A 54873-nucleotide genomic window follows, 5' to 3' on the forward strand; every position below is an offset into this window, starting at 1 on the left:
ACAAGGATGCCGCCCTGGCGACGATCGATCAGGCGATTGCGGCCAGCCCGGGCAATGCCAATCTGCTCAACGGCCGCTGCTGGATCAAGGGAACGCTCAACATCGCGCTCGATACCGCGCTGAAGGACTGCACCCGGTCGATCGAGCTCAGCGAATCCACCACGGCGGCGCTCGACAGCCGGGCGATGGTCTATTTTCGGATGAACCGGATGGACGATGCGCTCGCTGATCTCGCCGCGGTGCTCGATGTCGCGCCTGAGCAGGCGGCCAGCCTATTCATGCGTGGGGTCATCCTTGGCAAGCAGGGCAAGGCCGAGGCCAAATCCGATCTGATCGCGGCGCGCACCATCGAGCCGACCGTTGACGAAACCTACAAGCGCTTCGGGATCATGCCCTGATCGACGCCGGGAATTGCTGCGTAACCCGGCTTTGCCATTTGTTCACGGGCAGGCGATAGGCAGGCATCATGCCGACGCCCGTGTTCCTGACGATCGACACCGAGTTCACCTGGCGGCACCATGCCGCCGGGCTGGACCTGGAGACGATCTACCAGCGGTCGCTGGAGCCCGCCGGGGTGGGGCTCAGCTACCAGCTCGCGCTGCTCGAACGCCACGGGCTGAAGGCCTGCTTCTTCGTCGATCCGATGCCGGCGCTGGTGTTCGGTCTCGATCCGGTGCGGCGAATGGTGGAAACCGTGCTCGCCGCCGGGCAGGAGGTGCAGCTTCACCTCCATCCTAACTGGGCAGGCGCGCGGGAAGGGGATCGCGGCGCGAGCTATGCCCGCTTCCAGATGCACGAATATGATCTGGACGAGCAGCGCGCGCTGATCGCGGGCGCGCGCGATCTGCTGGTTGCGGCCGGCGCGCCATCGCCAATCGCGTTTCGTGCGGGCAGTTATGCCGCCAATGACGATACGCTGCGCGCGCTGGCGTCGCTCGGCTTCGTCTACGACAGCAGCCACAATGGCGGCGATCCCGTCGACAGTCAGATCGGGCTCGCCCAGCGCCAGATCGCGCCGCTCAAGGCGCGGGTGATCGAGGTGCCGGTGACGGTGGTGGAAGACAGTCCCGGCTGCTGGCGGCCGTTCCAGCTGTGCGCGCTATCGAGCGCCGAGGCCGCCGCCGCGCTCGACCACGCCGCGGCGCACGACCATGCCGCGCTGACGATCGTCAGCCACGGCTTCGAGCTCGCCAACCGGCTCGGCACCGGCGCCAATGTCGTCCATGTCCGCCGCTTCGAGAAACTGTGCCAGCTGCTCGACGAGCGGCGCGAGTCGCTGCCGACCATGCATTACGCCGACCGGCCCGACCTGCCGCTCGGCCGCGATGACGTGCCGCTGCGCGCCAATGCGCTGCGCCGTCGCTGGCGCCAGGCCGAGCAATTGTGGTCCAATCTGGTGGCCGAGCGCGCGGCGTGAGCGCGGTGGCCTTGCCGTTCCAGCTCGGCGCGCGAACGCTGGCGACCGTTACCCGCGATCTGGTTCTGCTGCGCTTGTCGCTTGACGAGGTGCTGGCCGGCACGCCGCCGCGGCTCCCCGACCTCGACGGCGACGGCTATCTGATCACCTCGCTGCCCGCGGCGGCGCTGCCCGCGCTGCAGACAGGGGGGCTCACGGCCAAGGTTCGCCAGCGCTACGTGCGCCATTACACCGATCTCGGCATCGGCCACGAATCGTGGCTGGCAAGCCTCTCCGCCAGCGCCCGGTCGACGCTGAGGCGCAAGACCAAGAAGGCCGCGGCGCACGGCATGGCGGTGCGCGCCTATCGCACCCCGGCCGAGTTCGCGACCTTCTACCCGCTCGCCCGCGCCATTTCGGCGCGGACCTATCAGGAGCGACTGCTCGACGCCGGTCTGCCGGTCGACGCGCCGTCGGTGGCGTATCTCCAGGCCGCCGCCGCGGCAGACAAGCTGCGCGCGTGGCTGCTGCTGATCGGTGGCGAGCCGGTCGCCTATCTGTGCGGCACCGCGCAGGGCAGCGCGCTGCGCTATGATCACGTCGGCCACGATCCGGCGCTCGCGCATCTGTCGCCGGGAACGCTGCTCCAGGCCGCGGCGATCGAGGCCTTGTTCGCCGACCGGTTCGCGTTGTTCGATTTCCTCGAGGGCGACGGCCAGCACAAGCGGCTGTTCGCTTCCGCCGGGGTCGCCTGCGTCGATCTGCTGCTGCTGCGCCCGACGCTCGCCAACCGCGCCGCCGCGGGCGCGCTGACCGCATTCGACGGCGCCGCGGCGCTCGCCAAGCGCGCCGGCGGCCATCCGGCGCTGGCGGGGCTGGCGGCCAGGGTTCGCCGCTAGCAAACCAGTCCTGCCCAATCGCCGCGCATCGGGCTATAGCGCCGCCATGCACCTGCGCGCGCCCGCCATCGTCATCGCCGTTCGCGGCCACGGCGAGCATGGCGCGATCGTCCGCGCGCTGACCCGCGATCACGGTGTCCAGCCCGGCTATGTCCGCGGCGGCCGCTCGCGCCAGATGCGCCCGATCCTGCAGCCCGCCAACACGATCCTCGGCGAATGGCGCGCGCGCACCGGCGAGCAGCTCGCCGCGCTTACCGCCGAGCTGGTGCACAGCCGGGCCGCGCTCCACGGCGAGCCGCTCCCCGCCGCCGCGCTCGAATGGACCACCGCGCTCACCGCCACCGTTCTCCCCGAGGCGCAGCCCTATCCGCGGCTCTTTGACGGGCTCGGCGGCGTGCTCGACGCGATCGAGGCGGCGCCGGCGGCGCGCGGCTGGGCGGCGGCGCTGGTCCGCTACGAGCTGCTGGTGCTCGCCGAATTGGGCTTCGGCCTCGATCTCGCGCGCTGCACCGCGACCGGCGCCACCGACGACCTCGGCTATGTCAGCCCGCGCAGCGGCGGCGCGGTGAGCCACGACGCGGCGCGCGGTTACGAAGCCAAGCTGTTCGCGCTGCCGCCGTTCCTGCGCGACGGCGGCGCCGCCGACTGGCCCGACATCCTCGCCGGCGCCCGCGTCACCGGCCACTTCCTCGCCCGTGACCTGCTCACCGATCGCCGTGCTGAGCCGCTGGTCGCGCGCGAGCGGCTGGTCGAGCGGCTCAAAAGGGCGGTTGCGTGAGCGCGGCGGGCGCGGCAAGGGCGGCGGCATGGCAGCCCTGATCGCACTCCTCGCCGGCGACGGCATCGGCCCCGAAGTCACCGCCGAGGCGCGCCGCGTGCTCGACACGCTCGGCCTCGACCTCACCTATGAGGAGGCGCCGGTCGGCGGCGCCGCCTATCACGCCCATGGCCACCCGCTGCCCCCGGAAACGCTCGCGCTCGCCCGCCGCGCCGCGGCGGTGCTGTTCGGCGCGGTCGGCGACCCGCGCTGCGACACGCTCGAGCGCGCGCTCCGCCCCGAACAGGCGATCCTCGGCCTGCGTAAGGAGCTCGGCCTGTTCGCCAATCTCCGCCCCGCCACGCTGTTCAAGGGCCTCGAGGACGCCTCGGCGCTCCGCCCCGAGGTCGCCGGCGCGATCGACCTCGTCATCGTCCGCGAGACCAACGGCGACGTCTATTTCGGCGACAAGGGCATGCGCACCACCGCCGCCGGCCGCCGCGAGGGCTATGACCTGATGTCCTATGACGAGGACGAGGTCGCCCGCATCGCCCGCGTCGGCTTCGAGACCGCGCGTGGCCGCCGCGGCAAGCTCTGCTCGATCGACAAGGCCAATGTCCTCGAAACCTCGCAGCTCTGGCGCGACGTGGTGATCGAGACCGCGGTCGACTATCCCGATGTCGAGCTCAGCCACATGTATGTCGACAATGCCGCGATGCAGCTGGTGCGCAACCCCGGCCAGTTCGACGTCATCGTCACCGGCAATCTGTTCGGCGACATCCTCTCCGATCAGGCGAGCATGTGCGCGGGCTCGATCGGCATGCTGCCTTCGGCGACGCTCAACACTACCGGCCAGGGCCTGTATGAGCCGATCCACGGCTCGGCGCCCGACATCGCCGGCCAGGGCAAGGCCAACCCGTGCGCCGCGATCCTCTCGGCGGCGATGATGCTGCGCCACTCGCTGGCTATGCCCGAGGCCGCCGACCGGATCGACGCCGCGGTCGCCGCCGCGATCCTCGGCGGCGCGCGCACCCCCGATCTCGGCGGCAGCCTCTCGACCGGCGCGATGGGCGATGCGGTGATCGCGCACCTGTGAGCGACCTGCTCGAGATCGCCGTCGTCATCCCGACCTTCAACGAGCGCGCCAATGTGCCGACGTTGATCGCCCGGCTCGACGCGGCGCTCGCCGGGCGCCGCTGGGAAGCGATCGTCGTCGACGACGACAGCCCGGACGGCACCGCCGACGCCGCGCGCGAGCTCGGCCGCGCCGACCCTCGGGTGCGGGTGATCCAGCGCTTCGGCCGGCGCGGCCTGTCGTCGGCGTGTATCGAGGGGATGTGCGCGACCGCGGCGCCGGTGGTCGCGGTGATCGACGGCGACCTCCAGCATGACGAGACGCTGCTGCCGGCGATGCTCGACCTGCTCCAGCGCGACGAAGCGCTCGACCTCGTCGTCGGCTCGCGCTTTGTCGACGGCGGCGGCACCGGCGAGTGGGACCGCGACCGCGTCGCCAAGTCCGCGCTCGCCACCCGCCTGTCGCGCCGCGTGCTCAAGGGCGACCTGTCCGATCCGATGAGCGGCTTCTTTGCGATCCGCACCATCCATGCCCGCCGCCTCGCGCCCGAGCTGTCGGCGATCGGCTTCAAGATCCTGCTCGATCTGATGACCACCAGCGCCGAGCCGCTGCGCTTCGCCGAGCTGCCCTACACCTTCCGGGTGCGCACCGAGGGCGAGTCCAAGCTCGATCACGTGGTGGCGATGGAATATCTGATCGCGCTCTACGACCGGATGTTCGGCCATCTCGTCCCCGTGCGCTTCGCGATGTTTTCCGGCATCGGCGTGATGGGGGTGGGGGTGCACATGAGCGTGCTCGGCCTCGCCATGCTCGCCGGCGCCGATTTCATCGCCGCGCAATTGCTCGGCGCGCTCGCGGCGATGACCTTCAACTTCGTCCTCAACAACACGCTCACCTACCGCGACCGCCGCCTCAAGGGCTGGCGCCAGCTGCTCGACGGCTGGGTATCGTTCTGCGCGGTCTGCTCGGTGGGGCTGGTCGCCAACGTCGGCATCGCCGCCTTCGTCCACGACGCCCGCAGCGGCGGCATCGCCGCCTCGGCGCTGATCGGCGTGCTGGTCGGCGCGGTGTGGAATTACGCGCTATCGTCGCGGTTTGTGTGGGGAAGGTACTGAGCGGAAGGCAGATTGTGGTGGTTTGCCGAAGGGCAGCTATTCGACGCCCGATCTCGCCAAAGAAGCGCTAGCCTACGCGTTTCATTTCGCCGTATCGTGTATATTCCAGGCTTGCTCGGCTTCTAAAATATGAACCGCGGCGATCTTGTGATCGCCTGCCAGATCGTAACGAACAGCAACCGCCCAACCGCAGCCATGATAAACCGTATTCGGGTCAGGATGTTCAGGGATACAGCCGCGTACCGATTGCATCGTTAAGATCTGCGATCCTTGCGCCCATGACAAGGTGGAGACGTACAGGTTACGCTTAAATTCCGCTTTGATCCGCTCGAGATACAAAGGTCGCCCACTTGCGACAAGTAATCCATCAACAAAGACTCTCACGTCTTCCCGGAACAAATTACCATAGGCGATAATGTCCTGCTTGTTATATGCGTCATCAAGTAAGTGAACGTAGTCCGGAAAACCGGGAGGCGGGGGAGGAGGAAGTTGCGCTGATACATTGTGAGTGAAAAGGAATATGGCCGACACGGTTGAGGCGGATGCTAGTATTGCCTTGCGCATTATGGCTTCCTAAAAGGCCAGCCTACCGCCTGATCGGGAGCGGTCAATGTTTGTTACCGGCGGTCCGACCTGTCACGGGCAATGTCCGCATATGGGCGACTGCGGAACGGCAGCTTTCCCGTTAGGGTTGCTGTTTCGGGAATGGCCGGATTTGATGGATTGCGGAAGGACCATCCGGATCGATCGCTTGGCCAAGCCGTTCTGGATAGACAATCTTGCAGAGTCACCTATTCTGTTGCTTGCCTTACCAGGAGCTTTGAGATGCGAACCGCTGGTGCAACATTAAGCTTGGCCCTTGCAACCTTGGTCAGCCCGATAGTCGTTCAAGCGCAACAGTTTGAGTCCGACTACAGATACGGCCTGTGTTCGGCTTCTGCGCAATGTATCTATGGGATCAATGCGGGTCACAAACGTACGCTGCTATCGATCAGAAAAGCTGCGCTGGAGCAACAGCGCGAGGATGGCGGAACGTTGACGTCAGTTCACCTTGCCAACTTTCAAAATCAGCTTGATGCAGCAAATCGAATCTACCTGCATAAGCTAGAGGTTGAGGGCGGTGTTGACCTTCGATCGCTCGAACAGACGCCGATCGGGCGGAATTAACGAGAGGCTGCGATATCCGTGCTCCACAGGATGTTGGTATCACATAGCTGAGTGTCCGCAATTCGGCGTTACCGGACCCCAGCCCGCGCAAGCTCCCGCCCCATCCGCCCGCTCACCCAACAGCCATACATCACGAAATCAGCCGCCAGGCTCCACAACGGGTATTGAAACGTCGCCGGCCGGTTCCGCTCGATCGCGAAATGCGCGATCCAGGCGAACAGATAGCCGCACACCGGCATCAGCACGAACAATCGCCAATGCCCGGTGACGATCCCGGCGACCAGGCAGGCGAGCACCAGCGTCGTGCCGGCATAATGCAGCGCGCGGGTGGCGGGCTTGCTGTGCTCGCGCAGGTAATAAGGCCAGAAGTCGGCGAAGCTGGCGATGCGGCTCATCTCTCGTCCGTTCGGCTGGGGTTGCGGCAGGGGGATCATGCCGCGCGGCCGCTGCGCCCGCAATCGGGAACCGCACCGCCGTCCGCCGTCGTCGGCGCGGCAACGCCGCCGACAATCCGCTGTCCTACACGCCCCGGTCTTGATACCTTGCCCGCAACCTATTCCCGCTCTTTCTCATGGTCGCATGAACGGAAACGATCGCGCCGGATCATCCCCGCGCATGATCTCAACTTCCTCAACTTCGCCCGCGGGATCGCGCTCTCGCGCAGGTGTGACTTTCGTGAGACCTTCGGCGGATTTCCGCCGTTTTCTGCGTCTCGTCAGACCCAGCTCTTGAGCCACATCCAGCGGTGGAACGACCCCGGCGCGGCGAGCGGCGTGGCGGCGATGATCGGGTAGAAGTGGACGAACAGCACCGCCGCGGCGAGCAGCACCGCCTCGTCCCAGTCGCCGAGGCGCGCGCGCCAGTGATCGAGCGCCACCGCGATGACGATGCCGAGCCAGATGCTCGACAGATAGTAATAATAGAAGAAGCCGAGCGACTTGGGGATGATCGCCCACATCGCCAGGCTGGCGATCCACAGCGCCGCCGCCGCGCCGCTCGCGGTCGCCGTCGTTGGCGTCCGCCGGGCGCGCACCCAGTTTGTCAGGCACAGCAGCACCGCGACCAGCCCGCCCCAGATCACCACCGGGTTGCCGAGCATCAGGATGCCGCGCTGCGCGCCGTCGGCGGGCTCGTAGAGATACCAGATCGGCCTGAGGTCGAGCGGCCAGCTCCACCAGCTCGACTGATAGGTGTGCGGCGGCAGCACCTGGGTCTGCTGAGCGTACATGACCGCCTGGAACGGCAGCAGGGTCGCGAGCGTCAGCGGCTCGGTGCGGTAGAGAAAGGCCGGCCAGAAGGTCAGGAAATAGGTGAGGATGCTGACGAGGCCGAGCGCCGCCAGCGCGGGCAGCGGCGCCAGCCCCGGCCAGCGATCGGGCCGGCTGCGGCGCAGCAGCAGGAAGGCGAGCGCGGCAAAGGCCACATAGGGCGCGGCGGTCCATTTGACGCCGACAGCGAGGCCGAGCAGCACGGCGGCGAGCAGCCAGCGCCGCCAGACCTGGCTGCTGCTGCCGCCGCGCATCGACCACAGCATCGCCGCGAGCGCGAGCACGACAAAGGCCGCCATGAAGCCGTCGAGCATCGCGATCCGCGCCTGGATGAACACGGTGAAGTTGAGAATTGTCAGGGTGGCGCCGATCACCGCCGGGCGCAGGCGCTGTAGGCCGAGCCACAGGATCGCGAACACGCCGACCACCACCGCGGTGCCGGCGAGCGTCGACAGCGCCCGCCAGCCGAGCGGATTGTCGCCGAACAGCGTGATGCCGAGCGCGATCAGCGTCTTGCCCAACAAGGGGTGCTCGATGTTGACCGGTCCGGCGAGGCTGCGCAGCGTCTGCGCGGCGGGGACGTAATGGACCTCGTCGAACACCAGCTTGTGCGGCACGGTCAGCCGCCACGCGAACAGCAGCTCGGCGATCAGGCCGAGCCCGAGCGCGGCGGGGAGGGGGCGGCGGAGCGGGGCGAGCACGCGCCCTTGTTCCCGTTGGCGGGCGTGCTGGCAAGTCGCGTACTTGCGGCTTTGGCCGGTTAGCGGCAAAGCGGCGGCCATGAAGCGCAAGGCAGGCCAGGACCGATCGATCACCGCCAACTGGCGCCCCGCGACGCTCGCGATCCGCGGCGGCACCGCGCGCAGCGAATGGGGCGAGACGTCGGAGGCGTTGTTCCTCACCTCGGGCTACAGCTACGACAAGGCGGGCGACGCCGCGGCGCGCTTTGCCGGCGAGCAGGAGGGGATGACCTATTCCCGGCTGCAGAACCCGACGGTGGAGATGCTCGAGAAGCGCATCGCGCTGTTGGAGGGCGCAGAGGCGTGCCGCTCGATGGCGACCGGCATGGCGGCGATGACCGCGGTGCTGCTCTGCCAGCTGCAGGCGGGCGATCATCTGGTCGGCGGCCGCGCCGCGTTCGGCTCGTGCCGCTGGCTGACCGATACCCTGCTTCCCAAGTTCGGGATCGAGACCACGGTCGTCGATGCCCGCGATCCGCAGCAATTTGAGGATGCGATCCGGCCCAATACCAAGGTGTTCTTCTTCGAGACCCCGGCCAACCCGACGATGGATGTCGTCGACCTGCGCGCGGTCTGCGCCATCGCCCGCCGCCACGGCATCACCTCGGTGGTCGATAATGCCTTCGCCACCCCGGCCTTGCAGCGGCCGATGGAGTTCGGCGCCGACGTTACCGCTTATTCGGCGACCAAGATGATGGACGGGCAGGGCCGGGTGCTCGCCGGCGCGGTGTGCGGCACCGAGGATTTCATCACCAACACGCTGCTGCCCTTCACCCGCAACACCGGCCCCAATCTGTCGCCGTTCAACGCCTGGGTGGTGCTGAAGGGGCTGGAGACGCTGGACCTGCGCATCCGCCGCCAGTCCGAGAATGCGGTGCGGGTCGGCCGGTTCGTCGAGAGCCGGGTGCCGCGCATCCTCCACCCCGGGCTGCCGAGCCACCCGCAGCATGCGCTGGCGATGAGCCAGATGGACGCGACCGGCCCGATCTTCGCCTTCGAGGTCGCGGACCGCACCCAGGCCCACGCCCTGCTCGACGCGCTCACCCTGATCGATATCTCGAACAACATCGGCGACTCGCGCTCGCTGATGACCCACCCCGCCTCCACCACCCACGCCAGCGTCGCCGAGGACAAAAGGCTTGAGATGGGCGTGACCGAGGGCATGCTCCGCCTCAACGTCGGGCTCGAGGATCCGCAGGATCTGATCGACGACCTCGACCAGGCGCTCCGCCAGGCCGGGCTGTGAAGCAGTTCTTCCCCCACGCCCAGACCACCCATGGCGTCACCGTCCGGGTGTCGGTGAGCTATCTGCCCGAACAGTCCGAGCCGGCGCGCGGCCGCTGGTTCTGGGCCTATCACATCCGCCTCGAAAATGAGGGCGATGCCACCGTCCAGTTGCTCGCCCGGCAATGGGTGATCACCGACGGCCGCGGCGCCCGCCATTCGGTGGAGGGTGAGGGTGTGGTCGGCGAGCAGCCGCTGATCGAGCCGGGCGCGAGCTACGATTACGTCTCCGGCTGCCCGTTGGCGACGCCGACCGGGGCGATGGAGGGCAGCTACCGGATGATCTCGGAAGACGGCGCGCACTTCGACGTCGCGATCCCCCGGTTCAGCCTGCTGGCGCCGGCGGTGTCGTCGTGAAGCGCACCCATCTTCCCCTCAATGGCCTGCGCGTCCTCGACGCTGCGGCGCGTCACCTGTCGTTCACTCGCGCCGCCGACGAACTCGCGGTGACGCCGGCCGCGGTCGGCCAGCAGATCCGGGCGCTTGAGGACACGCTCGGCGTGGTGCTGTTCCGCCGCACCACCCGCGGGCTCGAGCTCACCGCCGAGGCCGAGGCGGGCCTTGGTGCCTTGCGCGGTGGTTTCCTCCAGTTCGAGGAGGCGGTGCGGGCGATGCAGGCGGGGCAGTCCTCCAAGTCGCTGACCATCGCCGCCCCGCGCGACCTGACGGTGAAATGGCTGATGCCGCGGCTCGCCGAGGTCGCCGCCGGCGACGGCGATCTCCGCTTCGTGCTGATCGCAGCCGACGACGCGGTGGACTTCACCGAGGCCAATCTCGATCTCGCGATCCGCTGGGGCGAGGGGCCCGGCGAGCATGAGGGAGAGGCGCTCGAATCGGAAGGCATGGTAACGATCGTCGCGCCCGGCGGCGGCGACGCCACGATCGGCTGGCACGGCGCGCCGAGCAGCGGCGGCACCGCGTTGGTCCAGGTCGCCGATGCCGGGCTCGCGATCGACGCGGTGTCCGCCGGGCTCGGCCGGGCGACGGTACCCGAAATGCTGGCGTCGGCAGACATTGCCGCTGGGCGCGTCACGGTAATCGGCGATCCGCAGCCGTCGCGGTTCGGCTACTGGCTAGTCGCGCCGCTGCCGCAATGGCGCCAGGCCAAGGTCAAGGCGCTGGTTGCGGCGTTGACCGCCTGAGCCGATCGGTCAGCGCGCAGCGACCAGCGCCAGCACCCGCGACATCAGCCCGAGGAACTTCACCTCGTCGATCTGTCCGTCGGTGCGGTGCCAATTGCCGGCAATTGCATACCAGCGGCCGTCTTTCGCCTGGGCAAGGAAGTTCAGCGTGAGCACGCCGGGTTCCGAGCCGCCCTTGAACCCGAGATAGCCAAGCCGCGCGGCGGTGCCGGGGTCGGCGCCGTGGTTGACCGCGAGGATCGCCCGCACCGTGTCGCTGCCGTGGCGCAGCTGGTCGAACAGCCCGGCGATGGCGCGTGGGCTCGCGAACCATTCGACGCTGTCGATGGCGAGTGGATCGCCGGCGAAGATGGTTGGATCGAGCGGCGCGGCGCCGATCGCTGACTTCTGGCGGTCGAGCAACGCCCGCCGCCCGGCGGCATCAGCCGCCTGCCACTGCCCGCGCAGCGCGGCATCGGTCTTGAGCACGAAGGCTTCGCGGGTGGTCAGCACCGGTGTGCTGCCGCCATTCGCCGCGGCCAACGCATCGATCCGGTCGCGGCCGAGCAGCGTCACCAGCGTGTCGGTCGCGGTGTTGTCGCTGATCGAGATCATCAGCGTCGCCAGCGCCTGCAACGTCATCGGCGTCGCCGGCGGCCACAATTGCAGGATACCCGACGGCAGCGACGGCGCGCCGAGTGGCACCACGTCGCCCCAATGCCGTTCGCCGGACGCTACCTGACGCGCGGCCTCGGCGAGAACCCAGAGCTTGAACGCGGAGCCGAGCGGCGCCGCCGCCTGCGCGTTGATCGCGAGCACCGGCGTCGGCGATCCGTCAGTCAGTGCGTAAAGGCCGAGCCCAGCGCTGCCGGGAAGCGCCTTGATCTCGGCTTCGATCCGGCCGAGGCTGTCATCCTGCGCCGCGGTGCCGGTGATCAGCAATCCGCTCACCGCATGTGGCGCCGCCGGCTCGACGGCCAGCCGCATGGTCGCGGTGCCACGGGTATAGCGCACCACCAGCATCGCACTCCACCGACCCTCGGGGGTGAGCGTCTCGATCTCTTTCGGCTCGCCGAGCGTGGCGCGCAGCTGCGCGAGCAGCGGGTCGAGCCGGCTGCGCGGCACCGCATCGCGGAAGCTCGTCGCGAAGTAACGGTCATAGCCGCCGTGGCCGGCGAGCACGGCAATCAGTGCCTCGGCCTGTATGCGTACGGCGGCATCCGCCGGCTGGGCAGTCGGCGCCGCTGTCGTGGCTTGACCGGCGGGAGCGGCCACGAGCATCAGCGCAGCGATCGCCGCGGCAGCCATCAGTTCTTGAGCTTCCAGCCGCGCTTCAGCAGCGTGAAGCACAGGGCCGCGAGTGCGATGTCGATGCCCAAGATGATGATGCTGCCGAGCATCACCGGCGAATCGGCGGTACCGAGGAAGCCGTAGCGAAAGCCGGAGATGATGTAGAAGAACGGATTGGCGTGGCTGAACGCGCGGAACGCGGGGGCGAGCTTGTCGACCGAGTAGAAGGTGCCCGAGAGCAGCGACAGCGGTGCGATCACGAAATTGGTCACCGCTGCGGCATGGTCGAACTTCTCCGCCCAGATCGAGGTGAGCACGCCGAGGAACGACAGGAACGCCGCGCCGAGGAAGCCGAACCACAGTACCGCGAGCGGATGCGACGGGGTGACATGCACGTCGGGCCACAGGGCCATCGCGCACCAGCAGATGAAGCCGACGATGAACGCCCGGGTCATCGCCCCGCCCACCAATGCGCTGAGCAGCTCAAGCGTCGACAACGGCGGCTGCAGATAATCGACGATCGTGCCCTGGATCTTGCCGACCAGCAGCGAGAAGCTCGCATTGGCGAACGCCGGGCCCATCATCCCCTGGCTGATGATCAGCCCGGGCGCGATGAAATCGGCAAAGGGGATGGTGACGCCGCCCACCAGCACCGGCCGTTTTGCGCCGGTGGCGATGGTGAATACCACCAGAAACAGCAGCGTTGTGATCGCCGGCGCCCACACCGTCTGGAGGTGGACCTTGAAGAACCGGCGGACCTCCTTGATATAGAGGGTCTTCAGGCCGCCCCAATTGACGTTCCGGATGACCGGTACGCCTGGTTCGGCCCGGATCGCCGAACGAATTTCGCCGATGGGGGGATGGCTGCTCATGGCTTGTGCGGGTAACCGCAGCCGCAGTCGCCCGCAACCCGGCGCCGAACGAGGAAGCAAGAATGTCGTGGACTGACGAGCGGATCGAAACGCTCAGGACGATGTGGGAGGGCGGCCAGACCGCCAGCCAGATCGCCGAAGCGCTGGGCGGCGTCAGCCGCAACGCGGTGATCGGCAAGGCTCATCGCCTGGGGCTGCAATCACGTCCGTCGCCGGTGAAGGCGAACGAGACGGACGGCAAGCCCGCCGCGGAGCCCGATGTCGTCGCCGCTGCGGCGCCTGCACCCGCGCCGGTCGAGCCGGTGCCGCAGCCGGCCACGCCGGTGCCGCCGCCCTTCGACCTCAACGACGATGAGGAAGAGGATGATGCCGAGGCGGAGCGCGAAGCGGCTCCCGCGCCGGCACCCGTCAAGCGCGACGAGCCGGTGATGCGCTCGGTCGGCCCAGGTGGCTTTGTCCGCCAGTCGCCCGGCGAGCAGCAGCCGCCGGCAACCCCGGCGCCGCCGCGTCGCCTGGTTCCCGCCAAGCCATCGGCGGATATGGCCGGCAAGACCAGCCTGCTCGATCTCAACGATCGCATCTGCAAATGGCCGCTCGGCCATCCGGGCGAGCCGGACTTCCACTTCTGCGGCGACAAGGTGAACCCGGGGTTCCCCTATTGCGTCGCGCATTGCGGCCACGCTTACCAGGCGCAGCTGCCGCGCCGCGATCGTCGTCCGCCGCCGCCGCTGCCGTTCGGTGGTCCGCGGGTCCGCTGATTGGCCGGCCGACAGCGTTAGGCCGCCGGCACGTCGATCGTAGCGGGCGCCTGCCCGGCACGTCCGAACAACAGAAGGCCCGGCCGTCGTTGCGACGGCCGGGCCTCTTGCTGCATGATCAGAAGCGGAACGCGGCCGTGGCGCGTAGCGAGTGCCATCGGAACGTGTCGTCCGAGCGCTTGAAATCGGTGCCTGCCGTATTGGGAGCGAGGATGAACGGATTGGTCGCCGGTGCGGTGCCCGCGGTCGCGCGAACGCGATAATCGTCGTCCTGATATTGATGGAACATATATTCCATCCCGATCGAGAAATGCTCGCCGAGCTTCTGCTCGATCCCGCCACCACCCGTGATGCCGAACTGGTTGCGCCGGCCGCTCTGGCTGAAGGCGTTGGCGGTGTTGGTGGTGGTGAAGCTGCGGTCGATCCTGGCATAGCCGGGACCAAAGGTGCCGTAGAACAGGGTGGTATTGGCGGCATAGCCGATGCGACCACGCGCCGATGCCTCCCAGCCGACGCTGCGCGTCATGACGTAATTGGCCGGCGTGGTGGAAAAGCCGGTCACGCTGTCGCTGATCTCGCTCTTGCCGAACTCGCCGACCAGGCCGACCACGATGTTGCCGCGCTGCGCGTCCGCGCCGACCCGGCCGTAATAAGCCCAGCCATCCTTGTCGTTGCGGCAGCCGCCGAGCGCCGGCTGCGCGCCACGGCCGGCGCCGTTGCAGAAGCCGGGCGAAAAGGCGTTGGCGCCAGCGGCGGTGGTCACCGTATCGCCGAATGCGCCATCGAGGTTGCGGTCGAACAGGATCGAGGAGCCGACATCGTTGGGCTGTACGTCATAGCCTCCCGCCGCACCGACGTAGAGGCCGCTGAACGGCGCATCGTCGGAAACTTGCTGGGCAGCAGCTGGCATGGCCACGGCGGTGGCGGCGAGCAGGATCGGCAGGCCGGCGGTGAAGGTACGCATCGAATTCTCCCTGGCATTGATGCGACAGGAACGAGCCCGGGTGGCGCGGGTATGCAGCGGTCGGCGCCGCGCAATCATTCCTTACAGCCAGGCATCATCGCCGCCACGCAAGGGGCGATCGGCGGTTGCAATGCCCGAGGCGCTTGGCACGAACCGCGAACACTGCCTATATCATTGGCTGATGCCTGAAGATCTGTTCGCTTCGTCCGCCAAGGCGGCTCCCGTTTATGATGCTTCTTCAATCGAGGTGCTGGAAGGGCTCGAACCCGTCCGCCGCCGCCCGGGCATGTATGTCGGCGGCACCGATGAGCGCGCGCTGCATCATCTCGCCGCCGAGGTGCTCGACAATGCGATGGACGAAGCGGTGGCGGGCCACGCCACGCGCATCGACATCACGCTAGAGCCGGGCAATCGGCTGACCATCGTCGACAACGGTCGCGGCATGCCGGTAGACCCGCACCCAAAGTTTCCCGACAAGTCGGCGCTGGAGGTGATCCTCACCACGCTCCACTCGGGCGGCAAGTTTTCGGGCAAGGCCTATGCGACCAGCGGCGGTCTCCACGGCGTCGGCGCCTCGGTGGTCAACGCCTTGTCGTCGGATACGGTGGTGGAGGTCGCGCGCGATCGGCAGCTCTATCGCCAGCGGTTCGCCAAGGGCCTGGCACTCGCGCCGCTCGAGCATGTCGGCGCCGCGCCCAACCGCCGCGGCACCTCCGTGGCCTTCACACCCGATACCGAGATCTTCGGACCGGAGCTCAGCTTCAAGCCCAAGCGGCTGTACACGTTGGCCCGCTCCAAGGCCTATCTGTTCGCCGGTGTCGAAATCCGCTGGAAGTGCGCGCCCGAGCTGGTCGGCGACGACGTGCCGGCCGAGGCGGTGTTCCAGTTTCCCGGCGGCCTGGCCGATCATCTCAAGGAGCAGGTTGCCGGGCGCGAATGCGCCACCGCCGACTTCTTTGCGGGCCAGCAGGCCTTTCCGGGCGAGGACCAGGGCCGGGTCGAGTGGGCGGTCGCCTGGCCGCTTTGGAGCGACGGCAGCTACAGCTGGTATTGCAACACCGTTCCGACGCCCGATGGCGGCACCCATGAGCAGGGCCTGCGCCAGGCGCTGGTCCGCGGGCTCCGCGCATTCGGTGAACTGGTCAACCAGAAGAAGGCCAAGGAGATCACCGCCGACGACGTGATGGTCGGCAGCGAGCTGATGCTGTCGGTGTTCATCCGCGATCCGCAATTTCAGAGCCAGACCAAGGACCGGCTGACCTCGCCCGAGGCGGCGGGGCTGGTCGAGAAGGCGGTGCGCGATCATTTCGATCATTGGCTCGGCCACAATATGGAGCGCGGCAAGGCGCTGCTCGGCTATGTGCTCGAGCGGCTTGATGATCGTCTGCGTCGCAAGCAGGAGCGCGAGGTCAAGCGCAAGACCGCGACCAGCGCGCGCAAGCTGCGCCTGCCGGGCAAGCTCACCGATTGCTCGGCGGACAACCCTGCCGGCACCGAGCTGTTCATCGTCGAGGGCGACAGCGCCGGCGGCTCGGCCAAGCAAGCACGCGATCGCAAGACCCAGGCGATCCTGCCGATCCGCGGCAAGATCCTCAACGTCGCCAGCGCGACCAGCGCCAAGATACTCGCTAATCAGGAGATCGCGGATCTGATCCAGGCGCTGGGCTGCGGTACCCGCAAGGAGTGCGACGCCAGTCAGCTGCGCTACGAGCGCATTGTGATCATGACCGACGCCGACGTCGACGGCGCCCATATCGCGACGCTGCTGATGACCTTCTTCTTCCAGGAAATGCCAGATCTGGTCCGCCGCGGTCATCTCCACCTTGCCCAGCCGCCCCTGTACCGGATCACCGCCGGCGCCAAATCCATGTACGCCCGCGACGACGCCCATCGCGCCGCGATCGAGGCGGGGCCGTTCAAGGGCAAGAAGGTGGAAGTCTCGCGCTTCAAGGGCCTCGGCGAGATGAACCCCGGGCAGCTGCGCGAGACCACGATGGATCCCGCCACCCGCGGCATGATCCGCATCACCCTGCCGCAGGAATATGAGGAGCGGGCAGGGGTGAAAGACCTGGTCGACCGTCTGATGGGCAACAATCCCGCCCATCGCTTTGCGTTCATCCAGGAGAATGCCGGGCGGCTCGACGAGGAAGCTATCGACGCCTGATCATCCGTTCAGCTAGATGCGAATGCCCGCGTGTCACACCGCGCCACACCGACGCATACCTGATTTAAAATGAAATCCAGCCTACCGCCAGCCGTACCGAGTTCCTGAACACTTGCGGTGGGACCGTGGCGTGCAGCGGCTGCGTACGCGCTGCGGCTGAGCCCGACACACCTTCGATCAGGCTCGCTGCCGATGCGGCGGTAATGACGCGGCGATCATGGCGTGTACGCCTCATACGTGATCCTTCGTTGGTCTCGTGGCGCGGCTCAGTCGCGCATTGCTCCGCCAAAAATTGAAAGTCGCCAGGTGTCAGCTAACATCGCCTTGCCGACGCTTAGCCAAGCAGATGACAGAAGGAGGGTAGCATCTTTAGTTTTGTTTCCACTGGACCTTTCATTTGCTTGCGACTTCTTTACGTTGCATAATCAGCTGGTAGTAGATCGTGTCGGGAGAGTTAACCATGGCAACGCTGGCGATGATGTTGATGCTGCAGACCGGAGCAGCGGTAATGCCACCTATGGTTCAGACGGCTACCGCCTTGGTTGGAAAGGTTGATGCTAAGTCAGGCGATCCTGACGACACGATCGTCATCACGGCGCAGCGGCCCGAAGCAAGTGCTGCGGCGCTTGCGGCTTGTCTCGCTCGGCATTGCTCGCCGAAGGAGGATATTGCTGCCTCGCTGACGCATGCTGAAAATCAGTTTGTTGCCGGCGATTATCAAGGAAGCCGAACGACCTTACTTGCGGCACGGCATCGCAACAGTAAATATGCTGCGGAGCTACCGGTCGAAGTGTCAGATCTCCATCGCGCAAACGCTCGGCTAGCATCCGTCAGTGGATTAATAGATCCGGCTCGGATTGGATCCATCGATGCCGTGGATGCCCTAAAGAAGGGACTATCGGGGGATGATGTGCGAGTGTTCGCGCAGCGGCTGGAGGTGGGCGACGCAATGGCAAAGGAAGGCCGGCTCGATGGCGCGCTTCTCCACTATCGCTGGGTTGCGACCAAAGCCCGTCGGGCGCATCTTCCAGCTGTCGAGGGAATGGCGCTGTTTCGCAGCGCTGTACTGCTCTCCGCCGTGGCAAGTGTAGCACCGAGAGCGCGGCCAGACGCCCAACGCGCCATCGAGCGGATCGAAAACAATCCTGATCCTGCCTTTGCTCCCTATCGGAATGGCGTTCGGTTGATGAGGGTGCGACTGGCCAATGCCAAGGACAAGGACATTGCGCTGCAGAAGGCGATCGCGCAAATGGAGCCTGAGGATAGCGATCAGCCGACGCTGGCTTATGCCCCGGCGATCGACATGCAGGATGCCGTCTATGGAGCTGCCGTTGGCGACGACACGCCGCAATGGGCGGATGTCAGCTTCTGGATCGCGCCCGATGGAACGGTCAAGGACATCGATACGGTCCGTCAGTCGGATCACCTAAACGGACAGTGGCTTGAGGTGGCAACACGCGCGCTGCGCCAGCGCCGTTACCTTCCGCTCAAGGGGGCGGCCGATGCGCCGGGTGTGATGCGGGTCGAACGCTATTTGTTTGTGAGCGATAAGCAGAGCCCGACCGGATCGCGCATGACGTTCCGTGCCAATAAACGGCGTGTCGACATCGTCGATCTTACGCCTGTCGCCAAGGTGCAAGCCAAATCATCATAGCGTTAGCAGGACGCCGGTGTTGACCCGGCCGTCTTACCCCCAGTATTAGACCGCTCCGGGCGGCCCACGACGGGCCGCCCTTTCTCGTTTTCGAGAGGAGAAGGCCCGTGTCTACACCTGCGCTCATGCCCGTTTACCCACGGTGCGGGGTGCGTCCGGTGCGAGGCGAGGGGGTCTATCTGTTCGGCGAGGACGGCACCCGCTATCTCGATTTCGCGGCCGGGATCGCGGTCAACGCGCTCGGCCACGGCCATCCGAAGCTGGTCGAGGCGATCGCCACCCAGGCGGCGACGCTGATGCACGTTTCCAATCTCTACGGCTCGCCGCAGGGCGAGGCGTTCGCGCAGAAGCTGGTCGACACCACCTTCGCCGACACGGTGTTCTTCACCAACTCGGGCGCCGAAGCGGTGGAATGCGCGATCAAGACCGCACGCCGCTATCACTTCGCCAACGGCAATCCGCAGCGCCACACGCTGATCACCTTCCACAACGCCTTCCACGGGCGCACGCTCGGCGCGATCAGCGCGACCAACCAAGCCAAGATGCGCGACGGGTTCGAGCCGCTGCTGCCGGGTTTCGCCTACTCGCCATTCGACGATCTCGATGCGGCACTGGCGCTGATCGACGACACTACCGCCGGCTTCCTGGTCGAGCCGATCCAGGGCGAAGGCGGGTTGCGCCCCGCAAGCCCGGCCTTCCTCCAGGGCTTGCGCAAGGCATGCGACGAGCATGGCCTGCTGCTGGTGCTCGACGAGGTCCAGTGCGGCTATGGGCGCACCGGCAAGTTCTTCGCGCACGAACTATACGGCGTCACGCCCGATATCATGGCGGTAGCCAAGGGCATCGGCGGCGGCTTCCCGCTCGGCGCGTGCCTGGCGACTGAACAGGCCGCCAAGGGCATGGTGTTCGGCACCCATGGCTCCACCTATGGCGGCAACCCGCTGGCGATGGCCGCGGGCGAGGCAGTGTTCGAGGTGCTCCACGAGCCGGGCTTCCTCGAGCATGTCGAGCAGATGGGCCAACGGCTGCGCCAGGCGCTCGAACAGATGATCCCTAATCACGATCATCTGTTCGAGGAGGTCCGCGGCCACGGGCTGATGCTTGGCCTCAAGCTCAAGAGCGACGCACGCGCCTTCGTCGGCTTCCTGCGCGACGAGCATCAGCTGCTCACCGTCTCGGCGGGTGAGAACGTCGTGCGCCTGGTGCCGCCGCTCGTGATCGATGAAAGTCACATCGCCGAGGCGATCGAGAAACTGAGCAATGCCGCCCGGGTCTACGTTCCCGCCAGCGACGATTGAGCGATCTTCCCTCTCCCGGTGGAAGAGGGGTTTAGGGTAAATATCATGCGCCACTTCCTCAACCTCACCGATGCCGGTGCCGACGGCATTGCCGCGATGCTGGCCGATGCGATCGATCGAAAGGCCGCGCGCGCGGGTTGGCCCAAGGGCAAGGTCGATGCCGATGCCCCACTTGCCGGGCACGCGCTGGCGATGGTGTTCGAGAAAAATTCCACCCGCACCCGCGTCAGCTTCGACATGGCAATCCGCCAGCTCGGTGGCAGCTCAATCGTGATGGATGCCGGTACCATGCAGCTCGGCCGCGGCGAGAGCGTGGCCGATACCGCGCGCGTGCTGTCAGGCTATGCCGATGCGATCATGATCCGCACCGACGATCACGCCAAGGTGGAGGAGATGGCGCATTACGCCTCCGTGCCGGTGATCAACGGTCTCACCGATGCCTCGCATCCATGCCAGATCATGGCCGATCTGCTGACGATCATCGAGAGCGGCAAGGCGCTGCCCGGGCTCAAGGTGGCGTGGCTGGGCGACGGCAACAACGTGCTCGCATCGATCGTCGAGGCCTCGGCGCTGATGCAGTTCGACGTCGTTGCGGCCTGCCCGCAGGGGTTCCAGCTGGAGGAGCAGGCGATCGCCCGGGCGTCCGGCCGCGCGCGGGTGGTCGCCTCGCCGCAGGAAGCGGTGGAGGGCGCGGATATCGTCGTCACCGATACCTGGATCTCGATGGGCCAGGCGCATGCCGAGACCAAGCTCGCCGCGCTCGCGCCCTATCAGGTCGATGCGGCGCTGATGGCGCGCGCCAAGCCGGATGCGAAGTTCCTCCACTGCCTCCCCGCGCACCGCGGCGAGGAGGTCACCCCCGAGGTGATCGATGGCCCGCAATCGCTGATCTGGGCCGAGGCGGAGAACCGCTTGCACGCGCAGAAGGCCGTGCTGCGCTGGGTGTTTGGCCAGATCGGCTGACGCGGCGCGGCCGCCCCGAGCTGGTCGCCTTGACCCTGTTGATCCTGCGAGCATCGGTTCCCATTTGGGCGACATGCAAGAAACCACCATCGATCTGGATCGCGCGCTCGGCTTCGCGATCCCCTCTCGCAGCGCGCGTGGTCGTGTTGTTCGCCTCGGGCCGACGCTCGACGCGGTGCTCGCCGCCCATGCCTATCCCCCTGCGATCGAGGCGCTGCTCGCCGAGGCGCTGACGCTGGCCGCGCTGATCGGCTCGACACTCAAGGATCCCGCGGGCCAGCTGACCATGCAGACCCGCAGCGACAGCGGCGTCGTCCAGCTGCTGGTGTGCGACTATCGTGGCGGCGAGCTGCGCGGTTATATCCAATATGATGCCGAGAAGCTCGCCCAGGCGCCGGAGAAGCCGACGCTGTTCGCGCTGTTCGGCCAGGGCTATCTCGCCATCACCTTCGATCTCGCGACCAGCGGCGAGCGGTATCAGGGCATCGTTCCGCTCGACGGTGATACGCTCGCCGAGGCGGCGGAGAGCTATTTCATCCAGTCGGAGCAGATCCCGAGCCTGGTCCGTGTCGGTATCACCCGTGATGCCGACGGCCATACGATCGATGGCGGGCTGTTTCTCCAGCATCTACCCGAGGGAGAGGTCGGCCGCGAGCGGCTGCATACCCGGCTGGATCATCCCGAATGGGAGCATGTCGCTGCCCTCGGTGGCACCATGGGAGTGGACGAGCTCGCCGATCCGGCACTGCCGCTGGAAACGCTGGTGTGGCGATTGTTCAACGAGGAGCCGGAGGTGCGCGCTCTCGCCTCGACGCCGCTCAGCCGTGGCTGCCGCTGCAACGCCGAATATATTGCCGGGGTGCTCGCCAAATTCTCGGCCGAGGAGCGGCGCGAGATGGCGGACGAGCACGGCTTGATCCAGGTCGATTGCGCTTTCTGCTCGACCAAGTTTCCCGTTCCTGCAGAGGCGGTTGCGGCCGCATGACTCGATCCGTCCCGCTGCGCTCACCGGCTGCCGTTCCAGCTTGTTTCGGCGGGAACGGCGGGCGTTAACGCGCTTTTCACCTGCAGCCCTTAAGCGGGGTGAGTGCTTTCTTTCGGCACGCTTTTCTCCCTAAAGAGCTTTGCTCTTCCCTAAGGGCCGCGGACCACCGCGGCCCTTTCTTTTTGCGCGCGCTTGGCCTAGCGCCGCGCGGATCATGGCAACTCAACCTCAGGCCGCACCGCTGGCTGTCGTGCTCGTCTCCGGCGGGCTCGACTCGATGATCTCCGCCGCCAGCGCCTGTGAGGCCGGCTATCGGCTGCTCGCGCTGTCGATCGACTATAACCAGCGTCACCGCATCGAGCTCGCCGCCGCCGCCCGTGTCGCCGCCGCGCTCGGCGCCGAGCGCCACATCGTGCTGCCGCTCGATCTCTCCGCCTTTGGCGGCTCGGCACTGACCGACGATATCGACGTGCCCAAGGACGGCGTCGGCGCGGACGGCGGGGGGGGCATCCCGGTAACCTATGTGCCCGCGCGCAACACCATCTTCCTCAGCCTCGCGCTCGGCTGGGCCGAGGCGGCGGGCGCGCGCGACCTGTTCATCGGCGTCAACGCGCTCGATTATTCCGGTTATCCCGACTGCCGTCCCGAATTCATCGCCGCGTTCGAAGAGTTGGCGGAGATTGCCACCAAGGCGGGCGTCGAGGGCGAGCCGTTCAAGATCCACGCGCCGCTCCAGCACATGACCAAGGCGGACATCGTTCGAGAGGGTGCGCGGCTTGGGCTCGACATGGGGCTGAGCTGGTCGTGCTACGACCCCACGCCGGCGGGCGAGCATTGCGGGCTGTGCGACAGCTGCCGGCTGCGCGCCAAGGGCTTCGAGGAGGCAGGCGTCGCTGATCCCACGGTGTATGCCGTCAGGCCATGAGCTATGCCGTCAAGGAGATGTTCCTGACCCTGCAGGGCGAGGGGGTGAACGCCGGCGCCCGCGCGGTCTTCGTGCGCTTTGCCGGGTGCAATCTGTGGAGCGGCCGCGAGGCTGATCGGGCGACGGCGGTATGCCGCTTCTGCGACACCGACTTCGTTGGCACCGACGGGCTGGGCGGCGGCAAGTTCGCCGATGCCGCGGCACTGGTCGCGGCGGTGACGGGGTTCTGGGGTGAGGGCGCGGAAAACCGCTTTGTCGTTCTCACCGGCGGCGAGCCGATGCTGCAGATCGATGATGCCCTGGTGGGGGCGCTGCACGATGCCGGCTTCAGGATCGCGGTGGAGAGCAACGGCACGCTCGCGGCGCATCCGGGGCTTGATTGGATCTGCGTCAGCCCCAAGGCGGGCAGCACCGTCGTCCAGCGCACCGGCGACGAGCTCAAGCTGGTCTGGCCGCAGACCGGCAGCGATATCGACGAGATGGAAGGCTGGGCTTTCACCCACCGGCTTCTGCAGCCGCTCGACGATGCCAATCATGCCGCCAACACCGAGGCGGCGATCGCGGTGGTGATGGCGCGGCCGCACTGGCGCCTGACGCTGCAGACCCACAAGTTCCTGGGATTGCGCTAAGCGCTTCCCCGGAGGCCCTCGTCATCCCGGGCCACGCCCAGGATGACGATGATCAACGCCGCGAGACGATCAGCGAGCCGCAGTGGCGATGCCCGAGGGCGGCCAGCTGCTGACACCGCACTTCTTGGCCACCCAGCTGCCCTTCTTGTCCCAGCATTTGGGGTCGAGCACCGGCAGTGACGCGTAATCGCGGCGCAGATAGGTGGAGAAATGCTGCTCGCCATAGGGCACCAGGCTGTTGCGCAGTTCACGGATCCGCTCATGTGCGATCACGTTGAAGCTGCCGCGCGGGACGAACACCGCGTCGCGGCCGATCACGCTGGCGGTCTGGCAGAACCCATATTGTGCCGCGACCGTGGCATAGCCCGAATAGGTGCGGGTGCCGAACTGGTCGAGCGCCACCTGGCCCAGCGCCTTGGTCTTGGCGACGCGGTTGAAATATTTGGTGAGGGTGTCGAACGAGGCCTTGAGCTCGGCCTCATGATCCTTGATCACCGCATTGTAATTCGGGACGGTGAGCAGCGTCGGTTCGAACTGGCATTGCAGCGCCGCCACGTTCAGCGCGGCGCGCATGCTCCACATCACTGCGGCACGCCGTTCCGCCTCGGTCGACCCCGGTAGCGCCTGGCCGAGCCCTTCTTCGTCGCCGCGCACCACATCGCCGCGGAAATCGTGCGAGCGCAGGAAGAACTGCGCCGAGGCCGGCGCGGCTGCTGCCAGGCTCAAGGCCATGCCGCCGACGGCAAAGGCGCTACGCAACATCGTCATCTCAATCGATCCTCACCCGAAGTATTCGCCAGCGATTCTAGAGCCATTTGCCCGCTGACCCAATCCCCCATTAACGACAATCGCCGATCAGTCGACGCAGGCGCGCGCCAGGCCGCGGAACAAAGAAAAAGCCGCCCGGTTGCCCGGACGGCCGTTTCATCAACGTATTAATTCCCGAGTGGGAATTACATCGCGTTGGTGGTCGTGGTCGTGTTGGTGGTCATCATGGTGTCGTTACCCATGGCGCCCGTGTCGTTGGCCATCGCGCCACCGTTCATCGAACCGTCGACCGCGGTCATGTTGTCGGACATGGTGCCCATGTCGTCGGTCGTGTTCATGTCAGTGACCATGGTGTTCTCGGTCGTGGTCTCGGTCTTCGGACCGCAAGCCGAAACGGCCAGCGCGGCGCCGGCGATCAGCGAACCGGTCAGAACCTTGGAGATGAGTGCACGCATTGGAAGCTCCCTAGAAAGAGGATTTGGAGGCTTGCTGGCCCTTTTAATACCCAAATCGTGGTGGACATTAATTCGATAAGCCCACGCCCTCAAGCCCCGTTTTCAAGGTCGCAAGAAAGAGTATCGAGGAAAGGCTCGGCGGTGAACGCCAGCGCGGCGTCGAAAGTTGCAAGATCGGTGTCGTTTCCGAGCGCTTTGAGGCTGGTGACGGCGAAATCCGGCAGCCCGCATGGCACGATCCCGCCGAAATGGCCGAGGTCAGGGGCGACGTTGACCGAGAAGCCGTGCAGCGTGACCCAGCGCCGTACCCGCACCCCGATCGCCCCGATCTTGGCTTCCTCGCCGCCGTCGCGCGTCCAGATGCCCACGCGGCCTTCGGCGCGAAACGCGTCGACGCCAACCCGCGCCAGCGCCGCGATCACCCAGCCTTCGACGCCATGGACGAAGCAGCGCACATCGCGACCACGCTTGTTGAGATCGAGCACGAGATAGCCGATCCGCTGGCCGGGACCATGGTAGGTATATTTGCCGCCTCGCCCGGTGGCGATCACTGGAAAGCGCGGGTCGATCAGGTCGGCGGCATCGGCGCTGGTACCCGCGGTGTAGACCGGCGGATGCTCGAGCAGCCAGATCAGTTCGCGCGCCTCGCCCGCCAGCACCGCAGCGGCGCGCGCCTCCATCGCGGCGAGCGCCTCCTCGTAAGGGGTCAGCCCCGGCGTCACCCGCCATTCGATCCCGTCGAGCCCGGGTATGTCCGTCGTCGTCACCCGGCCCATCTGGGCCACGGGCACCGCGCTTGCAAGCGATGGCCAAGCGACGGCGCTTGGGCTAATCGCACCGCGGGAAGGCACTGGGCAGACGGGGGTAGCCAATGGTCAAGATGGGCAATGTATGGGATCGCACCAGCGAGGTGCTGAGCGGCCGGGCAGGAATGCTCGCCGGCATCGCCGTGCCCACGCTGCTGGTGCCGACGATCGTGCGTGATGCCTATGTTGCCTACGCGACGCCGGGCACGGTGAGCTTCGCGCTGGTCGGCGGTCTGCTGTCGATCGTGGTGCTGGTGGTCATGCTGTGGGGGGAGCTGGCGATCATCGCCGCTGCGAGCCATCCGACCACCGGCCGCACCGAGGCGCAGGCGCTGGCGAGCAAGCGGCTGCTGCCGCTGATCGGCGTATCGTTGGTGCTTGGCCTGATCATCACCTTGCTGTTCGTGCCGGCACTCGTCGCTCTTGGCGCCTCGGGGATGGATTGGCGAGCGATGGCTGCCGGTGCGATGCCAGCGGCCGCCCGGCCCGGGGCGCTGGCGTTCGCCGGCCTCTACAGCTTCGTGGCAGGCATCATCGCCTTCTTCGTGTTCGCTCGCCTCGCCGTGCTGAATGCGGTGGTGCTCCACGAGCAGCGCGGGCTCGGCGCGTTGCGCCGCAGCTGGCAGCTGACGCGGGGCCACACTTGGCGCATCGTCGGCGTCCTGATCCTGTTCAGCATCGTCTTCGGCATTGCCGTGATGGCGGCGAGCTCGGTGTCCGGCCTGATCTTCCGCCTGATCCTCGGCAGCGACGCCACCGCCACCGTGACCTTCCTTGCAGGCGTCGTCGGCTCGATCGTCAGCACCATCTTCACGACCATCGCGCTGGCATTCGTCGCCCAGCTCTACGTCGCCTTTGTAGCCAGGCAGCCATTACCCGCATGAAGATCACCTTTGCCGGCGTGCTCGCCGATGCCTGGGCGCTGCTGCGCCGCGACGCGGGGCTGCTGCTGCGGGTGGTGCCGCCGTTTCTGTTCCTGCCGGCCTATGCGCTCACCTTGTTCGTGCCGCCGATGCCGATGCCCGAGCAGGCGATCGCCGATGCACAGACGCGCGCCGAAACCTGGACCAATGCGGTCTCGGTGTGGGTGCAGGGCTATGGCCTCGGCTTCTTCCTGGCTTATGCGCTCGCCTATTACGGGCTTGCCGTGATCATGATGCTTTACGTCGATCCGACGCGGCCCGCGGTCGGCACCGCGATGAAGCGTGCGCTCGTTCTTTATCCGCGCTTCTTCCTGGCGATGATGCTGGTCTCGATACCGGCAGGCTTGGGCATGTGGGTGCTGGTGATCCCGGGGCTGTACGTGCTCGGGCGGACGATGCTCACCGCGCCGGTACTGGTCGCCGAGCAGCCGATCGGCGCCTGGCAGGCGATCCGCCGCTCGCTGTCGCTCACCCGCGGGCAGGGGCTGTCGCTGATGGGGTTGGCGGCATTCGGTTATCTGGTCGGGCTGCTCGCCGGCCAGCCGTTCCTGCTTGCTGACACGGCTTTGCGGGAAGGCGGCGGGGGCAATCCGATTGCGGTGGCGCTAGTCGATGCAGCCGCGGCTGCGGTGGCGATGGCGACCCAGCTCGGTCTCGCGCTGATCGCGATCTGCGCCTATCGCCGGCTGGCGCGTTAGCCGAGCAGCGGGATCTGCGGCGCGGCTTCGCGCGGCAGCAGCCCAAGCAGGCGCGGATCGGGAAATGTCTCGATCGTCCGCCTGACCGCGGTAAAACCCTGTGCGCGGTAGAAGTTGAGCGCCGACGGGTGATCGAGCGTACAGGTATTTACCGTCAGCCGCGTCGTCCCCGGCAACCAGGCGCGCATCAGCGCCTCGGCCATCAGCCACCGGCCAATGCCCTTGCCGGCCAGCTCCGGGACCAGACCGAAATAGGTGAGGTCGCACGACCCCGGCAGGCGATGATCGAGCTCGAGCAGGCCGACCTCGATACCGGCGCGATCGACCACCGCATGGACGCCGATCGCCGGATGATGGATGATCGCCGCCAGCGCGTCATCGGCCATCGCCAGCCGCGAGTACCACAGCCACGGCCCGCCCACCCGGCGGAACAGCGTGCGGTAATGGTCGAGTTCCGGCTTTGCCCAGGTCACCAGCCGCAGCGGGGCGGCGGGCAGGGGGCGCAGCGGCGGTCGCCGAGTCATCTCCAGCGTGGTCACCACCGTCGCCAGCTCGCCGGCAGTGACCGCGATCAATCCCATGTCGCCACCGGTGGCAGGCTCATCAGGATCGCGTCGATATTGCCACCGGTCTTGAGCCCGAACAGCGTGCCGCGATCATACACCAGGTTGAATTCGGCATAGCGGCCGCGCCACGCCAGTTGCGCGGCGATGTCGTCGGTCGTGAACGGCAGCCCCATCCGGCGGCGGACGATGCGCGGATAGGCATCCAGGAACGCCTCGCCGACATCGCGGGTGAAGGCGAAGTTGGCGTCGAAATCGCCTTCGAGATGATCGTAGAAGATGCCGCCGACGCCGCGGTGGACCTGGCGGTGGGGGATGTAGAAATACTCGTCCGCCCAATCCTTGAACCGCGGATAGTGGGCCGGGTCGTGCGCATCGCACGCCGCCTTCAGCGTCGCGTGGAAATCGTCGGTATCCTCGGGGATCGGCAGCGGCGGGTTGAGATCGGCGCCGCCGCCGAACCAGCGTTTGGTGGTGACCAGGAAGCGTGTGTTCATGTGCACCGCGGGCACGTACGGATTGGCCATGTGCGCGACCAGGCTGATCCCGGTCGCGAAGAAGCGCGGATCCTCGCCGGCACCATGGATGGTGCGGCCGAACTCGCCCTCGAAGGTGCCGCCGACGGTGGAGACGTTGACCCCCACCTTCTCGAACACCTTGCCCTTCATCAATCCGCGGGTGCCACCGCCACCCGGCTCGCCGCTGGGATCGATCCGGTCCCAGGGCGTATAGGCGAACGATGCGTCGGAGCCGGCCTCGCGCTCGATCGCCTCGAAGGTGGCGCAGATGCGGGTGCGCAGACCCTCGAACCAGCTACGGGCGGCGGACTGTTCGTGATCGAGGTGCAGCATCGCGGCGCCATAGCGGGATGCGCCGGACAAAGTCGAGTTGCGCCGCCGCCGGCCGACTCACCGTCGGCCAGACGACGCTGGCGCCTCAGGCGGTGCGCAGGCGCAGCGGGGTGCGTGTGACGGTGCCCGTCAGGATGTTCTTGCCGAACGCGGTACGCATGGTTTCGGCGGCATCGCCGTTCATCAGCACCACGCGGGTCCCGCCGGACGGGAGGGACTCGATCGCGCTGATCGTGACGTCGTGCTTGCGGCACAGGGCAACGACCTGCTGTTCGGTAGACTTGACGTTGATGGCGCGGGACATGCAGCTTCCTCGACTTGAGCGGGAGCGCGACATTATCTCTCAGTCAGGCCGTGCTCAACGAGGGGACCCAATGGCGTCGTTATGCGCCATCGAGCGCCAAAACACAAGGACTTACCCTTGCTGCAAGGGCTGCTCGTCGGGCCATCCGCCGGTCTGGCGCAGCGCCTCGGCGGCGATGATCGCGGCCGAGGCGGCGACGTTGAGCGAGCGCAGGCCGGGGCGCATCGGCACCCGCACGCGCAGATCGGCGCGGTCGTGTACCGCCTGCGGCACGCCTGCGCTCTCCGATCCGAACAGCAACACGTCGCTCGCGGCGAACGTCGTCTGCGGCAGCGGCTGCGCGCCCGCGGTGGTCGCAAGCACGATCCGGCCGTCGACGGTGGCCAGAAACGCCTCCCAGTCGACATGACGGCTCACCGTGATCGCCGCCGCATAGTCCATCCCGGCACGCGCGAGTCCGCGATCACCCCAAGGAAAGCCGGTCGGTTCGATCACGTCCACCGCCACCCCGAAGCAGGCCGCGGTGCGCAGAATGGTGCCGAGATTGCCGGCGATGTCGGGTTGGTACAGAGCGATCCTCATTGCTCGTGCCACTACAGCGTCGCACCCCGCCTCGCAAAATGAAGTTGGCAAAGGCGATTGCTGCCGTCTATCACTTCGCCATCCTGACGTGGGGACGGCAGGGTCGGCGGGGGCCTGGACCGTTAACGGCAAGGCTCTCGACCTCATAAAGATAATAAAGGCTGAGGCTTATGGTGAGTGAGAGCACGGTCCCACCCGGTGAATCGCCGGAACCGTTCGACGAACATGCATCTGATCCTCGCCGTCGTGATTTCATCAACATCGCTGCCGTATCCTTTGCCGGGGTCGGCGTGATCGCGATCGTGCTGCCACTCATCAACCAGATGAACCCGTCGGCCGACGTGCTGGCGCAATCGACCACCGAGGTCGACATTTCCAAGATCGCGCCCGGCCAGGCGATCAAGGCGAGCTTCCGCAAGCAGCCGCTGTTCGTCCGCAACCTCACCCCGGCCGAGATCGCTGAAGCCAACAAGGTAGACATCGCCAGCCTGCGCGACCCGCAGACGCTCGCCCAGCGAACCAAGCCGGGCAAGGAGAATTGGCTGATCACGCTCGGCGTCTGCACCCACCTTGGCTGCGTGCCGCTCGGCGCCGGCGAGGGCGAGAACAAGGGACCGTTCGGCGGCTATTTCTGCCCCTGCCATGGTTCCGCCTACGACACTGCGGCGCGGATCCGCCAGGGGCCGGCGCCCAAGAACCTTGCGGTGCCCGATTACACGTTTAATTCCGACACGCTCGTGACGGTTGGTTGAGGTAGCGACAGATGAGCTTTCCCTGGGCCAAACACTATCAACCCAAGCAGCCGCTGATGCGGTGGCTCGATGAGAAGCTGCCGATGCCGCGGCTCGTCTACAATGCCGTCGGCGCGGGTTATCCGGTGCCACGCAACCTCAACTATTTCTGGAACTTCGGGGTGCTCTCGGGCGCGGCGCTGGCGATCCAGATCGTCACCGGCATCGTGCTGGCGATGCATTTCGCCGCCAATTCCGGCGTCGCCTTCGGCTCGATCGAGAGCATCATGCGCGATGTCAACGCCGGCTGGTTCCTGCGCTACGCCCATGCCAACGGTGCCTCGATGTTCCTGTTCGTGGTCTATGTGCACATCGGCCGCGGCCTCTATTACGGCTCGTACAAGGCGCCGCGCGAGATGGTGTGGCTGCTGGGCGTCGTCATCTTCCTGCTGATCATGGCCACCGCGTTCATGGGCTATGTGCTGCCCTGGGGGCAGATGAGCTTCTGGGGCGCGCAGGTGATTACCGGCTTCTTCTCGGCAATACCGCTGGTCGGCGACAGCATCCGCATCTGGCTGCTCGGCGGCTTCGCGCCGGATAATGCCACGCTCAACCGCTTCTTCTCGCTCCACTATCTCCTGCCGTTCGTGATCGCTGGCGTGATCGTGCTCCACATCTGGGCGCTCCATATCCCCGGCTCGAACAACCCGACCGGCGTCGAGGTCAAGGGCGAGCAGGATACCGTGCCGTTCCATCCCTATTACACTGCCAAGGATGCGGTGGGGCTTGGCGTGTTCATGCTCGTGTTCGCGGCGCTGATCTTCTTCAGTCCGAACCTGCTCGGCCACCCGGACAATTACATCGAGGCCAATCCGCTCTCGACGCCGGCGCACATCGTGCCCGAATGGTATTTCCTGCCCTTCTACGCAATCCTCAAGAGCTTCACCGCCAATTTCATCCTGCCCGCCAAGCTGTGGGGCGTGCTGGCGATGTTCGGCTCGATCCTGCTGCTGTTCTTCCTGCCGTGGCTGGATAGCTCGCCAGTGCGCTCGGCCAATTACCGGCCCGTGTATCGCGTGTTCCTGATCATCCTGCTCATCGACATTTTGGTGCTCGGTTATGTCGGCGGCGCCGAGGCGACCGCGAAGAACGTCATGCTCGGCCAGGTCGCGGCGGCTTATTATTTTGCCCACTTCCTGATCATCCTGCCCTGGGTGGCGCGCGCCGAGCGGCCACGGCCGTTGCCCTTCTCGATCACCGAAGCGGTGCTGGCAAAGCAGGGCGGCACCAGCCCGGCCAAAAGCGCGGCGCAAGCCTGAACCGACTGGGGGATCAACCACTCATGCCTCGCATCATCGCCTCGCTGATCGGCGTAGTCTTCGTGTTCGTGCTCGGACTCGCGCTGTTCGGCACGATCAGGACCGCTATCACCGAGCCGGCACCGGAAACCGCCGAGCACGTCTTCCACCTGCATCCCCAGTCGATCGGGCTGTCGTCCGACGGTTTCTTCGGCAAGTTCGACCGGCGCCAGGTGCAGCGCGGCTTCCAGGTGTACAAGGAGGTCTGCTCGGCCTGCCACAGCCTCAAGTTCGTGTCGTTCCGCGACCTCACCAAGATCGGCTATTCCGAGGCTGAGGTGAAGGCGATCGCCAATCAGTGGGTGATCGAGCAGCCGACGATCAACCCCGACACCGGCGAGGCGACGACGCGCAAGAACGTGCCGAGCGATCGGTTCCCGTCGCCCTTCGCCAATGAGGTCGCCGCCCGCGCCGCCAACAACAATGCACTGCCGCCCGACCTGTCGCTGATGGCCAAGGCACGCGAGGATGGCCCCAACTACATCCACGCGCTGATCACCGGCTATCGTGCCCAGCCGGCGGCGCTGCTCAAGGAGTTCCCCGGCGCCAAGACCCCGCAGGGCCTTCACTACAACCCGTATTTCGCCAATCTCAACATCGCCATGCCGCCACCGCTGACCGCCGACAACCAGGTCGCCTATGCCGATGGCACCAAGGCAAGCGTCGACCAGATGGCACGCGACGTGTCGGCATTCCTGACCTGGACGGCCGAACCCAACCTGGAGTCGCGCCACGCCGCCGGCTTCGGGGCGATCATCTTCCTGGTGATCTTCTGCTTCCTCGCCTGGGGCGCCTATCAGAACGTCTGGCGCGACGTGAAGCATTGAGGGCAGCGCCGTCATCCCGGCTACGCCCGGGATTGCGCGCAGCGGGCGGCGAGGGTCTTTCCCTCGCCGCCCGTCGCACGCTAGGGAGGTGGTCATGAACGATGACCTCGCGGCACTGATCCGCACCATCCCGGACTTCCCCAAGCCCGGTATCCAGTTCCGCGACATCACCACGCTGTTGCTCGACAAGGCCGGGTTTGCCGCCACGATCGAGCGGATGGCGGCGGCGACCCGCGGGCCGGTGGACCTGGTTGCCGGCATCGAGGCGCGGGGCTTCATCTTCGCCGCGGCACTGGCGGTGCCGCTCGATGCCGGCGTGCTGCTGATCCGCAAGGACGGCAAGCTCCCCGGGGCGACGATCGGCGAAGATTATGCGCTTGAATATGGCGAGGACCGGATCGTGATGCACGAGGATGCGCTGGTTCCCGGCCAGCGCGTGCTGCTGGTCGACGATTTGATCGCGACCGGGGGCACCGCGCGTGCCGCGGTGCGGCTGCTGCGCAAGGCGGGTGCGGTGCTCGAGCAGGCTCAATTCGTTATCGATCTGCCAGAACTCGGAGGCGCCGAGGCCTTGCGCGGCGACGGCATCGCAGTGGATTCGCTGATCGCCTTTGCCGGTCATTAACGGTTCAGGCGGAACCTGCGATAGACCGCCCTCGTTGAACGACGATCGGCGCGTATCCAGCCTGCCTAGCGAGCTTTTGCCAAGCCAGCCCGCCACGCGCCTCTCATGTGTTTGGGAGAGCACCATGTTTTTGAAGCGTTTAGGGCTTGCTGCCCTGATCATTGGTGCCGGCATCGGTACCGCCGGCTGCACCGACGGCTATGGCTATAGCGGCGTCGGCGTCGGCTATGGGCCGGCAGGCTATGCCGACGGCTATTATGACGGTGGCTACGGCGGTTATGGCGGCGGCTTTGGCGACGGTTATTATGGCGGCGACCCCTATTATGGGGGCTATGGCTCGTCCTATTTCGGCTGGTACGGCGACTATTATTATCCCGGCACCGGCATCTACGTCTATGATCAGTATCGTCGGCCGTTCCGCTGGAATGATGGCCAGCGGCGCTACTGGCAGGGGCGCCGTGGCGCCGGCGGTCGCGGCAATGGCGGATTCCAGAACAACTGGAACGGCTTCAACCGCGGCGATCGTGGCCCCGGCGGCCCGGGATTCCAGGGCAATCGCGGTCCCGGTTTCCAGGGCAACCGCGGACCTGGCGGCTTCCAGGGCCGTCCGCGCGGTGACGGTGGCCGTGGCGGCTTCAATCGTGGCAACGGTGCTGCTGCGGTGACGCAGGGCGCGGACGCGACGCCGCAGGCGGTGGCGCCTGCGGCAGCGCCGCAGGCCCGGGGCAATGGTGGGTTCCGTGGCGGCGGTGGTGGCTATCGCGGCGGCCCCCGCGGCGGCGGCCGCGGCAGCCGCCGCTAGGGTCTACGGGCGGCCGTTGAGCTGGATCGGTGGGCCGTCACCCAACACGTTCGGGGTGACGGCTCATCCAGACGCGGCTCGAGCCTCAGGCCGGTCGTGTCGCCACCATCAGGTTCGATACGAAGGTCATCACCGCCACGTCGTCCTGATTGAACACGGTCATCCGGCTCTTCAGCAGCCCCATTTCGGGCCGGCTTGCCGATCGTCGTGCGTCGAGCACCTCCGTTTCGCAGCGCAAGGTATCGCCCGGATATACCGGTCGCAGCCATCTCAGCTCGTCGAGCCCAGGCGAGCCGAGACCTGCGTGGCCGATCGCGGTCGAATGCTCCACCAGCATCGCCATGGTCATCGCACAGGTGTGCCAGCCGCTCGCCGACAGCCTGCCGAAATGGGTCGCAGCCGCGGCTTGGTCGGAGAGGTGGAAGGGTTGCGGATCGTAGCGTTCAGCGAACGCGATCACCTCCTCGCGGGTCACGGCATAACGGCCGAAGCTCGCCGTGTCGCCGACGGCGATATCCTCGAAATATTGCATGCCGTGCTCTCCAAGTCTCCGCGAGGCTACACCCTTCTTTGGCAAAGGTGCAGCCCCGCCGAACGCGTCATCGGCGGAGCACGCCCCTGAACGGCGCATCGTCGCCGTCGAGCCGATCGCCCGCCGGCAGGCCCAGCAGGTCGCGCAGCAGCGGCGCAATATCGGTGTTGTCGAAGCTCGCCAGCGTCTTGCCCCGCGCGAACGCCGGGCCGTTGGCGAGGAACAATGCCGCCATGTCGGGCGCCCGATTGTCATAGCCGTGCATGCCGCCGCTGCCGGCCGTGGTCGGCGCGGTCTTCAGCACCATCCAGCCGGGTTCGGCGAGGCAGATATAGGGCGGGATGCGCGGATTGGTGCCATAGCGCAGCCGTGCCGGCACTTCGCTTTTGCGCCAGCAGGTCAGATGGGCGTGCGGGCGCAGCAGTGCCTTTGCCACCGCGGCGTCGCGGCCGGGCATGGGGAACAGCGTCGCATAGGGTCCGGTCTCCACCAGCCGGTAATCGGCGGGATCCTCCAGCTGGTCCATGGCGATGGTCCGGTCACTGCTGGTCGCCGCCATGCCGTGATCGGCGACGATCACCAGATTGGCCGGCTGGCCGAGCCCGGCGAGGCCCTGCACCAGCCGCCCGATCTGCGCGTCCACCCCGGCCACGGCCTCGGTAGTTTCCGGCGCCTGCGGGCCATGGGCATGGCCGGCGCTGTCGACCGTGTCGAAATAGAGCGTGATGAACCGCGGGCGGGTGGCGGCCGGCCGGCGCAGCCAATCGATCACCGCATCCACCCGCTGTGCGCCGGTCACCGCTTGGTTGAACTGCTGCCAATCCTCGGGCCGGGTCGCACCGGCGATCGCGCCATGGCTGTTGGGGATCGGCGTGCCGCCCCAGCCGACATTGGCGCCCGGCCAGAACATTGTCGCGGTGCGGATACCGGCCTTCTCGGCGCTGACCCAGATCGGCTCGGCGGCATTCCACCAGAACGGATCGTCGGTCGCCATGGTGAAGGTCTCGCCGGGGCGTGACGGATCCTCCATCTTGTTGCCGACGATGCCATGGTGATCGGGCACCTTGCCGGTGACCAGCGTCCAATGGTTGGGGAAGGTGACGGAGGGGAAGGATGGGCGCATCGACGCCGAGACGCCGGCGGCGGCGAGAGCGTTGAGGTTCGGGGTCACGCCGCGGTTGCGATAATCGGGGCGGAAGCCGTCAATCGAGACCAGGATCGTCACCGGCGCACGAGCCTCGGCAGGCGCCGCGGCGGTGGCGACATAGGGTGCCGGCTGGGTGACGGGGCCCAGCGCGGGGGGCGTATAGGGATAGGCGCAGGCGCCGAGCGACAGGGCGAGGGCGAGCAGGGGCAGGTTCTTCACTGGACAGCGTCCCGATCAGGGGTGGGGGCGCCCGCCCTCTAGGCGCGCGGCGAGGGCGGGGGAAGGGCTTGCTGGCCTTGTCAGATCCCCAGCGCGAACTTGGCGAACAAGGTCCAGCTGACGGGATCGCCATAGGCCGTGTCCAGCGCCGCCGGCTTGGCATAGCCTGCCACCGTGCCGCCGAGCGCGACCCCCAGCGGCCCGCTGATCCGCAATCGATAGGCGTAGCCCGCCTCCACCTTCGTCACCCGGAACTTGGCATCGTGGAGCGGGCTCGCCTCGTCCGGGAACAGCTCGTCGTTGGCGACATTCTCCACCCGGCCGAAGATCACATGGTGGCGGTCGATCTCCCAGCTGGCCTCGCCGAGCCACGCGCTCAGCGCCCGGCCGGGCAGCCGGTCCTTCAGCGCATAGGCAACCGTCGTGGCCAGCCCGCCGGTGGCATATTGCACGCTGGCGGTGGTCCGCGCCTCGTCCTCGCCCGGATGCTGTTCCTCCGGGCTGTCGAGCCGGCCGTGGCTGACCTGCACCGCCCAATGCGGCGAGGGCGTCCAACTGCCGCGCACGCTCCACGAATCGAGCGCCGGCGTCTCGATGTCCCAGCGATGCTCGTCGGGTTCGCGGCCGCGGAATGCCGAGGCTTCGAGCTGGAAGGCCGACGCCGCATAGCCGGCGGTCACCACGCCATAGGTGATATGCGTCGAATCGAACCAGTGATGGCTGATCGGCGACATCGGCAAGTAGCGCGCCGAGCCGCGGTGCATGAACGCGCTCGGCCCCAGCGCCGGCTCGCCGACCGGGGCTGCATAGACGAACAGGCTGTCGCCGCTGCCCAGCCGATAATCGACCCGCGCCGACAGCTCCATCATCAGGTCGTGCGGGTGCTGGCGATCGACCAAGGGCGCGCCATCGGCGACCTCGCCGGTTGCGAACAGATTGGGAAAACCGCGCTGGCCCATCGCTGGCTCAAGGCTCGCCATGCCGCGCAATTGAAGGTGGAGGCGATCGCTTAGGTCGGTGTCGCCCATCAACATCGCCATCGACTCGATAAACGCCGCCGACGCGCCGCGCGGGCCGCCCTGGTCGGTCGCGACGCCCCAGGCATAACCGTGCGCCATCAGCATCCAGTTGCCGGCGTAGATCATCTTGCCTCGCATGGCGCCTTCGTCGGCGGGCAGCCGCGCGGTGCCCGACCCTTGCACATAGGCGCCGCTGCCGATCATGGCCGCCATGCCGCCGAGGTCGTCGGCCATCCCGGCCATCGGCGTTTGATGCGCCATGCCGCCCATCGCCGGCATCGGCATGGCCATGCCCTCCTGATGCTCGTGGTCCTGCGCCGCCGCCATCGTCGGCAACAGCGCGGCGGCGGCTACGGCCGCCAGCCATCGTGTCTTGATCATCAAAAACTCCGCTCGAATGAGGAACGCCCCCGGGGGCGGGTCATTCAGGCGAAGCGGGGTGGGCGCCGTGCGGGCAGCGTGTCGCCGCCGAGATCGAGCCGCACCGGCACCGCGTGCGGGATCAGCGTCGGCACGAGCAGCGGCGGCAGGATGCGCGCGGCCAGCCAGTCTGACGGCGGAATGCAGCCGATGCAGCCGTGCGCCGGGATCGCCCTGGGGTGACCGTCACCCGGCATCGGCATCGCATGATAGCTCGTCGCCGCCAGCGCCGCGTCGTGGCAGGCCGCAGGCGCCGCGGTCGGCACCGCAAAAATCGCCAGCATCAGGGCAAGGATCAGGCGCATTACCACGCCCCGGAGAATAGCCCGCGCGGGGCGGCGGGACAAGCGGCGTCACTCAGGCGCTTGCCCCAGGCCTGCGGCAGCGAGTGTGGAGACCGTCGGCGCCAGGCAGCCAACGTTCCCCACGCCAGCCGGATCACACGTTGAAGCGGAACAGCATCACGTCGCCGTCATGGACGACATATTCCTTGCCTTCCTGGCGCAGCTTGCCGGCGTCGCGCGCGCCGGTTTCGCCGTTACAGGCGATGTAATCGTCATAGGCGATCGTCTCGGCGCGGATGAAGCCGCGCTCGAAATCGGTGTGGATCTCGCCCGCGGCCTGCGGCGCCTTGGCGCCGGCATGCACCGTCCAGGCGCGTGCCTCCTTGGGGCCGACGGTGAAGAAGGTGAGCAGCTGGAGCAACTTGTAGCCTGCGGTGATCACCCGCGCGAGCCCGGTCTCCTCCAGCCCGAGCTCGGCGAGGAAGTCGCCGCGATCCTCGGCTGGCATTGTCGCGATCTCGGCTTCGATCGCCGCCGAGACGACCACCGCCTCGGCACCCTCGGCCTTTGCCTTCTCGAATACCTTGGCCGACAGAGCATTGCCCTTGGCGGCATCGCCCTCGTCGACGTTGCACACATAGAGCACCGGTTTGGCGGTGATCAGCTGCGCCTGCGCAAACACGCGCTCTTCCTCGACATCCTTGGGCTTGGTCAGCCGCGCCGGCTTGCCCTCGCGGAGCAGTTCGAGCGCCTGGCCGAGCACCGCCGCGCCGATCTTGGCTTCCTTGTCGCCCTGCTGGCCCTTCTTGATCAGATTGGGGACGCGCTTCTCGAGGCTCTCGAGGTCGGAGAGCATCAGCTCGGTCTCGACCGTCTCGGCATCGGCGATCGGATCGACCTTGCCCTCGACATGGGTGACGTCGGTCTCGGTAAAGCAACGCAGCACGTGGACGATCGCGTCCACTTCGCGGATGTTGCCGAGGAACTGGTTGCCGAGGCCCTCGCCCTTGGAGGCACCGCGCACCAGCCCGGCGATGTCGACGAAGGCGAGCTGCGTCTCGATGATCTTGGCCGAACCGGCGATGGCGGCGAGCTTGTTGAGCCGCTCGTCCGGCACCGCGACGTTGCCGACGTTGGGCTCGATCGTGCAGAACGGATAATTGGCGGCCTGTGCCGCCGCCGTTTCGGTGAGCGCGTTGAAGAGAGTGGACTTGCCGACATTTGGCAGGCCCACGATGCCGCAGCGGAAACCCATGGCTTGGCCTTCGATTGATCTGAAAGCGGGCGCCTTACCGGGCGGGGCCGCCGTTGGCCAGCCGTTCCCGGTCGCCCGAGGCAGGCTGATGCCACTCGCAACGGCTCGTCGCTGAGCGGGAACGTCTTGTCGCAATGTTGCAAGCCCGTAACCAACCTCCATGGGTTGGCCACCAAAGCCATGTTACGCGGGTAGCCGGACCGATGGGGATCGGACCAGCGCCGCTGATGCCGGAGAGCATATGCGATTTATCGGGGACGTTGCCATTGTTGTAGCCTGTGTCGCGGCGGTACCCGCGGCTGCGCAACATGGTCCACGCCCGTTCGACGATCACCAGCCGCTCGATCCGGCGCGCGAGGCAGCCCGCGCGCCAAACACGCTGACCCTGGCGCGGTCAAGCGAGACCTCGTCAGCCATCGCGGCACGATTTCGGGTCCGCACCAATGTCGCCACCGTGCCGCAGGGACCGCTCGGCGCGCGGGACCGCGTTCACCAGCGGCTTGCCGGCTCGATGATCGATTTCTACCCGGTGGACGGCAAGGGCTTCCGGGTCTCCGCGGGCAGCCGCTTCTACGATGTCCGGGGCGCCTCCAGCGGTGGCGCGATCGCGGGCCCCGACGCCAGCGCGCGGGCGCTGCTCGCGGTGCCGCGGACGGCGACCGCGCCCACCGCCAAGGCCGGGCTCAAGCGCTCCACCCCGGCGCTGACCATGGGCTATGCCGGCACCGTGGGCGCTTCCACCAACGTCGGGCTCGAACTCGGCGCGATGAAAGGCAGGGCCTATGCCGGCACCGCCGATCAAGGCGCGCACGACGGCGATGGCAGCAAGGTCAATCCGGTTGTCAGTCTGGTCATCGGCCGCCACTTCTGACGTTCCGGCTGTAGCTTCCCGGCGTGAGCCGCGAGCATGAGGGCGGCCGAGAGACAGCCCTAATGCCCCCGGACGCCGATCTCACGCCGCCGCCGACCGGTGCTTGCCCAGCGCGTTAGCCGCATCCGCCAGGTGATAGGCCACCCCGGCGAGCACGTCGTCAAGCGCGCCCTGCGCGAGCCCTCCGAACACGCTGTCGCGCGGGCTGAACTTCTTGGGCGGCCAGGGGAAGGGGAAGGGCAGGTCGGTCCACGGCGGACCGTCGGACTCGGCATTGCTGATTACCTCGTCGGCACCACGGCGGATCAGGTTGATGGCAAGATCCCGGACATCGGTTTGCAGTCGCTCGGCACGAATATGCAAGGCGAGATCGCGAATGACCTCGCCGGCGATCACCTTGGTGATGTCGCCCGACAGAAGCGGGCCGGGCTGGCCAGGGCCGCCGTCGACATAATATCCCTTGATGATCTGGTAGAGCGTCTCCGCTCGCGACAATATGGCAGAGGGGGTATGGTTGGACATGACCGAGTCTCCGTCGTTTGTTGATGGATGCCGATGGGCTACCATCAATGCGGGTGTTCGCGCGGTGAGATAGGTCCAGTTTGACCCAAGCACTGGTCGTCGATTGACCTGGCAAGCGGCACCCGCCAGCCATTCCCCCGGGCGGCATCCCCGCTTAAGCTCGCGCCGATGATCCCTCCCGTGTCCCTGCTCCCGTCCTTTGCGCCCTGGCTCGATGTGGCCGGTCTGGCGGTATTTGCCGCCTCTGGTGCGCTCGCTGCGGCCAAGCGCGGACAGACCGCGGTGACGCTCGCCTTCTTTGCGCTGATCACCGGCGTCGGCGGCGGCACCGTGCGCGATCTGCTGATCGGCGCGCCGGTGTTCTGGGTGCACGATCCGCGCGCCGCCACCGTCTGCCTGATCATGGCCGCGGTGATATGGGTAACGCCGGAACGCTGGTGGAAGGACAGCGCGCTCGGCTGGTTCGACGCGGTCGGGCTCGCGGCCTATGCCGTCTACGGCGTCACCAAGGCGCGCGGCTATGGCATTCCGCCCGTGCCCGCCGCACTGATGGGCGTCGTCACCGGCTGCGTCGGCGGCATCATCCGCGACGTGCTGGCCGGCGAGCCGTCGATCCTGATGCGCCCGGAGCTCTACGTCACCGCTGCGGCGCTCGCCTCGGCATTGTACATGGGGCTGGTGCTGCTCGGCGTGCCGGCGGCGGTCGCCGCGGTGATCGGCGCCGGCGCCGGCTTCGCGCTGCGCGCGGCGGCGATCCGCTGGCGGCTGGCGTTGCCCGCTTATGGCGAGAAACGATAGGCGCCGGTCGTCCCGCCCAACCGCGGAGCCGTCCGCTGCGACCTAGCCGCGCACCACGCCGATGTCGGCGAATCGCCGCGGCTCGGCGGGCGGCGACGCGGCCTCGGCGAGTTCGCACTGCCAGTAGCCGACGTCGATCCACTGGCCGTGCTTGTAGCCGATCTCGCGGAACACGCCGGCGCGGCGGAAGCCGACCGCCTCGTGCAGGCTGATCGAGCCCGGATTGGGGAGGGCGATGCGGCCGATCGCCTGGGTGAAGCCCTGCGCCCGCACCGTGTCGATCAACGCCTCGTAGAGCAGCCGCCCGAGCCCTTGGCGCTGTGCGACGTCGGCGACATAGATCGTCGTCTCAAGCGTCCAGCGATACGCCTCGCGCGCCGAGAATTCGGTGGCATAGGCATAGCCGAGCACGCCGCCGTCGGCCCCGCCGCGGCCTTGGTCGGTGACGGTGGCGACGATCCACGGGTACAGCCCGTCCGATGCCGCCATGCGGTGACGCATGGTCCGCGCGTCTGGCGCGTCCGTCTCGAACGACACAGTGCCGGCGAGCACGTGCGGCGCATAGATCGCCGCAATTGCCGCGGCATCCTCTGGCCGGGCGGGGCGCAGCGCGATCACAGGCAGGTCCTCATAGCCCGAGCTTCGCCATCACCAGATCGAGCAGCCGGGTGTCGGCAACGGCGCTGCTGCTCGGCCCGAACCCGCCGCATTCGAGGCAGCGGGCCTGCACCGAGCCGGCCGACGCCAGCCGCCGCACGTCGCCGAGCACCTGGGCAAGCATGCCGCGACGATCGGCGGCGATCCGGGAGAACACGTCGCCCCCGGTCGCGTCGTCGTCGTCGTCCTTGTTGATCGACGCGGCGAGCTGCGCGGCGAGGCCGGGCTTCTTCTCGAGATATTCGGCGTGGACCTTGGCGGGGTCGAGCTTGGCGCGGCGTGCCGCCTCGGCGATCGCATCGTCGAGGTTGCCGAACCGGTCGATCAGCTTGAGCTGATGCGCCGAGCCACCGTCCCACACCCGGCCCTGGGCGATTTCGTTGACATGCTCGGGGGTCATGTGGCGCGACTGGGCGACGCGGGCGATGAACTGGCGATAGCCGTTCTCGATGCCTGCCTGCAGGATCGCATCGAGCGTCGGGTTGGTGCCGCCGAACACATCAGGCTGGCCCGAAAGCGCGGTGGTCTTCACGCCATCGGTGGTGACGCCGATCTTGGCGAGCGTGTTCTCGAAGGTCGGGATGATCCCGAAGATGCCGATCGAGCCGGTGATCGTCGACGGCTCGGCGAAGATCAAGTCGCCCGGGGTCGACACCCAATAGCCGCCCGAGGCGGCGAGCCCGCCCATCGAGGTAACGACCGGCAGACCCTTCTTCTTGGCCTCGAGGATCGCGAGGCGGATCCGCTCCGATGCCATCACCGATCCACCCGGCGAGTCGACCCGCACCACCAGCGCCTTGAGGTTCTTGGTGGCGAGGCCATTGAGGATCGCCTTGGCGATGGTGTCGCCATGCGCCTCGCCGGGGCCGCCCTCGCCATCGACGATGTCGCCGGCGATCGTGACCACGCCGATGCCGTCGCCGGCCTTGCTGAGCGGATGCGCGTCGACCCAGTTCTGATAGGGGATGGTGTTGAAGTTGCCGGCCGACTTGTTGGCGTCGGTGCCCGCGATCGCGGCGACGCGGCGACCAAAGGCGGTGCGATCGCCGAGCTTGTCGACGAGGCCGGCGGCGAGATTGGCCTTGGCGATGTCGCCATTGGCGGCGAGCACCAGCTTGTCGGGTTGGCTGAGGAACTGCTTCACCTGCGCCTGTGGCCGCGCCTTGGCGATCGCCTCCTGCCACTGGCCTTCGAGCGCGCCATACAGCTGCTGGCTGGCGGCGCGCGCCTCGGGGCTCTGGTCGGCGCGGGTGTAGGGCTCGACAAAGCTCTTGAACTTGCCGACGCGGTAGACGTGGGTGTTGACGCCGAGCTTGTCGATCAGGCCCTTGTAATAGAGCTGGTTGCCGCCCGGACCGGTGAACAGCGTGCCACCGAGCGGGTTGACCCAGATCTCGCTGGCGTTGGCGGCGAGGCGGTAGCCGGCGTCGGTATAGGCGGTGGCATAGGCCAGCACCGGCTTCTTGGTATCGCGGAAGCGGCGGATCGCCTCGGCGACCTCGTTGATCGTCGCCGGATAACCGCCGCCGAAGCGGTCGAGATCGAGCACCAGCGCCTTGACGCGATCATCGCTGCGGGCGGTGTCGATCGCGCGCAGCAGGTCGCGGGCGCGGAACTGCTGCGGTGCCTTGCTGCCGGACAGCGCCGCCATCGCGGTGATGTCTTCGGGCTGTTCGACGATGGTGCCGTCGAGATCGAGCACCAGCGCGCCGTTCTTGATCGGCTTCGATCCCGGCCGCGCGTTTAGCGCCGCAAACAGCAACCCGAAGAACAGCAGCATCGCGATCAGGACCAACCCGTCCTTGATCGCGACCAGCAGCTTCCATGCGCCCCGAACCAGCTTCACGTCACGCTCCTTGCTTCAATGATCCTGCGCTAGAGCAGGAGCGGGCAGGGTGCAACGGCCCGTCTTAGCCAAGCAACACAGAAGCAGGGCTCGGGCCGTCGCGGCACGGTCCCATTGCGTCCATTTTTGCGCCACCGCTCCCTTGACGTGCCTGATGAGCGGGCACATATCCCGGTCGTTGGCACTCGCACATCGCGAGTGCCAGAAATCTGTAACACTCACTGTAAAGAGGGACTCAGCAATGAACTTTCGTCCGTTGCACGATCGCGTCCTCGTCCGCCGCGTTGAGGCGGAAGAGAAGACGGCAGGCGGGATCATCATCCCCGACACCGCCAAGGAAAAGCCCCAGGAGGGCGAGGTCGTCGCTGCCGGTACCGGCGCGCGCGCCGAGAATGGCACGATCACCCCGCTCGACGTCAAGGCTGGCGACAAGATCCTGTTCGGCAAGTGGTCGGGCACTGAGGTCAAGGTCGACGGCGAAGACCTGCTGATCATGAAGGAATCCGACATCCTGGGGATCGTCGGCTGATCTTTCCCGTCACCCCGGCAGCGCGCCGGGGTTTCCCATTACCGCAAGGCTCCGGCAATCGCCGGAGTGACGCACATCTGAAAGGGTAGCCATCATGGCAGCCAAGGACGTAAAATTCGGCCGCGACGCGCGTGAGCGCATCCTCCGCGGCGTCGACATCCTCGCCGATGCCGTTAAGGTCACGCTGGGGCCGAAGGGCCGCAATGTCGTGATCGACAAGAGCTTCGGCGCGCCGCGCATCACCAAGGACGGCGTCACCGTCGCCAAGGAGATCGAGCTCAAGGACAAGTTCGAGAACATGGGCGCGCAGATGGTGCGCGAAGTGGCCTCGAAGACTAACGACATTGCCGGCGACGGCACCACCACCGCGACCGTGCTCGCCCAGGCGATCGTCCGCGAGGGCATGAAGTCGGTGGCCGCCGGGATGAACCCGATGGATCTGAAGCGCGGCATCGATATCGCCGTGATCAAGGTCGTCGAGGACATCAAGGCGCGTTCCAAGCCCGTCTCGGGTTCGGCCGAAGTCGCCCAGGTCGGCATCATCTCCGCCAATGGCGATCGTGAAGTCGGCGAGAAGATCGCTGAAGCGATGGAGAAGGTCGGCAAGGAAGGCGTGATCACCGTAGAGGAAGCGAAGGGTCTCGATTTCGAGCTCGACGTCGTCGAGGGCATGCAGTTCGACCGCGGCTATCTGTCGCCTTACTTCATCACCAACCCGGAGAAGATGACGGTCGAGCTCAACGACCCGTACATCCTGATCCATGAGAAGAAGCTCTCGAACCTGCAGGCGATGCTCCCGATCCTGGAAGCCGTCGTTCAGTCGGGTCGTCCGCTGCTGATCATCGCCGAGGACATCGAGGGTGAGGCTCTGGCCACGCTGGTCGTCAACAAGCTGCGCGGCGGCCTCAAGGTCGCAGCGGTCAAGGCACCGGGCTTCGGCGATCGCCGCAAGGCGATGCTCGAGGACATCGCGATCCTGACCAAGGGCGAGATGATCTCGGAAGACCTGGGCATCAAGCTCGAGAACGTCACGGTCGGCATGCTCGGCACCGCCAAGCGCGTCACCATCGACAAGGACAACACCACCATCATCGATGGTGCTGGCGATGCCGACTCGATCAAGGGCCGTACCGAAGCGATCCGTGCGCAGATCGAGAACACCACCAGCGACTACGACCGTGAGAAGCTCCAGGAGCGTCTTGCCAAGCTCGCCGGCGGCGTGGCCGTGATCAAGGTCGGTGGTTCGACCGAGGTTGAGGTCAAGGAGCGCAAGGACCGCGTCGACGACGCACTGCACGCAACCCGCGCAGCCGTCGAAGAGGGCATCGTCCCCGGTGGCGGCACCGCGCTGCTCTATGCGACCAAGGCGCTCGAAGGCGTCAGCGGCATCAACGACGACCAGACGCGCGGCGTCGACATCGTTCGCAAGTCGCTGACCGCCCTGGTCCGCCAGATCGCGCAGAACGCCGGTCATGACGGTGCCGTGGTATCGGGCAAGCTGCTCGACCAGTCGGACACGTCGTTCGGCTTCAACGCCTCGACCGACACCTACGAGAACCTGGTCCAGGCCGGCGTGATCGATCCGACCAAGGTTGTCCGCACCGCGCTGCAGAACGCAGCCTCGGTTGCCGGCCTGCTCATCACCACGGAAGCTACCGTGTCCGAGCTGCCGGAAGACAAGGCACCGGCGATGCCGGGCGGCGGCGGCATGGGCGGCATGGGCGGCATGGACTTCTAAGTCCCTGCCGCTCGGCCACCAGGCTGAAGCAACATAGAAGGGCCGGGGGGAAACTCCCGGCCCTTTTTGCGTGCGCGCCGCAGTCCCGGAAATACTGCCGACACGTCGCCCCTGACCGATGCTGCCGTAGCGGATGCATCCTGCGCAGCTTCACCCGTTATGGTGCGGGTACTATTAACCATCCCGGGCCAAAGCGGCCAAAGGTGCGCTCCGGCGGCCGATAGGCCCGGGATGGAGAGGGATGCCAGGTGGCGGGCAATGTCGGACTTCACGACCTGATCGGATCGGTGGCCGGCGCCATCGTCGATGCACAGGGCGTGGTCGAACGCCACTTCCTCGATCTGGTGGGCCGCTATTTTGACAGCAACGGCCGGCCGATCAGCTTCGACATCAAGCTTCCCAAGCCTCAAAGTGTCGCTGCTTCATCGTCGCAGGCCGATGAAGCCCTGCCGTCTCCCGGCGGCGATGATTACGTCCAGCTCGGCGTGCCGCTGCTGTCGCTGGTCGAGAGCAATCTGCTCGCGATCAAAGAGATGACGGTCGATCTCGATGTCGAGCTTGGCGATATCATCACCAGCGGGCCGGATGCCGCCAGCGCGCCAGGGGCGCCAGGCGGCGCGCCGCGCGACGTGCCGGCGATGTCGCTCGACGGCGATCCGGCGCCCGGCGCCGAACGCTCGCCGCTGGCCGCGTCGGCGCTGCTGCGGCCGCGACCGGCGATGGGGCTCAGCGTCGGCATCGGTGGCCGCACCGACGCCAGCGGCCCAACCGCCCGCATCTCGATCAAGGTGGAAGCCAAGCCCGTCAGCGAAGGGCTGCTCCGCCTGCTTACCCAGCTCAACAAGGTGGTTTGACCAAGGAGAAAGCGCATGCCGATCAATATGGGTGACCAGTTTCGTGGGCTGCCGATGGGGGATCTTATCGGCGGACCGCTGATGGCGGCCTGCGACGCGCAGGTGCGCCTCGCCAACGCCACGGCGCAGTTCATCCAGCAGGTGGGCTTCATGCCCAAGCAGGGAACGGTGCCCGGGCCCGACGGGCAGATCGTGTTCGACCCCAAGTCGTTCGACGTGCGCACCGTGGAGTTCCGGTTCAACCGACCCGCCGCCGGGGCCGCGGCGGACGCCAACGGCATCGTGCCCACCGAGACGGTGTCGCTGGAAGTGCCGCTGCTCGCGATCGTCAAGGTACCCGCGCTAGGCATCGATACGGTCGACATCAGCTTCGACATGGAGGTGAAGAACTCCGAATCCTCGAAGGACAGCGAGGACAAGTCCGGCAAATTCTCAGCCGATGCCAGCGTCGGCTGGGGCCCGTTCAGCCTCAAGGTCCATGTCGAAGGCTCGGTCGCCACCCACAAGGAGAACACCCGCTCGACCGACCAGACCGCGAAATATCACGTCCAGGTGCGCGCGATGGACAAGGGCATGCCCGAGGGGCTCGCCCGCGTGCTCGACATGATGAACACCGCCATCGCCCCCAAGACAATCACGCCGACGACGGCCACGCCGGCGACGGGCAACACGCCAATCGCAGCCGGCGACACGCTCGAGGCGAAGGACCGGGTGCTGGATCATGAGCCGACGCCGATCGATCTCGAGCCCGGCCATACCTACCGCGTTCGCGAGATGGCCGACGCCTGATCTGCGCCGCCGCGATGTTCGACATGACCGACGTGGGCTTCGTGAAGCGGGTCACGCTGGGCAGCACCCATCACGAAGCCCTGCACCATCAGGAGGATCTCGATGTCCAGGCGGACCTGCTCAATCGCTGCCTTAACGATTATCCCCGGGGCAAGATCATCGGAATCGAGAAGTCGTTCAAGCTGCTCAACATCGGTGAGCATCCCGTGGTGCTGCAGTGGATTTGCTACCACATCGGCTTCCCGAGGAAGCCGGATTGGCTGAGGGACTGATCCGGATGCGCGATCTGGCGGCCTCGCTGATCGCCGCGGGCAACACGCCGGTGGTCGAGGGCGCGCAGGTTGCCGCGGTGCGGATGGAACTGCTCGCCTTCACCGGGCAGGTCCGCTTCGGCCAGCGCTTCTGGGACATGCAGTTGCGCCGGACCACGGCGCCACGCCGCGCCTGGTTCGTCCGCCTGCCCTGGATCGCCCGGTTTCGCCGCGCCCGCCGGCAGCGGGCCGGCTGGTCGGCCCACCGCATCATCCTGAGCTGGACGCCCAGCCGGCTCGCCGCCTCGATCGATGGCTATCCCGTCGCCACCATCCTTCTCACCCCGGAAAGGACGTCTCATGCCTAGCCCTGCAAAGACCGCCGCTGGCGCTGCACCGATCGCCTGCACCCCCAAGCATCTGGACCATGATCTGCTGACCGAGTCCGCCCGGGTGGCGCGCACTGAAAATCCGGTGAACCACCCGGCCGCCATTCACCGACTGCTCGCAAATAATCCCGATTTTGCCATCAGCAGCGAAAATATCGCGGTGCTGACCACCAAATACTGGCGCGGCGGCGGCTGCACGCTCACCGTCGGCTTCCTCGACAACCCGCCGGTCGATTTGCGCCGAAAGATCCTCCAGCACATGAACGCCTGGAACGCATCGGCGAACGTCACCTTCACCGAAAGCAACGTCGATCCCAAGGTGCGGATCTCGCGCGAGCCGGGCGGCTATTGGTCGTATCTCGGCACCGATATCCTGCTGATCGACAAGGCCAAGCAGACCATGAACCTGGAAGGGTTCACCATGGCGACGCCCGATTCCGAATTCCATCGTGTCGTCCGCCACGAGACCGGCCACACGCTGGGCTGCCCGCACGAGCACATGCGCGCCGAGCTGATCGCCAGGATCGATCGCGCCAAGGCGATCGATTATTATCGGCAGACCCAGGGCTGGAGCGAGGATCAGGTGATCCGGCAGGTGTTGACCCCGCTGGAGGATGGATCGCTCTGGGGTACGCCGCGGCCCGATATGGATTCGATCATGTGCTATCAGATTCCCGGCGGCTTGACGACGGATGGCCGAGGCATTCCCGGTGGCCGCGACATCGATCCGAGCGATTATGCATTCATGGCGCAGGTCTATCCCAAGCCCCGCGCCGCGCCGGTCGCGGCCGGCGCTCCCGAAGCCGCCGCCGCCGTGGCGAGCCGGCGCCGTGCATGTCCCGATTGCGTCGAGGTCGAACTCGCCGGTGGCACCCGGGTCAGCGTTCATCCCGAAGCGTCTGAAGAGCAGGTCCGCCGCGTGTTCGCTGCCTTGGCCTCGTAACGTTCGGGTGCGGCAACGGGGCGGGAGGCGCAACGGGTAGAGGCGGGGAGTTGGCGTCGTCGTCATCGCCATAGGCCTGGACGCGATTAGCGAGGCGTTGTCGGAACCCGTCGGCTCAACAAGGTGACCGTCGCGGTAGCCACGAATGCGTGCAACCAGCCTCGCGCTCCGCACGTTGGCCGGCCATGAACGATCGTCCGACTACCGCCACCCCCACCGACGGCATCATCCTTGGCTATGGGCCGATGATCCCGCTGGTGGTGGCAGCGCTCGGCGCCTGGATCTTGCCGGACCTCTACGCCTATTTCGCGGTCCAGGCCGGGATCATCTGGGGCGCGCTGATCCTCGCCTTCATCGCCGGGGTACGCCGTGGCTACGGGTTCGGCAGCCCGGGCGCGTCGACCGCCGTGTCGATCGCCACCAGCATCGGCTACTTCGTGCTCGCTGGGCTCGGCCTGGCGATCGGGCGCCCCAGCCACGCGCTGCTGCCGTTGATCCTTGGGTATGTCCTGGCGGCCATGCTCGATCGACGCGCCGCGCTCGCTGGCGACGCACCCCCGTTTTTCGCGACGCTTCGCCCGATCCAGCTGCTGATCGGCGCAGCGGGGCTCGCCGGGCTGTGGGCGTGGACGATCGGCCGCTGATCGGCATCAGGAGAAAATCAGTGAAGCTTTACTACAGCCCAGGCGCGTGCAGCCTCGCCGACCATATCGCGCTCCACGAGGCGGGGCTCGCCTTTGAACATGAGCGCGTCGACCTGCGCAGCAAGAAGACAGAGCACGATGGCGACTACGCCGCGATCAACCCCAAGGGCTATGTGCCGGCGCTGACCATCGACAGCGGCGAGACGCTCACCGAGAATGTCGCCATCCTCTACTGGATCGCCGAGCAGGCGCCGCATCTCCGCCCCGCCGGCCATATGGGCTGCACCCATCTGGTCGAGGCGCTCGGTTATATCGGCAGCGAGATCCACAAGGGGTTCAAGCCGCTGATGAGTGGCGCCGACGATGTCGCTAGGCAGCAGGCGAAGGGCGTCATCGCCGCGCGGCTGCGTTATCTGTCCGACACCATGGTCGGCGATTATCTGTTCGGCCCGGAGCTGAGCGTCGCCGACTGCTATCTGTTCGTGATGCTGCTGTGGGCGCGGCGCTTTGAGATCGAGGTGCCGGACTATCTCGGCGAGTTCCAGGAGCGGATGATGGGCCGCGAGGCGGTGCGCAAGGCGATGGCGCATGAGGGGCTGCTTTAGGGCAGTCACTGGTCGTCACCATTTACCGTCACCCCGGTGAACGCTGGGGTGACGGTGTGGAGGTGAAGCCCCTTTACTTCTTCATCGCCTCGATCAGTTTCTTGACCTCCTGGCTGCGCCCGCGCGGCAGGATGAGCACGTCGTTGCCGCTCGCCACCACGATGAGGTCGCTGACGCCGACCAGCGCGACGCGCACGCCGTCCGAGCGCACCAGGCAGTTCTCGGTTTCGATCGCCAGCACTTCGCCGCTGCCGGTGCTGCCATGGGCATTGCCGTCGACGTCCAGATCGCTGATCGCATGCAGCGCGTCCCAGCTGCCGACGTCGCTCCAGCCCATCGCCACCGGCACCACCGCGACCCGCTCGGCCTTTTCCATCACCGCATAGTCGATCGAATCCGACGGCGAGGTCGCGAAGGACTCGGCATCGGGATAGATGCGCGTGCCGTCGCGCCGCGCCTTGGCAAGCGAATCGGTCACCGCGGTGACGATGCCCGGCGCGTGCGCGGCGAGCTCGCCGAGGAAGATGTCGGCACGGAACAGGAAGATGCCGCCGTTCCAGGCATGGTCGCCCGAGGCGAGCATCTCTTCCGCGCGATCGAGCGGCGGCTTTTCGACGAACCGCTCGACGCGGTGGACGCCGCCGCTGATCTCGTCGCCGATCTTGATCCAGCCATAGCCGGTCTCGGGAGCATCCGGGCTGATGCCGAAGGTGACCATCCAGCCCTCGGCGACCAGCGGCATCGCCGCCTGGATCGAGGTGTGGAAGGCGTTGAGATCGGTGATGACGTGATCGGACGGCATCACCAGCAGCGCATTCTCGCCACCGGCGGCAAGCGCCGCCAGCGCGATTGCCGGCGCGGTGTTGCGACCTGCGGGCTCGAGGATCACCGCCTGGGCGTTGGCGCCGACCGCGGCGAGCTGCTCGTCGATCAGATCGGCATGGCGGGCATTGGCGACGATGATCGGTGCCGCGAAGCCCTCGCCATGCGCGCGCCGCGCAGTGAGCTGGAGCATCGTCTCCTCGGCGGTCAGCGCGAGCATCTGCTTGGGCATCTCGGGGCGGGACATCGGCCAGAGCCGGGTGCCCGATCCGCCGGACAGGATCACGGGAACGATCGTCATGTGGGGTGAAAACTCCTGATTTCCGGGGGACCCTATCGCGTCGGCGGCCGAACCGGAATGGCTATCTGTGTCCCACGTTCAGCCTTTATTTGTCTTTTGCTGCGACAGGCTGATGACATGTCGGGAATGTTTACACCCGCCCTGTAGCGGAGGCGACGCGGTGATACGGCTGTTCAAGCATTACATCCCGCACGCGGTGCTGCTGCTCGGGCTCGTCGATGCGCTGCTGCTGTTCACTGCGGCCGAGATGGGCTGGGTGATCCGCGCGCACCAGATCGGCATGGCGGTGGAATCGATCACCACCCGCATCCCGCAGTTGCTGAGCTTCGTCGCCGCGCTGCAGATCTCGCTGGTCGCGGTCGGCGCCTATGGCGTCGCTTCGTTCCTGTCGCTGCGCTTCGCCGCGGCGCGGCTGGCGGTGGCGATCGCGCTCGGCGTCACCTTTCTCGCGCTGATCTTCTTCCTGGTGCCGGCGCTCACCTTCTGGCGATCGAACCTGCTCTATTCGATGGTCATCGCCTCGGTGCTGCTGGTCGCGGTGCGCGCGCTGCTCAACCGTTCGCTGGGCGGTGACACCTTCAAGCGGCGGATCGTCGTGCTCGGTGCCGGCGCGCGCGCGGCGCGGATCGGCGCGCTCGCCGACCTGCCCGGGGTGAACGTCGTGGTCGCGGGCTATGTCGCGATGGCCGAGGCGAACCCGGTGGTCGCCGATGCGGTGCCGCGCGAGCAGATCCCCAACCTTGCCGCGCATGTGGTCGATCTCAACGCCAGCGAAGTGGTGCTGGCACTCGAGGAGCGCCGCAACGCCCTGCCGCTCAAGGACCTGCTGCGCGTCAAGACGACCGGCGTGATGGTCAGCGAGATCTCGAGCTTCCTCGAGCGCGAAACCGGGCGAATTGATCTCAACAGCGTCAACCCGTCCTGGCTGATCTTCTCCGACGGCTTCGCCTCGGGCCGCATGCTCTCGAGCGTGTTCAAGCGGGCGTTCGATATCGTCGCCAGCCTGCTGCTGCTGGTGTTGACGTTGCCGGTGATCCTCGTCACCGCGGTGGCGATCAAGCTCGAATCGCGTGGGCCGGCTTTCTACCGCCAGCGCCGCGTCGGCCTGTACAATCAGGGCTTCGACATCGTGAAGCTGCGCTCGATGCGGCAGGATGCCGAGGTCGCCGGCAAGGCGGTGTGGGCGGCGGAGGACGACCCGCGCATCACCCGCATCGGCCGCTTCATCCGCAAGGTGCGGATCGACGAGCTGCCGCAGACCTGGACGGTGCTGAAGGGCGAGATGAGTTTCGTCGGCCCGCGTCCCGAGCGACCGCAGTTCGTCGAGCAGCTGGAGCAGCATCTGCCTTTCTACGCCGAGCGCCACATGGTGAAGCCGGGGATCACCGGCTGGGCGCAGATCAACTACCCTTATGGCGCCTCGATCGAGGATTCGCGGCACAAGCTCGAATATGACCTCTATTACGCCAAGAACTATTCGCCCTTCCTCGATCTGCTGATCCTGCTGCAGACGCTGCGCGTCGTGCTCTGGCCGTCGGGCGCGCGATGACCGTGTCGCTGATCCTGTGGGGCCATGCGCTCGCCGCGCTGATGTTCGGCGTGCTCGCGCTCGCGGTGATGCGCCGCGCGCGGCTCGACGCCACGGATCGGGCGCTGGCGCTGGCGCTGTTCGTCACCGCCTTGTGGGCGCTGGCGGTGGCGGGGATTGATTCGCGTGACGTCGCCACCAGCCTCGCGCTGGCGGTGCGCAACATCGCCTGGCTCGGGCTGATGGCGCTGCTCGTCCGCCGCGCGCGCACCGGCGGCTATGCGCTGCTCGCGGTATATCTGGTGGCGATCGGCATGGCGCTGCTGACCGCGATTCTCGCCATCCTCCAGACGCTGCCGTTCGACGGCGAGGGCGCGGCGGCACTGTATGGCGCGTCGCTCGTCTGCCGGATGATGAGCGCGGTCGCCGGGCTGGTGCTGGTCCATCATCTCGCCATCACCCTGCTGCCGCAGCACAAGGCGCGGCTGATCCCGATCGCGATCACCGTTGCGACGATGTGGAGCATGGATCTCGCCACCGCCGCGCTCGGCTATGCCCTTGGCGCCTGGCCCGACGCGCTGATCGCGGTGTACGGCTTCGCCATGGCAGGCGCGGCGCTGGTCCTCGGCCTGGCCCAGCGCCGCGGTGACCGCGGGCTGATGGTGTCGCGCGCCGCGGCGTTGCGCTCGCTGTCGATCGCCGGGGCGATGGCCTATGCCGCGCTCACCGTCGGCCTCACCAGCGCCGCGGCGAGCTGGGCCGGCGACAATGTCCGGCTGGTGCAGACCGCGATCATCTTCGGTGCCACCGCGGCGCTGATGACGCTGATGTCGACGCCGTGGTTGCGCGCCTGGCTCAAGGTCAAGGTCGCCAAGCACCTGTTCCGCCACCGCTACGACTATCGCGCCGAATGGCAGCGCTTCACCGACCGGCTCGGCCGCCCGGGCGACGCTGCCGATCCGCTCGACCTGCGCATCGTCAAAGCGATGGCCGATCTCACCGACGCTCCCGCCGCGATGCTGCTGGTCGCGGATGGCGCGGCGCTGATCGCCGGCGCCAGCTGGGCATGGTCGCTGGCCGGCGAGGGCAGCGCCGATCTCGGCCAGCACCTCGCCGCCTCGGGCCGCATCGTCGAGCTCGACGCAGTCCGCCGCGGTGCCGCGCCGGCGGTGGAGACGGCGGCGATCCCCGGCTGGATGCTCGACCAGCCCGACGCCTGGGCGCTGGTGCCGCTGATCCACGGCACCAGCCTGATCGGCGCGATCCTGCTCGCGCGCCCGCCGGTCGATCGCCCGCTCGACTGGGAGGACCTCGATCTGCTCCGCGTCGCCGGGCGCCAGGCGGCGAGCTACCTCGCCGAGGATCGCGCCCATGCCGCGCTCGCCGATGCCGCGCGGTTCGACGAGTTCAACCGCCGCTTCGCCTTCATCATTCATGATCTCAAGAATTTGGTCAGCGGGCTGACCCTGGTCGCGCGCAACGCCGAGCGCCACGCCGACAATCCCGATTTCCGCGCCGACATGGTCGCCACCCTCAAGGACTCTGCCACCCGCATGAACGCGCTGCTCGCCCGCCTGTCGCAGCATCACCAGGCTGCCGACGAACCGGTCCAGCCGGTCGACGCCGGCGAGCTGGCGCAGCGCCTCGCCGCCGGCCGCCGTGCCCAGCACCCGATCGACGCCGCCGGCGCGGGGGTCGCGCTCGCGCAGCCGGGCCGGCTCGAGCAATTGCTTGGCCATCTGCTCCAGAATGCGGTGGAGGCGAGCCCCGCCGGCGCGCCGATCACGGTGGCGGTCGGCCGCCACGATGCCGGTATCGCCATCGACGTGATCGATCGCGGGGTCGGCATGAGCCCGGCTTTCGTCCGCGATCGCCTGTTCCGCCCGTTCGTCTCCTCCAAGCCCGGCGGGTTCGGGATCGGCGCCTATGAGGCGCGCCAGCTCGCCACCGCGATGGGCGGCACGCTTGAGGTCGCCAGCCGCGAGGGCGAGGGCACGCGCTTCCGCCTGATCCTGCCGCCAGCCCCGGCGCTGGAGGCGGCGGCATGAGCGACGCGCCGGGCCCACGGCCAGTCCTGCTCATCGTCGAGGACGATCTCGCGCTGCAGCGCCAGTTGCGCTGGGCCTATGAGGGCTATGAGATTGTCACCGCCGCCACCCGCGGCGAGGCGATCGAGGCGTTGCGCGCGCATGAGCCTGCGGTGGTCACGCTCGATCTCGGCCTGCCACCCGATCCCGACGGGACCACCGAGGGATTCGCCACCCTCGCCGAGATCCTGTCGCTGAAACCCCAT

General features: G+C 67.1%; 61 protein-coding genes (2 of these 61 running past the window's edge). 39 read left to right on the forward strand and 22 right to left on the reverse strand.

The features are described 5' to 3' along the window. From OXR60_RS03115 to OXR60_RS03140, 6 genes are all read left to right on the forward strand, one after another. Nucleotides 1-398 carry the 3' end of a DUF3857 domain-containing protein gene (locus OXR60_RS03115; RefSeq protein ID WP_267393929.1) on the forward strand. Its footprint begins 2317 nt before the window's first position, so only the last 398 of its 2715 coding nucleotides appear in the window; its start codon lies beyond the left edge, outside the window; its stop codon occupies nt 396-398. Between the two features lie 68 nt (nt 399-466). Beyond that, nucleotides 467-1417 carry a polysaccharide deacetylase gene (locus OXR60_RS03120; protein WP_267393931.1) on the forward strand — a complete coding sequence of 317 codons (951 nt, stop codon included), beginning with the start codon at nt 467-469 and terminating at the stop codon, nt 1415-1417. Continuing rightward, nucleotides 1414-2295, forward strand: coding sequence for a GNAT family N-acetyltransferase (locus tag OXR60_RS03125; RefSeq protein WP_267393933.1), 882 nt, complete (start codon nt 1414-1416; stop codon nt 2293-2295). The genes OXR60_RS03120 and OXR60_RS03125 overlap by 4 nt, the downstream gene beginning before the upstream one ends. Before the next feature lie 46 nt (nt 2296-2341). Next, a complete protein-coding gene (gene recO / locus OXR60_RS03130) occupies nt 2342-3073 on the forward strand; it encodes a DNA repair protein RecO (protein ID WP_267393935.1) in 732 nt (243 codons plus the stop codon). A gap of 28 nt (nt 3074-3101) precedes the next feature. Further along, nucleotides 3102-4148 (forward strand): 3-isopropylmalate dehydrogenase, encoded by a 1047-nt coding sequence (gene leuB / locus OXR60_RS03135; protein WP_267393937.1) that lies wholly within the window; start codon nt 3102-3104, stop codon nt 4146-4148. Then, entirely contained in the window at nt 4145-5242 is a 1098-nt protein-coding gene (locus OXR60_RS03140) for a glycosyltransferase family 2 protein (RefSeq protein ID WP_267393939.1), read from the forward strand. Before leuB ends, OXR60_RS03140 begins: the two co-directional genes overlap by 4 nt. A gap of 81 nt (nt 5243-5323) precedes the next feature. Here the strand turns inward: OXR60_RS03140 and OXR60_RS03145 are convergent, their stop codons facing one another. Continuing rightward, complete coding sequence (locus OXR60_RS03145; RefSeq protein ID WP_267393941.1) at nt 5324-5806, reverse strand: hypothetical protein; 483 nt, start codon at nt 5804-5806, stop codon at nt 5324-5326. Between the two features lie 261 nt (nt 5807-6067). On the opposite strand from OXR60_RS03145, the gene OXR60_RS03150 reads away from it, so the two are divergent. Then, the gene (locus tag OXR60_RS03150) at nt 6068-6409 is read left to right on the forward strand and encodes a hypothetical protein (protein ID WP_267393943.1); all 342 of its coding nucleotides are present in this window, start codon (nt 6068-6070) and stop codon (nt 6407-6409) included. A 68-nt stretch (nt 6410-6477) separates the two neighbouring features. Here OXR60_RS03150 and OXR60_RS03155 read toward each other — a convergent pair whose 3' ends face one another. Beyond that, nucleotides 6478-6804, reverse strand: a complete 327-nt coding sequence (locus tag OXR60_RS03155) for a DUF962 domain-containing protein (RefSeq protein ID WP_267393944.1) — start codon at nt 6802-6804, stop codon at nt 6478-6480. 320 nt (nt 6805-7124) lie between these two features. Then, nucleotides 7125-8378, reverse strand: a complete 1254-nt coding sequence (locus tag OXR60_RS03160; RefSeq protein WP_267393946.1) for a phospholipid carrier-dependent glycosyltransferase — start codon at nt 8376-8378, stop codon at nt 7125-7127. 79 nt (nt 8379-8457) lie between these two features. Between OXR60_RS03160 and OXR60_RS03165 the strand changes: the two genes are divergently transcribed. The 3 genes from OXR60_RS03165 to OXR60_RS03175 are packed head-to-tail and all read left to right on the forward strand — an operon-like array spanning nt 8458 to nt 10843. Then, complete coding sequence (locus OXR60_RS03165; protein ID WP_267393949.1) at nt 8458-9663, forward strand: aminotransferase class I/II-fold pyridoxal phosphate-dependent enzyme; 1206 nt, start codon at nt 8458-8460, stop codon at nt 9661-9663. Beyond that, entirely contained in the window at nt 9660-10058 is a 399-nt protein-coding gene (apaG, locus tag OXR60_RS03170; protein ID WP_267393955.1) for a Co2+/Mg2+ efflux protein ApaG, read from the forward strand. Before OXR60_RS03165 ends, apaG begins: the two co-directional genes overlap by 4 nt. Continuing rightward, the gene (locus tag OXR60_RS03175) at nt 10055-10843 is read left to right on the forward strand and encodes a LysR family transcriptional regulator (RefSeq protein ID WP_267393957.1); all 789 of its coding nucleotides are present in this window, start codon (nt 10055-10057) and stop codon (nt 10841-10843) included. Before apaG ends, OXR60_RS03175 begins: the two co-directional genes overlap by 4 nt. A gap of 9 nt (nt 10844-10852) precedes the next feature. Here OXR60_RS03175 and OXR60_RS03180 read toward each other — a convergent pair whose 3' ends face one another. Together OXR60_RS03180 and OXR60_RS03185 are read right to left on the reverse strand one after the other, a co-directional pair. Continuing rightward, nucleotides 10853-12103 carry a serine hydrolase gene (locus OXR60_RS03180; protein ID WP_267393959.1) on the reverse strand — a complete coding sequence of 417 codons (1251 nt, stop codon included), beginning with the start codon at nt 12101-12103 and terminating at the stop codon, nt 10853-10855. A gap of 26 nt (nt 12104-12129) precedes the next feature. Further along, complete coding sequence (locus OXR60_RS03185; RefSeq protein ID WP_267393960.1) at nt 12130-12984, reverse strand: ABC transporter permease; 855 nt, start codon at nt 12982-12984, stop codon at nt 12130-12132. A gap of 62 nt (nt 12985-13046) precedes the next feature. Here OXR60_RS03185 and OXR60_RS03190 point away from each other — a divergent pair, with 62 nt between their 5' ends. Beyond that, nucleotides 13047-13742 carry a GcrA family cell cycle regulator gene (locus OXR60_RS03190; RefSeq protein ID WP_267393962.1) on the forward strand — a complete coding sequence of 232 codons (696 nt, stop codon included), beginning with the start codon at nt 13047-13049 and terminating at the stop codon, nt 13740-13742. A 118-nt stretch (nt 13743-13860) separates the two neighbouring features. Here the strand turns inward: OXR60_RS03190 and OXR60_RS03195 are convergent, their stop codons facing one another. Continuing rightward, the gene (locus OXR60_RS03195) at nt 13861-14706 is read right to left on the reverse strand and encodes an outer membrane beta-barrel protein (RefSeq protein ID WP_267393964.1); all 846 of its coding nucleotides are present in this window, start codon (nt 14704-14706) and stop codon (nt 13861-13863) included. 181 nt (nt 14707-14887) lie between these two features. Here OXR60_RS03195 and parE point away from each other — a divergent pair, with 181 nt between their 5' ends. From parE to queE, 7 genes are all read left to right on the forward strand, one after another. Next, nucleotides 14888-16870, forward strand: coding sequence for a DNA topoisomerase IV subunit B (parE, locus tag OXR60_RS03200; protein WP_267393965.1), 1983 nt, complete (start codon nt 14888-14890; stop codon nt 16868-16870). Between the two features lie 460 nt (nt 16871-17330). After that, nucleotides 17331-18524 (forward strand): hypothetical protein, encoded by a 1194-nt coding sequence (locus OXR60_RS03205; protein WP_267393966.1) that lies wholly within the window; start codon nt 17331-17333, stop codon nt 18522-18524. A gap of 107 nt (nt 18525-18631) precedes the next feature. Further along, nucleotides 18632-19822, forward strand: a complete 1191-nt coding sequence (locus OXR60_RS03210) for an aspartate aminotransferase family protein (protein ID WP_267393967.1) — start codon at nt 18632-18634, stop codon at nt 19820-19822. A gap of 45 nt (nt 19823-19867) precedes the next feature. Next, a complete protein-coding gene (argF, locus tag OXR60_RS03215) occupies nt 19868-20785 on the forward strand; it encodes an ornithine carbamoyltransferase (protein WP_267393968.1) in 918 nt (305 codons plus the stop codon). A gap of 73 nt (nt 20786-20858) precedes the next feature. After that, on the forward strand, nt 20859-21770 hold the full coding sequence (locus OXR60_RS03220) for an Hsp33 family molecular chaperone HslO (RefSeq protein ID WP_267393970.1): 912 nt from the start codon (nt 20859-20861) through the stop codon (nt 21768-21770). A 214-nt stretch (nt 21771-21984) separates the two neighbouring features. After that, a complete protein-coding gene (gene queC / locus OXR60_RS03225) occupies nt 21985-22695 on the forward strand; it encodes a 7-cyano-7-deazaguanine synthase QueC (RefSeq protein WP_267393972.1) in 711 nt (236 codons plus the stop codon). Next, nucleotides 22692-23324 (forward strand): 7-carboxy-7-deazaguanine synthase, encoded by a 633-nt coding sequence (queE, locus tag OXR60_RS03230; protein ID WP_267393974.1) that lies wholly within the window; start codon nt 22692-22694, stop codon nt 23322-23324. Before queC ends, queE begins: the two co-directional genes overlap by 4 nt. A gap of 69 nt (nt 23325-23393) precedes the next feature. Here the strand turns inward: queE and OXR60_RS03235 are convergent, their stop codons facing one another. The 3 genes from OXR60_RS03235 to lipB all read right to left on the reverse strand — a co-directional run bounded on the left by OXR60_RS03235 (nt 23394) and on the right by lipB (nt 25323). Then, entirely contained in the window at nt 23394-24092 is a 699-nt protein-coding gene (locus OXR60_RS03235) for a hypothetical protein (RefSeq protein ID WP_267393976.1), read from the reverse strand. A gap of 185 nt (nt 24093-24277) precedes the next feature. Further along, a complete protein-coding gene (locus OXR60_RS03240) occupies nt 24278-24547 on the reverse strand; it encodes a hypothetical protein (RefSeq protein ID WP_267393978.1) in 270 nt (89 codons plus the stop codon). Between the two features lie 89 nt (nt 24548-24636). Beyond that, nucleotides 24637-25323 carry a lipoyl(octanoyl) transferase LipB gene (gene lipB, locus OXR60_RS03245; protein WP_267394087.1) on the reverse strand — a complete coding sequence of 229 codons (687 nt, stop codon included), beginning with the start codon at nt 25321-25323 and terminating at the stop codon, nt 24637-24639. A gap of 95 nt (nt 25324-25418) precedes the next feature. Between lipB and OXR60_RS03250 the strand changes: the two genes are divergently transcribed. Together OXR60_RS03250 and OXR60_RS03255 are read left to right on the forward strand one after the other, a co-directional pair. After that, nucleotides 25419-26237, forward strand: a complete 819-nt coding sequence (locus OXR60_RS03250) for a glycerophosphoryl diester phosphodiesterase membrane domain-containing protein (RefSeq protein ID WP_267393980.1) — start codon at nt 25419-25421, stop codon at nt 26235-26237. Continuing rightward, a complete protein-coding gene (locus OXR60_RS03255; protein ID WP_267393982.1) occupies nt 26234-26974 on the forward strand; it encodes a hypothetical protein in 741 nt (246 codons plus the stop codon). The genes OXR60_RS03250 and OXR60_RS03255 overlap by 4 nt, the downstream gene beginning before the upstream one ends. On the opposite strand, the gene OXR60_RS03260 is transcribed toward OXR60_RS03255, so the two are convergent. From OXR60_RS03260 to OXR60_RS03275, 4 genes are all read right to left on the reverse strand, one after another. Further along, nucleotides 26971-27555, reverse strand: a complete 585-nt coding sequence (locus OXR60_RS03260) for a GNAT family N-acetyltransferase (protein WP_267393984.1) — start codon at nt 27553-27555, stop codon at nt 26971-26973. The two genes, OXR60_RS03255 and OXR60_RS03260, sit on opposite strands and share 4 nt — an antisense overlap. Next, a complete protein-coding gene (hemF, locus tag OXR60_RS03265) occupies nt 27546-28388 on the reverse strand; it encodes an oxygen-dependent coproporphyrinogen oxidase (protein WP_267393986.1) in 843 nt (280 codons plus the stop codon). The genes OXR60_RS03260 and hemF overlap by 10 nt, the downstream gene beginning before the upstream one ends. An 85-nt stretch (nt 28389-28473) precedes the next feature. Beyond that, nucleotides 28474-28692 (reverse strand): hypothetical protein, encoded by a 219-nt coding sequence (locus OXR60_RS03270; protein WP_267393988.1) that lies wholly within the window; start codon nt 28690-28692, stop codon nt 28474-28476. 111 nt (nt 28693-28803) lie between these two features. Then, nucleotides 28804-29274, reverse strand: a complete 471-nt coding sequence (locus OXR60_RS03275) for a TrmH family RNA methyltransferase (protein ID WP_267393989.1) — start codon at nt 29272-29274, stop codon at nt 28804-28806. A 170-nt stretch (nt 29275-29444) separates the two neighbouring features. Here OXR60_RS03275 and petA point away from each other — a divergent pair, with 170 nt between their 5' ends. The 5 genes from petA to OXR60_RS03300 all read left to right on the forward strand — a co-directional run bounded on the left by petA (nt 29445) and on the right by OXR60_RS03300 (nt 33617). Then, nucleotides 29445-30026, forward strand: coding sequence for a ubiquinol-cytochrome c reductase iron-sulfur subunit (petA, locus tag OXR60_RS03280; protein WP_267393990.1), 582 nt, complete (start codon nt 29445-29447; stop codon nt 30024-30026). Between the two features lie 11 nt (nt 30027-30037). Next, complete coding sequence (locus OXR60_RS03285; RefSeq protein WP_267393992.1) at nt 30038-31324, forward strand: cytochrome b N-terminal domain-containing protein; 1287 nt, start codon at nt 30038-30040, stop codon at nt 31322-31324. Nucleotides 31325-31347: 23 nt separating this feature from the next. Next, entirely contained in the window at nt 31348-32190 is an 843-nt protein-coding gene (locus tag OXR60_RS03290) for a cytochrome c1 (protein WP_267393994.1), read from the forward strand. Between the two features lie 94 nt (nt 32191-32284). Then, nucleotides 32285-32815, forward strand: a complete 531-nt coding sequence (locus tag OXR60_RS03295) for an adenine phosphoribosyltransferase (RefSeq protein ID WP_267393996.1) — start codon at nt 32285-32287, stop codon at nt 32813-32815. Nucleotides 32816-32939: 124 nt separating this feature from the next. Further along, nucleotides 32940-33617 carry a hypothetical protein gene (locus OXR60_RS03300; RefSeq protein WP_267393999.1) on the forward strand — a complete coding sequence of 226 codons (678 nt, stop codon included), beginning with the start codon at nt 32940-32942 and terminating at the stop codon, nt 33615-33617. Between the two features lie 85 nt (nt 33618-33702). Here the strand turns inward: OXR60_RS03300 and OXR60_RS03305 are convergent, their stop codons facing one another. The 5 genes from OXR60_RS03305 to ychF all read right to left on the reverse strand — a co-directional run bounded on the left by OXR60_RS03305 (nt 33703) and on the right by ychF (nt 38493). Beyond that, entirely contained in the window at nt 33703-34149 is a 447-nt protein-coding gene (locus OXR60_RS03305) for a MaoC family dehydratase (RefSeq protein WP_267394000.1), read from the reverse strand. Between the two features lie 67 nt (nt 34150-34216). Then, nucleotides 34217-35515 carry an alkaline phosphatase family protein gene (locus OXR60_RS03310; protein WP_267394002.1) on the reverse strand — a complete coding sequence of 433 codons (1299 nt, stop codon included), beginning with the start codon at nt 35513-35515 and terminating at the stop codon, nt 34217-34219. Between the two features lie 80 nt (nt 35516-35595). Continuing rightward, the gene (locus OXR60_RS03315) at nt 35596-36915 is read right to left on the reverse strand and encodes a hypothetical protein (RefSeq protein ID WP_267394004.1); all 1320 of its coding nucleotides are present in this window, start codon (nt 36913-36915) and stop codon (nt 35596-35598) included. Between the two features lie 44 nt (nt 36916-36959). Next, nucleotides 36960-37238, reverse strand: a complete 279-nt coding sequence (locus OXR60_RS03320) for a hypothetical protein (protein WP_267394006.1) — start codon at nt 37236-37238, stop codon at nt 36960-36962. Between the two features lie 154 nt (nt 37239-37392). Continuing rightward, complete coding sequence (gene ychF, locus OXR60_RS03325) at nt 37393-38493, reverse strand: redox-regulated ATPase YchF (protein ID WP_267394008.1); 1101 nt, start codon at nt 38491-38493, stop codon at nt 37393-37395. Nucleotides 38494-38734: 241 nt separating this feature from the next. Here ychF and OXR60_RS03330 point away from each other — a divergent pair, with 241 nt between their 5' ends. Then, complete coding sequence (locus OXR60_RS03330) at nt 38735-39364, forward strand: hypothetical protein (RefSeq protein ID WP_267394010.1); 630 nt, start codon at nt 38735-38737, stop codon at nt 39362-39364. Nucleotides 39365-39445: 81 nt separating this feature from the next. Here the strand turns inward: OXR60_RS03330 and OXR60_RS03335 are convergent, their stop codons facing one another. Further along, nucleotides 39446-39886, reverse strand: a complete 441-nt coding sequence (locus tag OXR60_RS03335) for a hypothetical protein (RefSeq protein ID WP_267394011.1) — start codon at nt 39884-39886, stop codon at nt 39446-39448. A gap of 168 nt (nt 39887-40054) precedes the next feature. Between OXR60_RS03335 and OXR60_RS03340 the strand changes: the two genes are divergently transcribed. Continuing rightward, entirely contained in the window at nt 40055-40684 is a 630-nt protein-coding gene (locus OXR60_RS03340) for a TRIC cation channel family protein (RefSeq protein WP_267394013.1), read from the forward strand. A gap of 42 nt (nt 40685-40726) precedes the next feature. Here the strand turns inward: OXR60_RS03340 and OXR60_RS03345 are convergent, their stop codons facing one another. Together OXR60_RS03345 and sppA are read right to left on the reverse strand one after the other, a co-directional pair. Continuing rightward, nucleotides 40727-41302, reverse strand: a complete 576-nt coding sequence (locus OXR60_RS03345) for a GNAT family N-acetyltransferase (RefSeq protein ID WP_267394015.1) — start codon at nt 41300-41302, stop codon at nt 40727-40729. Between the two features lie 10 nt (nt 41303-41312). Continuing rightward, nucleotides 41313-43187 carry a signal peptide peptidase SppA gene (gene sppA / locus OXR60_RS03350; RefSeq protein WP_267394018.1) on the reverse strand — a complete coding sequence of 625 codons (1875 nt, stop codon included), beginning with the start codon at nt 43185-43187 and terminating at the stop codon, nt 41313-41315. A 241-nt stretch (nt 43188-43428) separates the two neighbouring features. On the opposite strand from sppA, the gene groES reads away from it, so the two are divergent. From groES to OXR60_RS03395, 9 genes are all read left to right on the forward strand, one after another. Further along, nucleotides 43429-43716, forward strand: coding sequence for a co-chaperone GroES (groES, locus tag OXR60_RS03355; RefSeq protein ID WP_037532998.1), 288 nt, complete (start codon nt 43429-43431; stop codon nt 43714-43716). 94 nt (nt 43717-43810) lie between these two features. Beyond that, nucleotides 43811-45454 (forward strand): chaperonin GroEL, encoded by a 1644-nt coding sequence (groL, locus tag OXR60_RS03360; protein ID WP_267394022.1) that lies wholly within the window; start codon nt 43811-43813, stop codon nt 45452-45454. A 248-nt stretch (nt 45455-45702) separates the two neighbouring features. Continuing rightward, nucleotides 45703-46308 (forward strand): DUF2589 domain-containing protein, encoded by a 606-nt coding sequence (locus tag OXR60_RS03365; protein ID WP_267394024.1) that lies wholly within the window; start codon nt 45703-45705, stop codon nt 46306-46308. Between the two features lie 15 nt (nt 46309-46323). Further along, nucleotides 46324-47097: a DUF2589 domain-containing protein gene (locus tag OXR60_RS03370; protein WP_267394026.1), complete on the forward strand. Its 774-nt coding sequence runs from the start codon at nt 46324-46326 to the stop codon at nt 47095-47097. A gap of 14 nt (nt 47098-47111) precedes the next feature. Next, nucleotides 47112-47369: a hypothetical protein gene (locus OXR60_RS03375; protein WP_267394028.1), complete on the forward strand. Its 258-nt coding sequence runs from the start codon at nt 47112-47114 to the stop codon at nt 47367-47369. A gap of 5 nt (nt 47370-47374) precedes the next feature. After that, complete coding sequence (locus tag OXR60_RS03380; RefSeq protein ID WP_267394030.1) at nt 47375-47716, forward strand: hypothetical protein; 342 nt, start codon at nt 47375-47377, stop codon at nt 47714-47716. Then, a complete protein-coding gene (locus OXR60_RS03385; protein WP_267394033.1) occupies nt 47709-48680 on the forward strand; it encodes a M12 family metallopeptidase in 972 nt (323 codons plus the stop codon). The genes OXR60_RS03380 and OXR60_RS03385 overlap by 8 nt, the downstream gene beginning before the upstream one ends. 185 nt (nt 48681-48865) lie before the next feature. After that, nucleotides 48866-49324, forward strand: coding sequence for a DUF3429 domain-containing protein (locus OXR60_RS03390; protein WP_267394035.1), 459 nt, complete (start codon nt 48866-48868; stop codon nt 49322-49324). Between the two features lie 20 nt (nt 49325-49344). Beyond that, nucleotides 49345-49929 (forward strand): glutathione S-transferase N-terminal domain-containing protein, encoded by a 585-nt coding sequence (locus tag OXR60_RS03395; protein ID WP_267394037.1) that lies wholly within the window; start codon nt 49345-49347, stop codon nt 49927-49929. A 73-nt stretch (nt 49930-50002) separates the two neighbouring features. Here OXR60_RS03395 and OXR60_RS03400 read toward each other — a convergent pair whose 3' ends face one another. After that, the gene (locus OXR60_RS03400; protein WP_267394039.1) at nt 50003-51052 is read right to left on the reverse strand and encodes a mannose-1-phosphate guanylyltransferase/mannose-6-phosphate isomerase; all 1050 of its coding nucleotides are present in this window, start codon (nt 51050-51052) and stop codon (nt 50003-50005) included. A gap of 160 nt (nt 51053-51212) precedes the next feature. Here OXR60_RS03400 and OXR60_RS03405 point away from each other — a divergent pair, with 160 nt between their 5' ends. The 3 genes in view from OXR60_RS03405 to prsR are tightly spaced (each overlapping or abutting the next) and all read left to right on the forward strand, a layout consistent with a single transcriptional unit that may run on beyond the window. Then, on the forward strand, nt 51213-52601 hold the full coding sequence (locus OXR60_RS03405; protein ID WP_267394041.1) for a TIGR03013 family XrtA/PEP-CTERM system glycosyltransferase: 1389 nt from the start codon (nt 51213-51215) through the stop codon (nt 52599-52601). Then, nucleotides 52598-54628, forward strand: coding sequence for an XrtA/PEP-CTERM system histidine kinase PrsK (gene prsK, locus OXR60_RS03410; RefSeq protein WP_267394043.1), 2031 nt, complete (start codon nt 52598-52600; stop codon nt 54626-54628). Before OXR60_RS03405 ends, prsK begins: the two co-directional genes overlap by 4 nt. Then, on the forward strand, nt 54625-54873 hold the start of the coding sequence (gene prsR / locus OXR60_RS03415) for a PEP-CTERM-box response regulator transcription factor (RefSeq protein ID WP_267394044.1). 1116 nt of this gene lie beyond the right edge of the window; only the first 249 of its 1365 coding nucleotides appear in the window; it begins with the start codon at nt 54625-54627; the stop codon falls past the right edge of the window. The genes prsK and prsR overlap by 4 nt, the downstream gene beginning before the upstream one ends.

The sequence above is a fragment of the Sphingomonas sp. GC_Shp_5 genome (genome assembly GCF_026540855.1).
GTDB lineage: Bacteria > Pseudomonadota > Alphaproteobacteria > Sphingomonadales > Sphingomonadaceae > Sphingomonas.

Excerpts from the sequence above, each read along its gene's own strand:
- OXR60_RS03120 (WP_267393931.1), top strand. The coding sequence starts at position 467 with ATGCCGACGCCCGTGTTCCTGACGATCGACACCGAGTTCACCTGGCGG.
- recO (WP_267393935.1), top strand. The coding sequence starts at position 2,342 with ATGCACCTGCGCGCGCCCGCCATCGTCATCGCCGTTCGCGGCCACGGC.
- leuB (WP_267393937.1), top strand. The coding sequence starts at position 3,102 with ATGGCAGCCCTGATCGCACTCCTCGCCGGCGACGGCATCGGCCCCGAA.
- OXR60_RS03145 (WP_267393941.1), bottom strand. The coding sequence starts at position 5,806 with ATGCGCAAGGCAATACTAGCATCCGCCTCAACCGTGTCGGCCATATTC.
- OXR60_RS03150 (WP_267393943.1), top strand. The coding sequence starts at position 6,068 with ATGCGAACCGCTGGTGCAACATTAAGCTTGGCCCTTGCAACCTTGGTC.
- OXR60_RS03155 (WP_267393944.1), bottom strand. The coding sequence starts at position 6,804 with ATGAGCCGCATCGCCAGCTTCGCCGACTTCTGGCCTTATTACCTGCGC.
- OXR60_RS03165 (WP_267393949.1), top strand. The coding sequence starts at position 8,458 with ATGAAGCGCAAGGCAGGCCAGGACCGATCGATCACCGCCAACTGGCGC.
- OXR60_RS03180 (WP_267393959.1), bottom strand. The coding sequence starts at position 12,103 with ATGCTCGTGGCCGCTCCCGCCGGTCAAGCCACGACAGCGGCGCCGACT.
- OXR60_RS03185 (WP_267393960.1), bottom strand. The coding sequence starts at position 12,984 with ATGAGCAGCCATCCCCCCATCGGCGAAATTCGTTCGGCGATCCGGGCC.
- OXR60_RS03190 (WP_267393962.1), top strand. The coding sequence starts at position 13,047 with ATGTCGTGGACTGACGAGCGGATCGAAACGCTCAGGACGATGTGGGAG.
- OXR60_RS03195 (WP_267393964.1), bottom strand. The coding sequence starts at position 14,706 with ATGCGTACCTTCACCGCCGGCCTGCCGATCCTGCTCGCCGCCACCGCC.
- parE (WP_267393965.1), top strand. The coding sequence starts at position 14,888 with ATGCCTGAAGATCTGTTCGCTTCGTCCGCCAAGGCGGCTCCCGTTTAT.
- OXR60_RS03205 (WP_267393966.1), top strand. The coding sequence starts at position 17,331 with ATGGCAACGCTGGCGATGATGTTGATGCTGCAGACCGGAGCAGCGGTA.
- argF (WP_267393968.1), top strand. The coding sequence starts at position 19,868 with ATGCGCCACTTCCTCAACCTCACCGATGCCGGTGCCGACGGCATTGCC.
- OXR60_RS03220 (WP_267393970.1), top strand. The coding sequence starts at position 20,859 with ATGCAAGAAACCACCATCGATCTGGATCGCGCGCTCGGCTTCGCGATC.
- queC (WP_267393972.1), top strand. The coding sequence starts at position 21,985 with ATGGCAACTCAACCTCAGGCCGCACCGCTGGCTGTCGTGCTCGTCTCC.
- queE (WP_267393974.1), top strand. The coding sequence starts at position 22,692 with ATGAGCTATGCCGTCAAGGAGATGTTCCTGACCCTGCAGGGCGAGGGG.
- OXR60_RS03235 (WP_267393976.1), bottom strand. The coding sequence starts at position 24,092 with ATGACGATGTTGCGTAGCGCCTTTGCCGTCGGCGGCATGGCCTTGAGC.
- OXR60_RS03240 (WP_267393978.1), bottom strand. The coding sequence starts at position 24,547 with ATGCGTGCACTCATCTCCAAGGTTCTGACCGGTTCGCTGATCGCCGGC.
- lipB (WP_267394087.1), bottom strand. The coding sequence starts at position 25,323 with ATGGGCCGGGTGACGACGACGGACATACCCGGGCTCGACGGGATCGAA.
- OXR60_RS03250 (WP_267393980.1), top strand. The coding sequence starts at position 25,419 with ATGGTCAAGATGGGCAATGTATGGGATCGCACCAGCGAGGTGCTGAGC.
- OXR60_RS03255 (WP_267393982.1), top strand. The coding sequence starts at position 26,234 with ATGAAGATCACCTTTGCCGGCGTGCTCGCCGATGCCTGGGCGCTGCTG.
- OXR60_RS03260 (WP_267393984.1), bottom strand. The coding sequence starts at position 27,555 with ATGGGATTGATCGCGGTCACTGCCGGCGAGCTGGCGACGGTGGTGACC.
- hemF (WP_267393986.1), bottom strand. The coding sequence starts at position 28,388 with ATGCTGCACCTCGATCACGAACAGTCCGCCGCCCGTAGCTGGTTCGAG.
- OXR60_RS03270 (WP_267393988.1), bottom strand. The coding sequence starts at position 28,692 with ATGTCCCGCGCCATCAACGTCAAGTCTACCGAACAGCAGGTCGTTGCC.
- OXR60_RS03275 (WP_267393989.1), bottom strand. The coding sequence starts at position 29,274 with ATGAGGATCGCTCTGTACCAACCCGACATCGCCGGCAATCTCGGCACC.
- petA (WP_267393990.1), top strand. The coding sequence starts at position 29,445 with ATGGTGAGTGAGAGCACGGTCCCACCCGGTGAATCGCCGGAACCGTTC.
- OXR60_RS03285 (WP_267393992.1), top strand. The coding sequence starts at position 30,038 with ATGAGCTTTCCCTGGGCCAAACACTATCAACCCAAGCAGCCGCTGATG.
- OXR60_RS03290 (WP_267393994.1), top strand. The coding sequence starts at position 31,348 with ATGCCTCGCATCATCGCCTCGCTGATCGGCGTAGTCTTCGTGTTCGTG.
- OXR60_RS03295 (WP_267393996.1), top strand. The coding sequence starts at position 32,285 with ATGAACGATGACCTCGCGGCACTGATCCGCACCATCCCGGACTTCCCC.
- OXR60_RS03300 (WP_267393999.1), top strand. The coding sequence starts at position 32,940 with ATGTTTTTGAAGCGTTTAGGGCTTGCTGCCCTGATCATTGGTGCCGGC.
- OXR60_RS03305 (WP_267394000.1), bottom strand. The coding sequence starts at position 34,149 with ATGCAATATTTCGAGGATATCGCCGTCGGCGACACGGCGAGCTTCGGC.
- OXR60_RS03315 (WP_267394004.1), bottom strand. The coding sequence starts at position 36,915 with ATGATCAAGACACGATGGCTGGCGGCCGTAGCCGCCGCCGCGCTGTTG.
- OXR60_RS03320 (WP_267394006.1), bottom strand. The coding sequence starts at position 37,238 with ATGCTGGCGATTTTTGCGGTGCCGACCGCGGCGCCTGCGGCCTGCCAC.
- ychF (WP_267394008.1), bottom strand. The coding sequence starts at position 38,493 with ATGGGTTTCCGCTGCGGCATCGTGGGCCTGCCAAATGTCGGCAAGTCC.
- OXR60_RS03330 (WP_267394010.1), top strand. The coding sequence starts at position 38,735 with ATGCGATTTATCGGGGACGTTGCCATTGTTGTAGCCTGTGTCGCGGCG.
- OXR60_RS03335 (WP_267394011.1), bottom strand. The coding sequence starts at position 39,886 with ATGTCCAACCATACCCCCTCTGCCATATTGTCGCGAGCGGAGACGCTC.
- OXR60_RS03340 (WP_267394013.1), top strand. The coding sequence starts at position 40,055 with ATGATCCCTCCCGTGTCCCTGCTCCCGTCCTTTGCGCCCTGGCTCGAT.
- groES (WP_037532998.1), top strand. The coding sequence starts at position 43,429 with ATGAACTTTCGTCCGTTGCACGATCGCGTCCTCGTCCGCCGCGTTGAG.
- groL (WP_267394022.1), top strand. The coding sequence starts at position 43,811 with ATGGCAGCCAAGGACGTAAAATTCGGCCGCGACGCGCGTGAGCGCATC.
- OXR60_RS03370 (WP_267394026.1), top strand. The coding sequence starts at position 46,324 with ATGCCGATCAATATGGGTGACCAGTTTCGTGGGCTGCCGATGGGGGAT.
- OXR60_RS03375 (WP_267394028.1), top strand. The coding sequence starts at position 47,112 with ATGTTCGACATGACCGACGTGGGCTTCGTGAAGCGGGTCACGCTGGGC.
- OXR60_RS03380 (WP_267394030.1), top strand. The coding sequence starts at position 47,375 with ATGCGCGATCTGGCGGCCTCGCTGATCGCCGCGGGCAACACGCCGGTG.
- OXR60_RS03385 (WP_267394033.1), top strand. The coding sequence starts at position 47,709 with ATGCCTAGCCCTGCAAAGACCGCCGCTGGCGCTGCACCGATCGCCTGC.
- OXR60_RS03390 (WP_267394035.1), top strand. The coding sequence starts at position 48,866 with ATGAACGATCGTCCGACTACCGCCACCCCCACCGACGGCATCATCCTT.
- OXR60_RS03400 (WP_267394039.1), bottom strand. The coding sequence starts at position 51,052 with ATGACGATCGTTCCCGTGATCCTGTCCGGCGGATCGGGCACCCGGCTC.
- prsK (WP_267394043.1), top strand. The coding sequence starts at position 52,598 with ATGACCGTGTCGCTGATCCTGTGGGGCCATGCGCTCGCCGCGCTGATG.